Genomic DNA, 57,671 nt, shown 5'->3' with positions numbered 1-57,671 from the left:
TACAACGTCGTCCTCGGCCGCACCACGTTCGCCCTCGGCCTTGCCTTCGCGCTCGCGGCCCTGCTCGCCGTGGCCGGCCGCGCGCCCCGGCCCGCCCGGCTCGCCGCCGCCGCGTCCGGGGCGCTGCTGGCGACCATGGGCAGCCCGGTGGCCGGGCTCTTCCTGCTGGTGGCGGGCGCGGGGTATCTGGTCGCCCGGGAGTACGGCAAGTGCCTCGCCCTGACCCTCCCGCCGGTCGCCGTCGTCGGCCTGACCACGTTGCTGTTCCCCTTCCAGGGCGAACAGCCCATGGCCGCGGGCCGCATGATCCTGCCGGTGCTGCTGTCCGCCGCCGTGGTGTGGGCGGCCCCGCGGGAGTGGCGGGTGGTGCGGGCGGCCGGCGTCCTGTACGCCGTCGGCGTCGTCCTGACCTGGCTGGTCCCCTCGCCCGTCGGCAACAACGTGGAGCGGCTCGGTCTGCTCTTCGCCCCCGCGGTGCTGCTCGCGGCCGCGCTGCACCGCCGCTCCCGCGGCATCCGCCACGGCGTACGGCGCACCCGTATGCGGGCGATGGCCCTGGTGACCGCCCTCTCCGTCTCCTATCTCTGTGTGACGTCGCTGATGCATCTGCGCACCCCGGATCCCGTTCCGGGCTGGGTCACCCACACCGAAGGAGTGCTCGCCGCGCTCGACCGGCTGGGCGCGGACCGCGGCCGGGTCGAACTGCCGACCGATCGCGACCACCGCGGGGCCACTCTTCTCGGTCCGCACGTCGAACTGATGCGAGGCTGGAACCAGCAGCTGGACGTGGAACGAGGACGCCTGTTCTACGAGGGCGACCTCGACGGGCCGCGCTACCACGCCTGGCTGCGCCACTGGGCGGTGGGCTACGTCGTCCTGCACGACGGCACGCCCGATCGGTCCGCGGAGCGTGAGACCGCCCTGATCAAGGAGGGACAGGACTGGCTGGAGCCCGTCTGGCAGGACCGCTACTGGAAGATCTACCGGGTCCGCGACACCCTGCCGCTGGTCTCCGCCCCGGCCGAGCTCCAGCACGCGGGAGAGGCGGAGCTGACGCTCAGGATGCCTCGCGCCGGGACGAGCACCGTGCGGATCGAGTACTCGCCGTGGTTGCGGGTCAAGGGGGCGTGCCTCAGCGCGGACGGCCCGTGGACGCGGCTGACCGTGCCCCGGGCGGGCGTGTACCGGCTGACCTCCGACTACGCCGGGGGGCCCGTCGACGAGCGCGGCTGCTGGCTGGACGGGTGAGTTCCGCGTCTCACGTCGTACGCAAACCGTGGAGCGAACCGATTCCGCGCAAGCGCTTCGACGGGATGGTACGACCGGCGGATCGCGGGGTCAATGACATGCCGCGCCTCTGAGGCGACGCCGACGCGTGGACCGAGTCGCCGCCGCTCGGGTCGCAGCCTTCCGAACGGACGTGCGTCAGGGGGCGTTGGCGGCCGCATCCCAGCTCACCGGCATGAGGGGCCGTCATCCACCGCTGCCGGCCCGGCCGTCGGACACATCTGCGGGCGCCTGCCGCGCCCGGCCGGGCGGGAGGATCCACCGTCGTCCGCATGTCTGCGCCCCGGAGTTGTTCGAGGGGGCGAACCGGCCTCGAACCGCTGAAATCAGCCGTCGAACCGATTCCGCGACAACGTTCACAGCAGAAGCCTCCGCACCCTTGACAGCCCCGTGAAGCCGGGAGCACCGTCTCCCCCCGAAACCTCTCTGCAATCTCGCTGTGAATTCGGCACCTTCAAGCGCTTCCGGTCTGTCAGCGCCAGCAACACGACCCATCGTGTTGCGCCGGCACGGGAGGGAGATCAGATGGGCACCATGCGTACAGGACGCCGCCTGCTGTCGGTGAGCGGGGGCGTGCACCGGCTGACGGCGGCCGTGCGGCGCCGCGGCAGGCCGGACGACGGGCCGGGCCGGGCACACGTCTTCCGGCCGGCGCGCCCGCCCGGCTCCCGGCCGAAGGCGTTCGCCCGTGCGGGGGCGGCAGCCGTGCTCGTCGTCGGCGCGCTGGCCGGCGCCACGGTCACGGCGGCCACGGCCCGTGCCGACACGTCCGGGCCGTGCGACATCTACGCGGCAGGCGGCACACCCTGCGTGGCGGCGCACAGCACGACGCGAGCCCTGTACGCCTCGTACAACGGGCCGCTGTACCAGGTCCGGCGCGCCTCGGACAACACCACCCGCAACATCGGCGTCCTGAGCGCGGGCGGGTACGCCGACGCCGCCGCCCAGGACTCGTTCTGCTCGGGGACGACCTGCCTCATCACGATCGTCTACGACCAGTCCGGCCGCGGCAACCACCTCACCCAGGCGCCCGGAGGCGGTGCCGCCGGCGGACCCGACAACCTCGCCAACGCGACCGCCGCGCCCACCACGGTGGGCGGTCACAAGGCCTACGGCGTCTTCGTGGCGCCCGGCACGGGCTACCGCAACAACCACACCAACGGCATCGCGACGGGGGACAACCCCGAGGGCATGTACGCGATCTTCGACGGCACGCACTACAACGGCGGCTGCTGCTTCGACTACGGCAACGCCGAGACGGACAGCAACGACGACGGCAACGGCACGATGGAGGCCATCTACTTCGGCAACATCAAGGTGTGGGGGTACGGCGCGGGCAACGGCCCCTGGATCATGGCCGACTTGGAGAACGGCCTGTTCTCCGGGGTGAACCAGCACTACAACGCGAACGACCCGAGCATCAGCCACCGGTACACGACCGCCGTCGTGAAGGGCGGCCCGAACCACTGGGCGATCCGCGGGGGCAACGCGCAGTCCGGCGGCCTGTCCACCTTCTACGACGGACCGCGTCCCAACGTCTCGGGCTACAACCCGATGCGGAAGCAGGGCGCCATCATCCTGGGCATCGGCGGCGACAACAGCAAGGGCGCCCAAGGCACCTTCTACGAAGGGGTGATGACCTCCGGCTACCCGTCGGACGCCACCGAGAACGCGGTTCAGGCCAACATCACCGCGGCCGGGTACAGCAACTCCTCCAGCGGCACGGGCACCGGCGCCCTGCACGCGGTGGGCGCGGGCAAGTGCCTGGACGTGCCGAACTCGTCCACCACGGCCGGCACCCAGCTGCAGATCTGGGACTGCAGCGGCGCCGCCAACCAGACCTGGACCCACACGTCGTCCGACCAGCTGACCGTCTACGGCGGCAGCGGCCAGATGTGCCTGGACGCGTACGGCAACCAGACGTCCGCCGGAACCAAGGTGGTGATGTGGCCGTGCAGCGGCGGCGCGAACCAGCAGTGGCGGCTGAACTCCGACGGCACCGTCACCGGCGTCCAGTCCGGGCTCTGCCTCGACGTCACCGGCGCCTCCACCGCCAACGGCGCGCTGGCCGAACTCTGGTCCTGCAACGGCCAGTCCAACCAGCAATGGAACCTCAACTGACCTGAACGGCTCCCCGCACGTCGCACAGCATCGCGTACGTCGACCGGCACCATGCACGTCGAACGGTTTCCGGTACCTCGAACGACTCCAGCCCGTGGCCGGCTCGCCCCGGCCACGGGCCGCACGAGGCGAACAACCGCGATCGCCACGCCCGTCCCGACCGGCCGACATGGGCCACCACCGGAGGATGAGGATGTCCAGATCCAGAGTGCTCCGCGGCCTCTGGGCCGCCCCCTTGGCTCTGCTCGCGCTGCTGGCCCAGAGCATGGCCACGGCCGGAGCCGCGTCCGCCGTGCCCGCCGCGCGCCAGGCGTCGGCCGTCGACCTGTACGTGACCCCGGGCGCGGCTCCCGGCGGGAACGGCACCGCCGAGCAGCCGTTCGCGACGATCGACCAGGCACGGCAGCCCGCGCACCGGCTGTCGGGCGATGCGGACGTCGTGGTCCACCTGGCCGGTGGCACGCACCGGCTGTCCGAGCCGCTGGCCTTCGGCTCCGGCGACGGCGGCCAGAACGGCCACACCATCACGTACCAGGCCGTGTCCGGACAGCAGCCGCTCGTGAGCGGGGCCCAGCAGATATCAGGTTGGCAGGTTCATGATCAGAACAGCAACATCTGGTCGGCCCACGTCGGCGCCGGCCTGAACACACGTCAGTTGTACGTGAACGGCAAGGAATCGATGCGCGCGGCGATCCCGGTGCCCCGCTCGGCCTTCACCTTCACCCAGACCGGCCTGACCATCACCGACTCCTCCCTCGACTACCTGGCCGGCCTGTCGGACCAGGGCCACATGGAGGTCGAGAGCGTCAACTCCTTCACCGACCGCTACGCGCCGGTCCAGTCGATCAGCGGCAGAACCGTCACCATGCGGCAGCCCGCCTGGAACAACAACTCCTGGGGCTACGACACCGTCAACGCGCCCTTCGCCGGCGGGGCCGTGTACTTGGAGAACAACTACGCGTTCCTCAAGCAGGCCGGACAGTGGTATCTCGACTCGTCCGCCGGCGACCTGTACTACCGGGCCCAGCCGGGCCAGAACCCGAACGGCCTCGACGTCGAACTGCCCCGGCTGCAGGTCCTGCTCGGCGTCAGCGGCAGCTACAGCGCCCCGGCCACCGGCCTGGCGTTCACCGGCATCCGGTTCACCGGCACCACCTGGCTCGGCCCCAGCGGACCTGACGGCTACGCGGACCAGCAGAGCGGCGCGCACCTCACGGGCGCCTACGCGATGCCCGCCAACTGGCTGAGCACCTGCAAGTCGGGATGCACGCAGTTCGAGGCCACCCGTAACCGCTGGGCGCAGATGCCCGCGGCCGTGCAGGTGTCCGCCGCCACGGGCATCACCTTCTCCGGCGACACGTTCTCCGAACTCGGGCAGGCCGGACTGGGCGTCGGCAACGACGGCGTCGCCACGGCGTCCGGCACCGGCCTCGGCGCCCGCGACATCACCGTCACCGGCAACACGTTCACCGACATCGCCGGCAGCGGCATCCAGGTCGGCGGGATCCAGCCGGACGCGCACCACCCCGGCAACCCGCAGATGACCGACCAGAACATCGTCGTCAGCGACAACCGGGTCAGCGGGGTGGGCACCGACTACAAGGAGACCGCGGGCATCCTGTCCACCTACGTCACGAACGCGACGATCACCCACAACCAGTGCGACCACCTGCCCTACGACGGGATCGACATCGGCTGGGGCTGGGGCGTCAACGACCCGGGCGGCAGCCAGGACTACGTCAACAGGGGCACGTACACCTATCAACCCGTCTACAGCACCCCCACGACGCTGAAGAACAACACCGTCTCCCACAACCTGGTCTTCGACACCAAGAAGGCGATGTTCGACGGCGGCAGCATCTACAGCCTGTCCGCGAGCCCCGGCTCGGTGATCTCCGACAACTACATGTACGGCAACAACCACACCACCGCGCTGTACCTGGACGAGGGCTCCCGGTACCTGACGGTGTCGCGCAACGTGGTGCAGGACGCGGGCAACTGGGCGCTCACCAACGCCAACGGCAACAACCACACCGACGACAGCACCTTCTCCGGCAACTGGTACAACGGCGGCAACACCTATGTGGCCACCGGTCCTCCGCACAACAACGTCCTCACCGGCAACGTCCTGGTCGGCGGCGCCAACTGGCCGCAGGGCGCGCAGCAGGTCATCCAGCAGGCGGGCGTCCGGTCGTCGGACGGCGGCGACGGCTTCCCCACCGGCCGCCACCAGCTGGTGATCGGCAGCGACGGCCTGTGCCTGGACGTGTACGGCGGCTCCACCGGCGCGGGCGCCGTGATCGACCAGTGGACCTGCAACGGGCAGAGCAACCAGCAGTTCGAGTTCGTGCCGTCCTCGGGCGGCTACGGGCAACTGCGGGCGCAGCACTCCGGGCAGGTCGTGGCGGTGTCGGGCGGCTCCACGGCCGCCGGCACGCCCGACATCGTGCAGCAGGCCCCGGACGCGGCGGCCGCCGCCCAGTGGCTGCCGGTACGGCAGTCCGACGGCTCGTTCTCCTTCCGGAACAAGAACAGCGGCCTGTGCCTCGACGTCTACGGCGGCGTCAGCAGCCTCGGCCAGCAACTCGACCAATGGCCCTGCAAGAACACGGCCGGCGGCAACCAGGACTTCACCCCGCGCTGACCGGCCGCCCGGTCGTTCGGCCGCCCACTGTCCCCCACCGGTGAGGAACCCGATGAAGCTGACGAAGAAGTACCCGGCGCTCGTTGCCGCGGCGCTGACGACCGCGCTCGGCACGGGCGCCGCACTGCCCGCGGCGGCGGCGGACGCCGGTGCCGGGCCGCCGCGCTCCGCCGTGCGGGCCGCTGCCGTGCGGGCCGCGGTCGCGCCGGCCGCCCTGCGCGTGATGCCGTTGGGCGACTCGATCACCTGGGGCGTCGGCAGCCCGTCCGGGAACAGCTACCGGAGCTTCCTGGGAAACCAGCTGTCGGCCGACGGGCACGCCCTGGACTTCGTCGGCTCGGGCCGCAACGGGACCATGTCCGACCCGGACAACGAAGGCCACTCCGGCTGGCGGATCGATCAGATCGCCGGCATCGCCGACTCCGTGCTGGCCCGTCACCGCCCGAACGTGGTCACCCTGGAGATCGGCACCAACGACCTCAACGGCAACTACCAGGTCGCGACCGCCCCCGAGCGGCTCCGTTCGCTCATCGACCAGATCACCCGTGACGCCCCCGACGCGACCGTCCTCGTGGGCACGGTCATCGTCTCGACCAGCGGCACCGAGGAGGCCAACCGGCCCGCGTTCAACGCCAGGCTCCCCGGAATCGTCCAGGCCGAGCAGGCCGCCGGCAAGCACGTACGCCTGGTGGACATGAGCGCGCTGACCGGCGCGGACCTGTCCGACGCCCTGCACCCCAACGACAACGGCTTCCGCAAGATGGCGGACGCCTTCCACGAAGGGGTCCGGGCCGCGGACGCGGCAGGCTGGATCAAGCCGCCGGTCTCCGTGGGCGGACAGGTGCGCTCCGGGATCGCGGGCAAGTGCCTGGACGTCAACGGCGGCAACAGCGGCAACGGGACCGCCGCGGACATCTCGTCCTGCGACGGCTCCGCCGCACAGCAGTGGTCCGCGCACTCCGACGGCACCCTGCGGGCCCTCGGGAAGTGCCTCGACGCCAACGGCCAGGGCACCGCCAACGGCACCAGGATCCAGATCTGGGACTGCCACGGCGGCGCCAACCAGCAGTGGCAGTCGTACAACGGCGGCTACCGCAACCCGGTCTCCGGCCGCTGCCTCGACGACCCCGGCGCGTCCGCCACCGACGGTACGCAACTGGTCCTGTGGGACTGCAACGGCGCCCCCAACCAGCAGTGGACCGCTCTGCCGGTCACCTGAGCCCGTGTCCCGGCTCCACCGCAGCACCGCCCGGCGGTCGGCGTCCCCCCACATCCAAGGAGAAGGAACTTCTATGTCCTGGCTCAATGAGCGGCCACGTCTTCGCAAGAGCGTGGCCTCGGTCACCGGTCTGACAGCCGGCACGATACTGGCCCTGGCCGGGGCAGCGGCCCCCGCCGCCCATGCGGCCGCCTCCGGCACGCTGGGCGCGGCCGCCGCCGACAGCGGCCGCTATTTCGGCACGGCCGTGGCCGCCGGAAGGCTCGGCGACTCGACGTACGCCACGATTCTCGACCGGGAGTTCAACATGATCACCCCGGAGAACGAGATGAAGTGGGAGACCACCGAACCGTCCCGCGGCAACTTCACCTTCGGACCGGCCGACCAGATCGTCGGCCACGCCACCGCGCACGGTCAGCGCATGCGGGGCCACACCCTGGTGTGGCACTCGCAGCTGCCCGGCTGGGTCGGCGGGATCAGGGACGCGAACACCCTGCGCAGTGTGATGAACAACCACATCACCAGCGAGATGACCCACTTCAAGGGCAAGATCTACGCCTGGGACGTGGTCAACGAGGCCTTCGCCGACGGCGGCAGCGGCCAGCACCGCAGCTCGGTGTTCCAGGACGTGCTCGGCAACGGCTTCATCGAGGAGGCGTTTCGCACCGCCCGGTCCGTCGACCCCTCGGCCAAGCTCTGCTACAACGACTACAACATCGAGAACTGGACCGACGCGAAGACCCAGGGCGTCTACAACATGGTGCGCGACTTCAAGTCACGTGGCGTGCCCATCGACTGCGTCGGACTCCAGAGCCACTTCGGCGCGGGCGGCCCGCCGTCGAGCTTCCAGACCACCCTGTCCAGCTTCGCCGCCCTCGGCGTCGACGTGCAGATCACCGAACTCGACATCGCCCAGGCGCCGCCGACGGCCTATGCCAACACCGTCAAGGCCTGTATGAACGTCGCCCGCTGCACCGGCATCACCGTCTGGGGCATCCGGGACAGCGACTCGTGGCGGTCGGGCGACAACCCGCTGCTGTTCAACGGCAACGGGGCCAAGAAGCCGGCCTACGACGCGGCCCTGTCCGCACTGGGCGGCGGCGGCACGGGCGACCCGGGGGGCATCGTCCCGGGCCAGGTGTACGCGCTGAGCGCGGTCTCCGCGGGGCGGGCGCTGGACGTGCCGGCCGGGCAGACGGCGAACGGCACGCAGGTGCAGGTCTGGGATGCCAGCGGTGCTGCGAACCAGCAGTGGCGGGCGAGCCAGAACGGTGACGGTTCCTACACGCTGACGAACGTCGGCAGCGGCCGGGTCCTGGACGAGCCGGGCGGCCAGACGGGCAACGGCACGCGGATGGCGATCTGGGACGCCAACGGCGGTGCCAACCAGCACTGGCGGGCGAGCCGGAACGGCGACTCCTCGTACACCCTGACCAACGTCGCTTCCGGCAGGGCACTGGAGGTTCCGTCCGGGCAGAGCGCCAACGGGAGCCCCGTCCAGGTCTGGGACGCCAACGGCGGAGCCAACCAGCACTGGAACTTCAGGTGAGCTGACCGGCGCCCAGCGCCGCGCCCGTGCCCGCGGGTCGTTCCGGGGGCACGGGGACGAAGACCCGCGCCCGGCACGGCGGCCGTCGCCGGACGCGGTTTTCGGCATGCCGTCACGGCGACCTGACCTGCCAATACATGGGATGGATCGCCTTCCGACCGAGGGCGGCGCGGTGTATTGACAGGCTCCTGGGCCTGTGGAATCACTATGAACATGGGATGTCTGCGGGGAATGTTCGAGGGTTCCCTGCGGGCGCTCCCGGACACCCTGCCCCCTTCGGACAGGCACGCGCTCTCTCTGTCTCCATCCCCCACACAGCCGAGGAACAGAATGCAGCCTTCATCCGTTTCGCCCCGGAGCCCCGCGGCTCGCGGACCACGCTTGTCCACGGCTGCCGCCCTGTGCGTGATGGCACTGCTGGCCGTGCTGTCGACGACCGCGCCGGCATGGTCGTCATCGGCCTCGCCGGGGCCCCTGGCGAGCTCGGCCTCGGGCCGGTGCCTGGACGTCAAGGGCAACGTCGACACGCCGGAGACGACGCTGGACATCTGGGACTGCAACGGCCAGGTCAACCAGGCGTTCGCGTTCACGTCGGCGGGTGAGCTGAGGACGATGGGCGGCACCCGCTGCGTGGACGCCTACGACGACCGGACGGCTCCGGGGGCCCCGGTCGTCATCCGGTCGTGCGACGGGCGGGCCACGCAGGTGTGGCGCCAGAACGCCGACGGGTCGGTCGCCGGTGTCCGGTCCGGGTTCTGTCTGGACGTCAACGGGGCGGCCACGGCCAACGGCACGGCGGTCATCCTGTGGACGTGCACCGGCCGGAGCAACCAGAAGTGGAGCACGCCGGCGACCCCGCCGCCGCCCGGCGGATCGGGCCCGTGCGACATCTACTCCGCGGGCGGTACGCCGTGCGTGGCCGCGCACAGCACCGTGCGGGCGCTCTTCAGCTCCTACCAGGGCTCGCTGTACCAGGTCAGGCGTTCCTCGGACAACGCGACCAGGGACATCGGCGTTCTGGCGCCGGGCGGAACCGCCGACGCGGCGGCGCAGGACTCGTTCTGCGCGGGCGCCTCGTGCGTGATCACGGTCGTGCGCGACCAGTCCGGGCACGGCAACGACCTGTGGTACCAGGGATCCGCCCAGGTTCCGGGATCGGGTCAGAGCAGCCCCGCGAAGGCGACCTCCGAGTCGCTGACCGCCGGGGGCGCCAAGGCGTACTCGCTGTACATCAATCCCGGCAACAGCTACTGGCGCGACGGTCACCTGACGGGCGTGCCGACCGGCGCCGCGCCCGAAGGGGCGTACATGGTCACCAGCGGCACCCACGTCAACGGCGGCTGCTGCTTCGACTACGGCAACAGCGAGACGACCCGGAAGGCCGACGCCGCCGGCGCGATGGACGCGATCAACTTCGGCACCGAGTGCTGGTTCGGCGGCTGCGCCGGCAGCGGTCCCTGGGTGCAGGCCGATCTCGAGTGGGGCCTGTACTCCGGCGGCAGCCAGTCCTGGAACACCAGGCAGCGGGCCTTTCCCGGCAAGTTCGTCACCGCGATGCTGAAGAACAACGGCACGTCGAGATTCGCCCTCAAGGGCGGCAACGCGCAGTCCGGCGCCCTGACCACCCTGTGGGACGGCGGCCTTCCCGGCGGATACAGCCCCATGAAGAAACAGGGAGCCATCGTCCTCGGCAGCGGCGGTGACTGCTGCAAGCCCGGCGGCGGCGCCAACCTGAGCGCCGGCACCTTCTACGAGGGTGCGATCGTCGCCGGCTACCCCTCCGACGCGACCGACGACGCGGTGCAGGCGAACGTCACCGCGGCCGGCTACCGCTGAGCTTCCTTTCCCCCAACCCGGCTCAGGAGTCGATGACTTATGCCCAAGACCCGTGCGGGAGCCAGGCGCCCTCGGATCCTTGCGCCGCCGCTTCCGTCCTTGCGCAGGGCCCTGGCGGCCGCGATCTCGGCCGTGCTGCCCGCCGTGGCGGCCCCCCTGCTCGCCCTCGGCACCGCGCAGCCCGCCGCCGCTCAGTCCGCCTTCGCGCAGCCCGCCGCCCAGCCCGCCGCCGCGGCGCTGGGCAACGGACTCGCTCCGACCCCCCAGATGGGTTTCAACGACTGGAACGCGTACGGCTGCAACGTCTCCGAGTCGCTGATCAAGTCCACCGCGCAGGCGATGCACACCAACGGCATGCAGGCGGCGGGGTACTCGTACGTCAACATCGACGACTGCTGGATGACCCACAACCGTGACTCCGGCGGCCGTCTCGTCGCGGACCCGGCCAAGTTCCCCGACGGCATCAAGGGCACCGCGGACTATGTGCACTCGCTGGGCCTGAAGCTGGGGATCTACGAGGACGCGGGCACCGCGACCTGCGCCGGATACCCGGGCAGCCTGGGGCACGAGACCACGGACGCGCAGTCCTTCGCGTCGTGGGGCGTGGACTATCTGAAGTACGACAACTGCAACAACACGGGAGCGCCCGCGCGGAACCGGTACACCGCGATGCGCGACGCCCTCGCGGCCACCGGCCGGCCGATCCTGTACAGCCTGTGCAACTGGGGCCAGGACAACGTGTGGACCTGGGGCGCGGACGTCGGCAACAGCTGGCGCACCACCGGCGACATCGGGCCGTCCTTCTCCAGCATGCTGTCGATCTTCCACAGCAACGTGGGACTGGCCTCCTACGCCGGACCCGGCCACTGGAACGACCCGGACATGCTGGAGGTGGGCAACGGCTCGATGACGGCCACCGAGAGCCGCAGCGAGTTCAGTCTGTGGGCGGAGATGGCCGCGCCGCTGATCGCGGGCACCAACATCCCCTCGGCCCGCCCGGACACCCTGTCCACGCTGACCAACTCCCGGGTGATCGCCGTCGACCAGGACCCCCTGGGCAAGCAGGGCACCATGGTCTCCACCTCGGGTGGCCTGGACGTGCTGGCCAAGCCGCTGGCGGGCGGGGACGTCTCGGTGGCGCTGTTCAACGAGACGGGCTCGACGGCGACCATCACCACCAGCGCAGGCGCGATCGGGAAGACCGGCGCGTCCGCCTACACCCTCACCGACCTGTGGTCGGGCGCGTCCTCGACCACCTCCGGCACGATCAGCGCCTCGGTCCCCGCCCACGGCACGGTGATGTACCGGGTCGCCGGCGGCACCAGCGGCGGCGGGGGCGCCGACGTGACCGGCGCGCTGCACGCGGTGGGCGCGGGCAAGTGCCTGGACGTCCCGAACTCCAGCAGGGCCGCCGGCACCCAGCCGGTGATCTGGAGCTGCAACGGCGGGGCCAACCAGACCTGGACGCACTCCACGTCCGGCAGGCTCAGCGTCTACTCCGGTGGCGATCAGATGTGCCTGGACGCCTACGACAACCGGACCAGCCCCGGGACGAAGGTGGAGATCTGGCAGTGCAACGGCCAGGCCAACCAGCAGTGGACGCTGAACGCCGACGGCACGGTCACCGGCGTCCAGTCCGGTCTGTGCCTCAACGTCGCCGGCGCGGCCACCGCCGACGGCGCCCTCGCCGAGCTGTGGACCTGCGACGGCGCCCGCAGCCAGCAGTGGAAGCTGGGATGAGCCCCTGCCAGGCCCCGGCCGGGCCGCCCGCGCACACCGGTCCCGTCCGGCACGCGCGCCGCAGCGCGGGGTCCCCCCGGTGGCGGGAGGATGCGATGAGGACGAGAGGGAGGCCGGGCCGCCTGGCCCTGCTGGCCGTCGTCGCCCTGGCACTGGTGCTGCCGCTGCTGTCGACGGCCACGAGCCAGGCCGCCCCCGGCAAGAACCGGGCCGCGCCGGGCAGGTCGCTCAGCGTGAACCTGGCGTCGGCCCGCGGGCCGTCGACCGGCGTGGGGGAGGGGTTCCTCTACGGCATCAACGAAGACGGCAGTCTGCCGGCGGACCGGTTCATCCAGCCGCTGGGGATCAACGCCTTCCGCGGCGGCGGATGGTTCTCCGGCGGCTGGATCAAGGACGGCTACCAGTACGGCTCGGCCACCCGGGCCGACGTCGGATCGATCATCTCGCAGGCGAAGCGGCTCACCCGGCCGCCGTACCACGCGCAGTACCAGGTGCTCGTCAGCGACATCTACGGCGCGAACGGCGGCCAGCCGTCCAACACGAGGTACCCGTGCGACAACGGCGACTGCGCGAACTGGGTCGGCTTCATCGACTCCACGGTGGGAGCGCTGCAGGCGTCGGGGCTCACGTTCTCCTACGACATCTGGAACGAGCCGGACATCTCCGCGTTCTGGACCCGGGGTGTGAACAGCGCCCAGTACTTCCAGATGTGGGACACCGCCTACCGGGAGATCCGGCGCATCGCCCCCGGGGCGCAGATCGTCGGGCCGTCGCTCGCGTTCACCCCCCAGGGCAACCCCGGCGAATGGCGGACCTGGCTCGCGCACGTGAAGGCGGCCGGGACCGTGCCGGACATGATCGCCAACCACAACGAGGGCGACGTCGACGACCCGGTCACCGTCGCGCGGAGCCTGAACAGCGCCCTGACCGCGGCGGGCATCGGCGCGCTGCCCCTGTCCTCGAACGAGTACCAGCCGGCCGACCGGCAGTCCGCCGGGGTGACGGCCTGGTATCTGGCACGGTTCGCGCAGTCCGGCTACACCAACGCGATGCGCGGCAACTGGGTGTGCTGTGTCACCCCGAACCTGACCGGCGCCCTCACCCAGAGCGGCGGGAGCTGGCAGCCGACCGGCACCTGGTGGGCGCTTCGGGACTACGCCGACATGACCGGCACCCTCGTGGACACCTCCGGTCAGGTGGCGTCGACGGCGATCTCGGCGTCCGAGGACTCCGCGAACAAGCGCGCGGTGGCGATCGTCGGCGATGCGAACGGATACACCGGCGACGCGTCCGTGACCTTCGACGGGCTGTCGTCCGTCCCCTGGCTGGCGGGCGCCGGCGGTGTGCACGTCACCGTGCACCGCATCCCGGACCAGGCCCCGCTCGTCGCCCCGCAGACGGTGTACGACCAGAACGTGAGCGCCTCGGGCGGTTCGATCACCGTGCCGATCACGTTCCAGGGCGCGCACGACGCGTTCTCCGTCCAGCTGACGCCTGCCGCGTCCGGCGGCGGCTTCCCGGACGGCTACCACCAACTCGTGGTCGCCAACGACAGTCTGTGCGTGGACGTCGCCGGCGGCTCCGGCGGCGCGGGCGCCGTGATCGACCAGTGGACCTGCAACGGGCAGAGCCACCAGCAGTTCCGGTTCGTGCCCGCCGCGGGCGGCTACGGCGAACTGCGGGCCCAGAACTCCGGCCTGGACGTGGCGGTGGCGGGCGGTTCCACGACGGCGGGCGTCCCGGACATCGTCCAGCAGGCCCCGGGTGCTGCGGCCGACAGACTCTGGCTGCCGGTGCCGCAGTCCGACGGCTCCTACGAGTTCCGCAACCAGAACAGCGGCCTGTGCCTGGACGTCTACGGCGCCGGCGGCAACCCGGGGCAGCAACTGGACCAGTGGCAGTGCAAGAACACGCCCGGCACCAACCAGGACTTCGTCCTGCGCTGAGCGCGGTTCCACGGACACCGGGCCGCGAGCGGCCTCCGGTGGCCGTGGGGCCACGGCCACCACGAGCAGCACAGCCATCGCGTCCCACGGCCGGACCGCCTCGTCGGCCACGGGACGTCCACGACCTGCGGAAGGAACCCACCGTGTCAGCATTCAACCGGTCGTTGCAGCGCCTGCGGGCCTGGGCGGCCGTGCTCGCGGGTCTCCTCCTGATCGCCGGCGGCATCGTGGCCACGGCTGCGGCGCCGGCCCAGGCGGCCACCTCCGTCACGATCGACGGCGCGTCCGGCGGCCGGACCTTCGACGGCGTCGGCGCGATCAGCGGCGGGGGAGGCAACAGCAGACTCCTGATCGACTACCCCGAACCCCAGCGCGGCCAGGTCCTGGACTACCTGTTCAAGCCCGGCTACGGCGCGTCCCTGCAGATCCTCAAGGCGGAGATCGGCGGTGACACCAACTCCACCTCGGGGGCCGAACCGAGCCACCAGCACACCCGCTCCGACCTCAACTGCGACCGGGGCTACGAATGGTGGCTGATGGAACAGGCCAAGGCGCGCAACCCGGACATCAAGCTGTACGGGCTGGCCTGGGGCGCGCCCGGCTGGATCGGCGGCGGCAACTTCTGGTCCAACGACATGACCAACTACCTGCTGTCGTGGCTGGGCTGCGCCAAACAGCACGGGCTGAGCATCGACTACCTCGGCGGATGGAACGAGCGGGGCTACAACGTCTCCTGGTACGTGCAGCTGCGCAGCGCGCTCAACGCGGGCGGCTACGGCAACGTCAAGATCGTCGCGGCCGACTCCGACTGGACCGTGGCGAACGACGTCAACTCCAACCAGGCCTTCGCCGCCGCCGTGAGCGCCATCGGCACGCACTACCCCTGCGGCTACCGGTCCGCCCAGACCACCTGCTCGGTGCCGTCGGCCGCCACCTCGTCGGGCAAGCCGCTGTGGGCGAGCGAGAACGGCTCGGACGACTACAACGGGGGAGCGCAGGCCATGGCCCGCGGCATCAACCGCGGGTACATCGACGGACGGATGACCGCATACCTCAACTGGCCCGTGGTCGCCGCGATCACACCCAACCTGCCGTATCCCACCATGGGGCTCGCGCTGGCCGCGCAACCGTGGTCCGGCTCCTACTCGGTCGGCAAGAACACCTGGGTGATGGCGCACACCAGCCAGTTCACCGCCCCGGGGTGGCACTACCTCGACGCCTCCAGCGGCTACCTCGGCGGCAACCGGAACAACGGCAGCTACGTCTCGCTGAAGTCCACGAACAACTCCGACTACTCCACGGTCATCGAGACGATGGACGCCGGCGGCGCCCAGTCGCTGAACTTCAGCGTCACCGGCGGGCTGTCCACCAGGACCGTCCACGTCTGGTCGACCGACGTCACCTCCGGCAACCCCGCCGACCACTTCGTGCACACCACCGACATCACCCCGTCCGGCGGCGGTTTCAGCCTGACCGTACAGCCCGGACACCTGTACACCCTGACCACCACGACCGGCCAGGGCAAGGGCACCGCCACCGGTCCGGCGCGCGGCGCGCTGAAGCTGCCGTACAGCGACTCCTTCGACGGCTACGCCACCGGCGCCGAGGCCAGGTACCTCATGGACTGGCAGGGCGCCTTCGAGGAGGTGGGCTGCGGCGGCGGACGCAGCGGAAAGTGCGTGCGCCAGATGAGCGCGCAGAAACCGATCACCTGGGACACGCTGACCGATCCGCACGCCCTCCTCGGTGACGTGGGCTGGAGCAACTACACCGTCTCCTCCGACGTGATGCTCGAACAGCCCGGATACGCCGAGCTGATCGGCCGCGCGGGCGGTCACGACTACGACCGCACCGGCGGGCTGAACGCCTACCGCCTGCGGGTGAGCGACACGGGGGCCTGGTCGATCCTCAACACGAACACCAACGGCACCGTCTCCACCCTGGCCCGCGGCACGACCGCCGCGCTCGGCACCAACCGGTGGCACGCCCTGGCCCTGACCTTCTCCGGTTCCACGATCACCGCGCTCGTCGACGGCGCCACCGTCGGTTCCGTCGACGACCGCACCTGGGCCGGCGGACAGATCGGCTACGCGACCAGCCAGGGCGAGACGGCACAGTTCGACAACCTGTCCGTCACCCCCGGCAGCGGCGGCAACGACGGCGGCACGACCGGCGCGGTCGTCGGCGTCGCTTCCGGCCGGTGCGTGGACGTCCCGAACCAGTCGCAGACGGCCGGCACCCAGGTGGAGCTGTGGGACTGCAACGGCGGCGGCAACCAGCAGTGGACGGACGACTCGGCCGGCGAGCTGCGGATCTACGGCAGCGACTGCCTGGACGCCGCGGGCCAGGGCACCACCCCCGGGACCAAGGTGGACATCTGGGGCTGCAACGGCGGCGCCAACCAGAAGTGGACGCTCCACGCGGACGGCACGATCACCGGCGTCCAGTCCGGCCTGTGCCTGGACGCCCCCGGCACGGCCAACGGCGCCCTGCTGCGGCTGTCGACCTGCAACGGCGGCAGCAACCAGAAGTGGAGGCGCGACTGATCCCGTGACGGGCTGACGATCAGCGACCGCGGCACCCCCTCCGTCGACTCACCCCGAGAGGCACCCCCCATGTCCCCCTCCTCCCTGCCGGTCAGCCGGCGCCGACTGCTGGCGGCGGCCGGCGCGGCCACGGCCGCCGGCCTGCTGCGGTTCGCCCCCGAGGCCGCCGCGACCGACGGCCCCACGAGCTACACCGCGAGCTGGCCCTCGGTGGACCAGCACCCCCCGGCCCCGCCCTGGTTCCAGGACGCCAAGTTCGGCATCTACTACCACTGGGGCGTCTTCAGCGTTCCCGCGTTCGGCAACGAGTGGTATCCGCGCAACATGTACATCGGCGGCTCGGCCGAGAACCGGCACCACATCGCCACCTACGGCGACCCCTCGGCATGGCCGTACAACACCTTCGTCGACGGCGGCCGCGACAAGGCCGGCAACTACGTGCAGTTCGCCCCCAGGCTCGCCTCCCAGGGCGGCAACTGGGACCCCGACGCCTGGGCGCGGCTGTTCAAGGCGGCGGGCGCGCGGTTCGCCGGCCCGGTCGCCGAGCACCACGACGGCTTCTCCATGTGGAACAGCCGATCCAACCCGTGGAACTCGGTCCAGCACGGCCCCAGGCTCGACCTCGTGGGACTGCAGGCGCAGGCCATCCGCGGGCAGGGCCTGAAGTTCATGGCCTCGCTGCACCACGCCTACCACTTCAACGGCTTCTACGACCATGTGCCGAACCAGTCGGACCCGAACCTGCGCATCCTCTTCGGCCAGCAGGGCTCCGCCGCGGAGAACAAGCTCTGGTACGACAAGCTGATCGAGGTCATCGACGGCTACCGACCGGACCTGGTCTGGCAGGACTTCGACCTCAACCTGGTACAGGAGTCCTACCGGCTCCAGTTCCTCGCGCACTACTACAACCAGGCGGTCGCGTGGAACACGGACGTGGTCGCGACCTACAAGGACGGCCTCGACAACAAGGGTGAGGTCTTCGACTTCGAGCGCGGCGGCCCGGCAGGGCTGCTCACCCCCTACTGGCTGACCGACGACAGCATCTCCTCCTCCAGCTGGTGCTACACGGTGGGCATCGGCTACTACTCCACGCAGGCGCTGCTCCACTCGCTGATCGACCGGGTCAGCAAGGGCGGCAGCATGCTGCTGAACATCGCCCCGATGGCCGACGGCGCCATTCCCTCCGGGCAGCAGTCCATCCTGCTCGCCATGGGCGACTGGCTCGGCCGCTTCGGAGAGGCGGTCTACTCCACCCGCTCCTGGGCCAGTCACGGCGAGGGCCCCACCAAGATGGGGGGAGGCTCGTTCAGCGGGCCGGTGGCCGGCAAACCACAGGACGTCCGGTTCACCCGCAGCCAGGACAACAAGGTGCTCTACGCCACCGCGCTGGGCTGGCAGGGCGGCGCCATGACCATCACGACGCTGAACTCGAACCAGATCAACCTCAGCAGCCTGACGAGCGCCAAGCTGCTCGGCAACACCGCCGGCGCCTACATCGACCTGCCGGCGCCCACCCAGGACGCGTCCGGCCTGCATCTGGCCATGCCCTCGTCCAACCCGCCGTTCAGCGCCCTGGCGTACACGGTCAAGCTCACCTTCTCCGGTGAGATACCCGTCCTGGGCGCGCCGGGCGGCTCCACCACCTGGGTCAGGATCGCCAACGGGACCAGCGGGCTGGTGCTCGACAGCGGGGGCAACGTCGCCTCCGGCTCCAACCTCAAGCAGTGGAACTACGACGGAAGCACCAACCTGCAGTGGCAGCTCATCGCCCTCGGCAACGGCTACCACCGCATCGTGAACCGCACCAACGGCATGGTCGCCGACAGTTACGGCAACTCCGCCAACGGCGCTCCCGCCCGCCAGCAGGCGTGGAACGGCGGCGACAGTCAGCAGTGGTCGCTGAACAGCCTCGGCGGCAACAGCTACCAGATCGTCAACCGGGCCACCGGCACCGCCCTCGACGGCAGCGGAAGCACCACGGCCGGCTCCACCACGGTGATGTGGACGCCGAACTCCAGCACCAACAACGCATGGACCGTCGCCGCCGTCTGAGCCGGCTCGACCGACGCTCCCCCCTTTTCCCCGACCAACGGAAGAAGGAGTGTATGAAACGCAAACCGTTCTTACTGTCCATCGTGGCTGCCGTACTTCTCGTCCTGTCAGCCGCGGGCACCTCGTTCAGCAGTGGCCTCGGCGGGTCCGCGTCGACCGCGAAGACCGCCGCCGCGCCGAGTGGCGGGTGCGGCAAGGCCCCGGCGCTGACGAGCGGCAACCACACGATTCAGAGCGGCGGCCAGAACCGCAGTTACATCCTGCGGGTCCCGGTGGGCTACGACAGCAACCACCCCTACCGGCTGGTCTTCGGCTTCCACTGGCGGGGTGGCACCGCCAACGACGTCGACTCGGGCGGAACCGACGGCTACAACTGGTCCTACTACGGCCTGCGGCGCCTGGCGGACGGCGCGAACAACGGCACGATCTTCGTCGCCCCGCAGGGCAACGGCAACGGCTGGGCCAACCCCGGCGGCCAGGACGTGGCCTTCGTCGACGCCATGGTCGGCCAGCTCGAGGCAGGCCTGTGCGTCGACACCACCCAGTTGTTCTCCGCCGGCTTCAGCTACGGCGGCGCGATGTCGTACGCCCTCGCCTGCTCCCGCGCGACGGTGTTCCGCGCGGTCGCGGTCTACTCCGGCGCGAACCTCAGCGGGTGCAACGGCGGCAGCCAGCCCATCGCCTACATGGGTCTGCACGGACTCAGGGACAACGTGCTGCCCATCTCGTCGGGACGGGAACTGCGCGACACCTTCGTCCGGGCCAACGGCTGCACGCGGCAGAACCCGCCCGAGCCGGCCAACGGAAGCCTGACGCACATCATCACCACCTACTCCGGATGCAGGTCCGGATACCCCGTCGTCTGGGCCGCGTTCGACGGGGCGGGCCATGACCCCGGTCCCATCGACGGCTCCACCGGTGACGGCTGGCGCACCTGGACGTCGGCCGCGGTGTGGCAGTTCTTCACCCAGTTCGGCTCGAACACGCAGCCGCCCCCCACCCCCGGCAGCCAGGCGATCATCGGCCAGCAGTCGGGCCGCTGCCTCGACATCAACAACTCCACCACCGCCAACGGCACGCAGGCACAGCTGTGGGACTGCAACGGCGGCTCCAACCAACGCTGGACCTACACCGCCGCAAAGCAGCTCGTCGTCTACGGCAACAAGTGCCTGGGCGTCGGCCAGTCCGCGGGCAACGGCGCGCCGGCGGCGATCTGGGACTGCAGCGGGCAGGCGGACCAGCAGTGGAACGTCAATGCCGACGGCACGGTCACGGCGGTGCAGTCGGGTCTCTGCCTGGACGCGAGCGGCCAGGGGACCGCCAACGGGACGAAGATCCAGCTGTGGAGTTGCTCGGGCGGTGCGAACCAGCACTGGCGCCTGGAGAACTGACCCACGCCGGGGCCGGGCACCGCACCTGCAGGCCCGGCCCCACCCTCCCGAGAAAACATCGCACCCGAGTGACTCAATATCTGTTCCCGCGAAGTCAGAGTTTGACGGATCATGCGGTGAGAGTTTTTGGCACAATGGGCGGAGTGGAATTGTGTAACGTGCGCAGGCCGTTTCAGCGTGCTACTGTCGATCTCAGTTGCAGTTGTGGTTCCCGAAACTTCAAGTGCCCCCGCCGGAATTTTTACGGCGGGAGCGCTTTTGTATTTCCGGTCATTTTCCGGGCGGGGTGATCATCGCGGCGACACGGCATCCGTGCAGTGCGGATGCCGATGCACTGCCCCGAAGGAGATATGACATGGCTGCTGGCACCGTGAAGTGGTTCAACGCGGAAAAGGGCTTCGGCTTCATCGAGCAGGACGGTGGCGGCGCGGACGTGTTCGCCCACTACTCGAACATCGCCGCGCAGGGCTTCCGTGAGCTGCTCGAGGGGCAGAAGGTGACCTTCGACATCGCGCAGGGCCAGAAGGGCCCGACGGCCGAGAACATCGTTCCGGCCTGACGCCGCGCGCATACCGTAGCTGGGGCCCGCATCCTTCGGGGTGCGGGCCCCAGCTGCACCCTTTCTGCTTTCTTTTTCCGCCGTCGGTCCATTCTCGTCATTCCGCATGCCGCTCATCGCTGCGGGAATTCCTTGAGATGCGCCCCGTCGAGGAAGGTCGCGCATGAACCGCCGAACTCCCTCGCGAGCCGGGACGTCCTGGGCCGCGGCCGCACCGGTTCCGGCAGGATCCTCGCCCTCGGCCTCCTCGTCCCGACGCGCGGCACCGGTCGCCGAGCGCCCCCGGCGCGCCGCGTCCTGCTCGGCGACCACGGACCGTTCGCTCTTCCCTTCTCCCTTGTGAGGCCACATGCGCTGCGTCATCGCCCGCTTCCCCTTCGATCTCACCAAGGGCGGCGTGCTGGAATCGATGAAGGGCGTCAAGCCCGAACCGGTCACCGGCGAATCCGTGACCATCGGCCGCCGCCACTACCCCGTCAAGCAGGTCGGCCAGATCATCACCCGTCAGGACCGCCGTGACTTCAGCGCCGCCGAGGTCTCCCGGGCCATGGCCCAGCTCGGCTTCACCTGCCGCACCCTCCCCGAGGCCGCGCCCGCGCCCGCAGGCGTCCTCAGCTCGGTGCAGCGGGCGTCCGCGATGCTCGGCGCGCCCGCCACGGCCTGACCGCGTAGCCCTCCTCCGCCCCGTCCGCGACGGGGCGGAGGAGGGGACGGCTGCCGGCTGTCCTGCCCGACCTCGCGCCTCAGGCGTCGATGATGACGGGGATGATGAGCGGCCTGCGGCGGTGGGTGCGGAAGGCCCAGTTCGCCACGGCGCGGGCGACGAGCTGTTCGAGCTGGCGCGCGTCCCCGACGCCTTCCTCGGCGGCGGTGGCCAGGGTCTTCTCGATGACGGGGATGACCGGCTCGAAGGTGCTGTCGTCGTGGACGAAGCCCCGGGCCAGGAAGTCCGGGGCCTCGGCGAGGGCGCCGGTGTCCGCGTCGACGATGGCCACCACCGTGACCACGCCTTCCTCCGCGAGGGTGAGGCGGTCCTTGAGGGACGCCTCGGTGGCGCCGCCGACCTCCATGCCGTCCACGTAGACGTTGCCCGCGGGGACCTTGCCGGTGATGGACGCGCGCCCGTCGACGAGGTCGACGACGACGCCGTCCTCGGCGATGACGACCCGGTCGGGGTCCACACCGGTACGGATGGCGAGGTCACCGTTGGCCCGCAGGTGGCGCCACTCACCGTGCACGGGCATGACATTGCGCGGTTTGACGATGTTGTAGCAGTAGACGAGCTCGCCGGCGCTGGCGTGCCCGGAGACGTGCACCTTGGCGTTGCCCTTGTGGACCACGTGGGCGCCCCAACGGGTGAGTCCGTTGATCACCCGGTAGATGGCGTTCTCGTTGCCGGGGATGAGGGAGCTGGCGAGCAGGACGGTGTCGCCCTTGCCGATGCGGATCTGGTGGTCGCGGTTGGCCATCCGCGACAGCGCGGCCATCGGTTCGCCCTGGGAGCCGGTGCAGACCAGAGTGATCTTGTGGTCCGGGAGCTTCTCCAGCTCCTTCGTGCTCACGACCAGACCGGACGGCACCTTCAGATAGCCCAGGTCACGGGCGATGCCCATGTTGCGGACCATCGACCGGCCGACGAAGGCGACCTTGCGGCCGTGCTGGTGGGCGGCGTCCAGGACCTGCTGGATGCGATGCACATGGCTGGCGAAGCTGGAGACGATGACCCGGCGCGGCGCGGTGCGCATCACCTGCTCGATCGCCGGGTTGAGCTCACGCTCGGAGGTGGTGAAGCCGGGTACTTCGGCGTTGGTGGAGTCGGTGAGGAACAGGTCCACGCCCTCCTCGCCGAGGCGGGCGAAGGCGCGCAGGTCGGTGATGCGGTCGTCGAGGGGGAACTGGTCCATCTTGAAGTCGCCGGTGTGCAGCACCATGCCCGCCGCGGTGCGGATCGCGACGGCGAGGCTGTCCGGGATGGAGTGGTTGACCGCCACGAACTCGCAGTCGAAGGGGCCGAAGCGGCGCCGGTCGCCCTCCCGTACGCGTACGGTGCGCGGCCGGATGCCGTGTTCCTTGAGCTTGGCCTCCAGGAACGCCAGCGTCAGCTTGGAACCGACGACGGGGATGTCGCGCCGCTCGCGCAGCAGGTACGGCACGCCGCCGATGTGGTCCTCGTGGCCATGGGTGAGGACGATGGCCACGATGTCGTCCAGGCGGTCCCGGATCGAGGTGAAGTCCGGCAGGATCACGTCCACGCCGGGCTGGGTCTCCTCGGGGAACAGCACACCGCAGTCGACGATGAGCAGTTTGCCGGCGTGTTCGAAGACCGTCATGTTGCGGCCGATCTCACCCAGGCCGCCCAGGGCGATGACTCGCAGCCCTCCTTCGGGAAGGGGAGGGGCGGCTTTCAGTTCGGGGTGCGGATGACTCATACCCTGACGTTACCCGGAGTGCGGGACGGAGTGATCCATTGCCCCACCTTCCGTGGCCCCGCCCGTCGGCCTGCCGCCGAGGAGTCCGGAACGCGGGCGCGGCCGCCGAGGGCCAACAGGTCGAGGGCCGGGGCCGCTTCGGGCCGACCGGCCCGCTTGAGGGGCAGGGGGCGAGGCCCGGCAGGCTGCGCAGGAGGCCTGCGAAACGAGACCCGCGCACCGCCGGGCTGCCGGGCCCACCCTCGCTTACACTCCCCCGATGAACACCATGCGGTGCACCCAATGCGGTCGGATCGGGCTTGAGCAGGGCTTCGTCAGCGACAGCGGCAGCGGAGCCCGCGGGTATGCGCGATGGTTCGGCGGCCTCCTCGAACGGGGCGCCATGGGCATAGCCAGGACGCGGGGCCTGCCCCAATGGCAGGTCGACGCCTTCCGCTGCCCGAACTGCGCCCACCTGGAACTGTTCGCCGTCCAGCGACTGAACCTGCGTGCGTGAGACCTCGCGGGGCTCGCTGCCCGCCCGAACCGCAAGGTGTCCGATTCTCGCCCGTCCGCGGTAAATGCCTGGACCGAGGACCTCCCATCACGGGACACTTCCGACTTCCTAACCTCCGGGAGCGTGATGGGGACGACGGACACACGAGCGCCGACGCCGGGCAGGAGCGCGGTACTTCTGGCGCTGCGCCACTACGGCCGGGAAATGCTGCGACTGCGACGGCTGGCACTGCCCGCGCTGCTGCTGCCGGCCCTGGGCAACATCGGCACCCGCTACATCGCCCCGCTGCTGATCGCCAAACTGGCAGGACAGGCAGCCGACGCGGGCGGTCTCACCCTCGGCTCGGCGCTGCCCTACGTGGCGGGCTTCGGCGTGACACTGCTGCTCGCCGAGGCCGTGTGGCGGGTCGGGCAGCACTGCCTGAACCGCGTGGACGCCCTCGGCATGGAACACCTCTACGTCAACGGCATGGACGAACTCCTGGCCAAGGACGCGGCGTTCTTCCACGACAATTTCGCCGGCTCCCTGACCAAACGGGTCCTGAGCTTCGGCAAGCGCTTCGAGGACTTCGTCGACACGGTGACGTACCGGATCGTGGGCAGTCTCGTCCCGCTGGTGTTCGGCGCCGTGGTGCTGTGGAGCTACGCACCGATGCTCGTCGCCGGCCTTCTCGTGATGATCGCGCTCACCGTGGTGGCCGCGACACCTCTGATCCGTCGCCGGCAGAGGCTCGTCAACGAGCGCGAGGCGGCGTTCGCCCGGGTCTCCGGCCACGTCGCCGACAGCATCGTGAACATGGAGACCATCCGGGCGTTCGCCGCCGAGGGACGGGAGGCCGACGAGCACCGCGACCGCGTCGCGGACTCCCGGCGTCTGACGCTGACGTCGTGGGACTACGGCAATCTGCGCGTCGACACCCTGATCGCCCCCATGTCCGTCCTCACCAACGTGCTGGGACTGCTGGTCGCCATCGTCTTCGGTGGTCCGGGCCAGGGAGTGGAGGAGGTCGTCGTCGCGTTCACCTACTACTCCAACGCCACCCAGATCATGTTCGAGTTCAACCAGATCTACCGGCGTCTGGAAAGCTCCATGACCGAGGCCGCGCAGTTCACCGAGCTGCTTCTGGACCCGCCCACCGTGCTCGACCCGAGCGAGCCCGAACCGCTCGCACCGAGGGACACCGGCATCCGCTTCGATGCGGTGTCCTTCGCCCATGCCGGCGCGAAGCCGATCTTCCAGGGCCTCGACCTGGACGTTCCCGCAGGCGCACGGGTCGGTCTGGTCGGGCGGTCCGGCGGCGGCAAGACGACGCTCACCCGGCTCCTGCTGCGGATGTCGGACATCGACCACGGACGCATCCTGATCGGCGGGCAGGACATCAGCCGGCTGCGCCAGACCGACCTGCGCTCACTGATCGCCTACGTCCCGCAGGAACCCGCCATGTTCCACCGCAGCCTGCGGGACAACATCGCGTTCGCCCGGCCCGGCGCCACCGACGAGGAGATCCACGCCGCGGCCGCCGCCGCGCACGTCACGGAGTTCACCGATCAGCTCCCCGACGGCTTCGGCACCCTGGTGGGGGAGCGGGGAGTGAAGCTGTCGGGCGGCCAGCGTCAGCGCGTCGCCCTCGCCAGGGCCATCCTGCGCGACGCCCCGATCCTGCTGCTCGACGAGGCGACCAGCGCGCTGGACTCGGAGAGCGAACTCCTCGTCCAGGACGCCCTGTGGCGGTTGATGGAGGGACGCACGGCCCTCGTGGTCGCCCACCGTCTGAGCACCGTCGCCGGCATGGACCGTCTCGTCGTCCTCGACCGCGGACGCGTCGTCGAGCAGGGCACGCATGAGGAACTGCTCGTGGCGAACGGCGCCTACGCCAGACTGTGGCAGCACCAGTCGGGCGGCTTCCTCGGCGAGAGCAGCCCGTCGTCCCCCGGACGTTCCGTCCCGGAAGCCGGTTCCGGCGGGCTGCCCGGACCGGCCGACCCGGCGCCGGGAGGGGACCGAAGGACGTCCTCGCCCGCCCGTACGGGCGGCGGATCCACGTGACCGGGTCCCTCACGGTGGGCGCGGTCCGGCGCGCTGTCCACACGGGGCCTCGTGAGGGCGGCGCCATACGGATGGCCGAGCCCGTCCGGGTGACGGCGACGGCGCCCGGCGCGCCCGTCGGCGCCGCAGAACCGGGGGCCGTCCCCGCGCATCGCCGCTGATGACGCCCGGGATCCGACCGCCGGGTCGCCCCGGCCCGCGCCCGGCGCCCCGGGTGCGACGCCCGGAGGACGTCGAATAACCGTTCCGCCGGCGGGGAAGAGCGGACGCTGGGCGCCGTCCCGTCGTGGACGGCCCCGCACTCAGACCAGCCGGCGACCCGGCGAGAATCGAAGGACGAGCAGCATGGCCAGCGGCACAGTGAAGTGGTTCAACTCCGAGAAGGGCTTCGGGTTCATCGCCCAGGACGGCGGCGGACCGGACGTTTTCGCTCACTACTCCAGCATCTCCGGCAACGGCTACCGGGAGCTGACGGAGGGAGAGCCCGTCACGTTCGACGTGACCCAGGGGCAGAAGGGTCCTCAGGCCGAGAACATCGTGCGGAGCTGACACGGTCGCCCACCACCCCGCGCCGGCCCGGATGACGCCACCGTGTAGAGTGGCATCACCGACGCGGGGTGGAGCAGCTCGGTAGCTCGCTGGGCTCATAACCCAGAGGTCGCAGGTTCAAATCCTGTCCCCGCTACGAGAAGAAGGGGCCCGGCGTCGCCGGGCCCCTTCCGCTTTCCCCTGACTCATGTCTCGTCACGCCGTCGGATCGCCACCGCACGACGCGCGGATGCGGGCCGGTCCAGGTCATCCGGTCCGGTGTTCGCCCGCCTGCGGCTGCTCCAACTGGGAGGCGAGGACCGCGGCCTGGACCCTGCGCTGCACGCCCAGCTTGGCCAGCAGACGGGAGATGTGGTTCTTGACGGTCTTCTCGGACAGGTAGAGCTTCTTGCCGATCTCGCGGTTGGTGAGCCCTTCGCCGATGAGGGCCAGGATGTCCCTCTCGCGCGGTGACAGGCCCGCCAGCTCGGACGGCACGGCCGGGCTCTCCGCGGGGTCGGCGCGCAGCGAGCGCATCAGGCGGGCCGTGGTCGATGGGTCCAGCATCGACTGGCCGGCGGCGACGGTGCGGACCGCGGAGACGAGGTCGGATCCCTTGATCTGCTTGAGGACGTAGCCCGAGGCGCCGGCCATGATCGCGTCGAGCAGGGCCTCCTCGTCGTCGAACGAGGTCAGCATCAGGCAGGCGAGCTCCGGCATCTGGCTGCGCAGCTCCCGGCAGACCGAGATGCCGTCGCCGTCGGGCAGACGCACGTCGAGGACGGCGACGTCGGGGCGCAGCGCGGGGCCTCGCACCAGCGCCTGGTCGACGGTGCCCGCGTCGCCGATCACCGAGATGTCCGGCTCGGCGTCGAGGAGGTCGGCCAGGCCGCGACGGACGACCTCGTGGTCGTCCAGCAGAAACACCCGGATCGGGTGCTGCTCGGTGAAAGTGCGTGGCTCCGGCATCGCGTCCCCTTGCTTCCCCTGTTGCGGACAGGTTGCGGGCTGTCCTTGACGTCGATCATCACTCGCCCGGGCCGCAGGCACCAGGGGCCGACCGGCCCCTCCTCCGACGGAGGACGGGGCCGGACGCCCCACCATGATGAGACGGCGGCGCGCCGCGCACCACCGCGTGTCGTCGTCCGCGAGCGTGTCCCCCGACCCGGTCGGGTCTGCCTGGCGTGTGAGGTCGAAGCACACGTCCACCACGCCCTCGACGGCGCGGATCAACCGTGCCGCCACCGGTACCGGGGAGGTGTCCCGGACCTGTCCGGCGAGCTTCACGACGCCGTCCGCCCCCCGCACGCGCACATGGCCGCTCCTTCGTCGTTCTTCCCGAGCGGGTTCAGCCGTTCAGACGGTGCTGCCGGCGCCGTACGGGGCGTACAGGTCCAGCAGTCGCGTCCTGGTCGAGCGCAGCCGATGGGCGAGGACCCGGCCGACCCACTGGCTGACGTCGCGGCCCAGAGCAGGGTCTTCCCGGCACATGAGCCGGACGGCCGCGGCGTCGAACTCGTAGGCCCGCACCGGTGTGGTCGCCTCGGCGCCCATGTGCCACACCTGCGGGGGAAACAGCCAGGACCAGCCGACCAGTTCGTTGTGGCCGAGGCTCTCGACGACGGCCGGCCGGCGGCCGGGGACACGCGTGTCGAGTTCGATCCGGCCGGTGCGGATGATCCAGAACCGGTCTGCGCGCCCGCCCTCCTCGAAAAGGCGCGTTCCCTGCGGGACGGACACCTCGTGGGCGACGCGCATGAGCCGCTCGCGGTGATCGGCGGACAGCGAGCGCAGCATGCCGGCGGTGGGGCAAGTGTTCATGGCCTCTCCCTCGCGGGGGTCCGGACTTCCACTGCCACTGTGCGCCACGGCTTCGAGGGGAGGTATGGGCCACCCGGCCCGTCGATCGGCCCGAAAGGCACCTGCTTTCGTGGCCTCGGTGAGCCGGGAGCCGCACGGACCCCGGACCGGGACGAGGACGAGGACGTGATCGGAGCCGCAGCCGGAGGGGGAGCGGGACTCCCCGCGGTGATCACGACCGACGAGCTGGAGCGGGGGGTGCCGGCCTACTGACGGTCCAGCCACGCCCGGTACGAGGCCACGGCCGTCGGGAGCGTCGGGAAGACCATCTCCTCGCCGACCGAGTCGGTCAGGCCGTACGCCCTCAGGTCGTCCCACAGGTCCTGCTTCACCCGGGCGAGGGCGAACACGACCCCGCGGCGGGCGAGTTCGCGGCGCAACGCGTCGACGGCGTCGAGGGCGGTGATGTCCACCTCCACATTGGCCTCGGCGTTGAGCAGGAACCAGTGCACCGGGTCGCTCTGTTCGTCGACGGCGGCCAGCGCACGGCGCCGGAAGTTCTCCGCGTTGGCGAAGAACAGCGGCGAGTCGTAGCGGTAGATCAGCAGACCGGGGATCGTGCGAGCCGTGGGATAGTCCTCGACGTCGTGCATTCCGGCCAGGCCGGGGACGAGTCCCTCGACGGCGTCGTGCGGGCGGGCCACCCGGGTGAGCAGCTCGGCCACCGACAGACCGACGGCGACGATCACTCCGTACAGGATGTCCAGGGCGAGCACTCCGGCGAGGCACCCGAGCGCCAGGAGCAGTTCCCGGCGCCGGAAGGACGCCAGCCGGCGGAAGCCCGCGAGGTCGATCATCCGGACCGCGGCGTAGACGACGAGTGCGCCGAGCACGGCGGAGGGCGTGCGGGCCAGCAGGGGGCTGAGGAAGAGCAGCACGCCGAGCACGACGGCGCCCGCGACCAGTGAGTACGCCTGGCTGCGCGCGCCCGCCGAGGAGGCCAGCGCGGTGCGGCTGGCACTGCTGCTCACCGGGAAGCCGTGCAGCGCCCCCGCGCCGAGATTGGCGGCGCCCAGGGCGAAGAACTCCTGGTCGGCGTCGAGCCCTGGGCCTTCGTCGTCCTGGTCGGCGAAGGCCCGCGCGGTGAGGATGAAGTCGGTGTAGGCCACCAGGAGCACACCCAGTGCGGGCAGTACGAGACGCGGCAGCTCGCCCAGGTCCGGCAGGGCGAGACCCGGCAGACCGGCCGGGATCTCGCCGATCACCTTGAGTCCGTACCGGTCGTCGAGGTCGAAGGCCACCACGGCGGCCGTGCCGAGGACGACCGCCACCAGCGGACCGGGCACGACCCGGACGTATCGGGCCAGGACGAACAGGAACACGAGGGCCGCCGCGGAGAACATGACGGTGGCGAGGTGTGCGTCCCCCGTGTGGGTGACGAAGGACCACAACTGCGGGAAGAACTCCGAGCCGGTCGTCCGCACCCCGGTGAGTTTCGGCAGCTGGTCCACCATCATGATGAGCGCCACGCCCGCCAGGTATCCGATGAGCACCGGGCGGGAGAGCAGGTCCGCCAGAAAGCCCAGGCGCACCGCCCGGGCGACCAGGCACAGCAGTCCGACCGTGACCGCCAGGGCCGCCGCCAGCGCGGCATAACGCCCGGGGTCGCCGGCGGCGAGCGGCGCGACCACCGTGGCCGTCATGAGGGCGGTGGTGGACTCGGGGCCGACCGACAGCAGGCGGGAGGAACCGAACAGGGCGTACAGCCCGAGCGCCGGGAGGATCGCCCACAGACCGGCCGCCGGGGGCAGCCCCGCCACCCCCGCGTAGGCCATGACCTGCGGCACCAGGTACGCGGCCACGGTCACCCCGGCGAGCAGATCCCCCGTGAGCCACCCACGGCGGTAACCGAGCAGGGCGACGAGCCCCGGCACCAGCCGGCGCCACTTCGCGACGCGCCTGGCCGAACCCTTGGACATCTGCCGCCTTCCGTCGTCTGCCCTCATGATCCTCCGCTGTGCGGCCAGGTGCGAGACCTCCCGCCGCGACCGGCGCGTCCGCGGTGGGCCCGAGCCCAACGGCCCGCGTGCACAGGGCCGTTCGGCCCACGGGCGCAGACCTTCGGCATCCGGCGCAGACCCTCCTGAAGGACGAGAGTCCTTCACGTCAGGCGATGACGCGACCGTCCTCGAAGGGAAGCTGACCTTGGCCGCTCACGAGCACCCGCACCGGAGCCCCGGCTTCCACCTGCCGTCGTCGCGCAGGAACACCCGCCAGGCACCTCTCGGACGGTTCGGCGAGCATGTCGACGAACCCGTTCGCCGACTACCACCTGACCTACGCCGTCGCCCTGATCGTCCTGGCCGCCGCCGCCGGCGACACCCTGGGAGCGGGCCGGACCTGGGCCGGGCTGCCCTTCGTCCGCGACCACAGCTGGCTGCGCTGAGCACCGGCGACGCGCCGGGCCGTGCGCCGGGCCCGCCGCGCCGGGCCGTGCAGGGGTCCGTCGGCCCCGATCCGGGACCAGTGGCCCCTGCACGCAGCACCGCCCGAAGACGACTCTGGACATCGGATCCCTCGCCCCAGGAGGTGGAGATCATGCTCCGCACCATCACCGTAGGTCTCGACGGCTCGCGGGAGAGCCGGGCCGCCGCGGAATGGGCGGCCCGCGAAGCGAAGCTGCGCGACCTGCCGTTGAAGATCGTCCACGTCTGGGAGCCGGTGCCGGAGCCCATGGCGCAGGCGCCGCTTCTGGGCGCGGAGACCCACCAGCACTGGACCGAACGGGTCCCCCGGGAAGCCGCGGAGGGCCTCCGGCTGCGTCACCCCGGCGTCGAGGTGTGCACCGAGCAGGTGTCCGGTCATCCGGCCGACGCGCTGGCCGAGGCGGCGAAGAGCGCCGAACTGCTGGTCCTCGGCTCGCGCGGGCTGGGCGGTCTCGGCGGGTTCATGGTCGGCTCGGTCGGTCTGTCCGCCATCGCGCAAGCGGATCGTCCCGTCGTGCTGGTGCGGGCACTGGAAGTGGCCGCCGACGAGCACGAGCCGGACCCGGTCGGCGTCCCCTCCGCCGCGACGCCCTTCCTGCCCGTGGTCCTCGGGCTCGACGTCGAGCATCCCGACGAGACCTTGATCGAGTTCGCCTTCGACGCCGCCAGGCGCCGGGCGACGTCCCTGCGGATCGTCCACGGCTGGAACCCGCCGCCCTACTACGCCTACGGCACGCCCGCCGACCCCGCGCTGCACGAGGCACTGGCCCTGGCCGACGCCGAGGCCCTGGCCGACGCGGTGCGGCCCTGGCGGCGGAAGTTCCCGGACGTGGCGGTCGTCGAGGAGTCCCGCTACGGCAGCGCGGCCGTCCACGTCGTGGACGCCGCACGCGAGGCCTCCCTCGTGGTCGTGGGCCGGCGGATCCGCCGCAGCCCGTCGGGCGCCCACATCGGTCACGTCACGCACGCCGTCCTGCACCACTGCGCGGCCCCCGTGGCCGTCGTCCCCCACGGCTGACCAGCCCCGGGTCGCTCCCATCACGTGCGAGGAGAAGAGAACCATGAAAGCAGCGGTCGTACGAGCGTTCGGTGAGCCTCTGGTGATCGAGGAACGCCCCGACCCGCGGCCCGGCCCCGGCCAGGTCCGCGTCCGGGTGGAGGCGTCGGGGCTGTGCCACACCGACATCCACGCGGCGCACGGAGACTGGCCCGTCAAGCCGAAGCCGCCGTTCGTCCCGGGGCACGAGGGCGTCGGCCTGGTGGAGGCGCTCGGCGAGGGCGTGACCCACCTGTCCGTCGGACAGCGGGTCGCCGTGCCCTGGCTCGGCCGGGCGTGCGGGCGGTGCGAGCACTGCCTGTCCGGCTGGGAGACCCTGTGCGAGCAGCAGATCAACACCGGCTACGGCTGCGACGGCGCACACGCCGAGAAGATGCTTGCCTGGGCGGACTTCGCGCAGCCGGTGCCCGACGGCGTCACCGCCCTGGAAGCCGCCCCGCTGACCTGCGCGGGCGTCACGACGTACAAAGCGCTCAAAGTGGCCGGCGTCAGGCCCGCCCAGCTCGTCGCGATCTCCGGCATCGGCGGGCTCGGTCATCTGGCCGTGCAGTACGCGAAGATCGCCGGCGCGACCGTCGCCGCGATCGACGTCACCGACGACAAGCTCCGGCTGGCCGCGGAGCTCGGCGCGGACATCGTCGTCGACGCCCGCAAGGAGGACGTCGCAGCGGTGCTCAAGCGGCACGGCGGCGCGCACGCCGCCATCGCGCTGGCGGTGAACGACGCGGCCTTCGAGGCCGTCAACGCCGGGCTGCGGCGCGGCGGCAAGCTCGTCATGGTGGCTCTGCCCGCGCACGGAACGGTCCACCTGCCCGTCTTCGACACCGTGCTGAACGGCACCTCGGTGATCGGTTCGATCGTCGGCACCCGGCAGGACCTCGCCGAGGTCTTCCAGCTGCACGCGGCGGGCCGCACAGAGGTCGTCTACGAAGCCCGCCCGCTCGCCTCCGTCAACGACTCCATGGACGAGGTGCTGCGCGGCGAGGTCAAGGCCCGCATCGTGTTCGACCTCGGCTCGGGACGGTGAGGACCATGGACCTGCCGATCGTCGTGGGCGTGGACGGCTCGGAGCCGAGCCTGCGGGCCGCCGACTGGGCGGCCGACGAGGCCGCCCTGCGCGGGGTCCCGCTGCGGCTGGTGTACGCCTCCCTCTGGGAGCGCTACGAGGGCGAGTCCCTCGCGGAGGACGTCGACAAGCCGTCCGAGCAGGTGCTGGCCGAGGACATTGTGCGGGCGGCCGCGGAGCGCGCCCGGCGGCGGCAGCCCGGCGTCGGGATCTCCACCGACGTGCTGCCGGAGGAGCCCGAGTACGCGCTCGTCCGTGAGGGGCGCGGCGCCTGCGCGCTGGTGCTCGGCACCCGCGGTCGCAGCGGCATCGTGGAGACGCTGCTCGGCTCGGTGAGTCTGGCCGTCGCCGCGCACGCCGACTGCCCGGTGATCGTGGTGCGCCCCGGCAACGACAACCACGTCCGAGCGGGCGCGCACCGCCGCGTGGTCGTGGGCGTCGGGGAGCAGGGCGCGGACTCCGCGGCGCTGCGCTTCGCCGTCGAGGAGGCGAGGCTGCGCCGTGCGAGCCTGGACGCCGTGCGGGCCTGGCGGCGCCCCGCGCACGAGACCACCGACCATCCCCTGCTCGCCGGCGAACCCGCGCGGCTGCACGAACAGCACGCCGCCGAGGTCCTGGACAGGGCGCTGAAGGAGACCCCCGCGGACGTGGACCTGCACCGGCGCACGGTCGAGGGCCCGGCCCGGAGGGTTCTGCTGAACGCCTCGCGCGAGGCCGACCTGCTGGTGGTCGGCGCCCGCCGCAACCAGGCACACCTGGGGCTCCAGCTGGGGCGCGTGGCCCACGCGCTCCTGCACCACTGCGCCTGCGCCGTCGCCGTCGTGCCCGAGCGGGCGTGAACGAGACGGCCGGCCGCTCGGCCCGTCCCGCCGCGTCCCGTTCCGCGAAGGCCGCCGCCGACCGGGAGCAGGACGCTCGATTCCGCCCCTTGCTCCACCGACTCGGCCCGCGCGAGCGGCGGTTCGCCCCCGTGCCCCTCCCGCCGGGTCCGCGCCGCCCGATCGACCCCGTTCCGCCCGAGACCGCCCCATGACCCGACGCCGACGACGACTCCCGGAGCCCACCATGCCCAAGACCGAACACCAGGACGCCACCGTACTGACCGACCAGGAACTGCGCACCCTGGACGCACACTGGCGGGCCGCCAACTACCTGGCCGCCGGACAGATCTACCTGATGTCCAACCCCCTGCTGACCGAGCCCCTGCGGCCCGAGCACATCAAGCCCCGGCTGCTCGGCCACTGGGGCACCTCGCCCGGCCTCAACCTCGTGTACACCCACCTCAACCGGGTGATCAAGGCACGCGGAATCGACGCCCTGTGCGTCTGGGGTCCGGGCCACGGAGGTCCGTCCGTCCTGGCCAACTCCTGGCTGGAGGGCTCCTACAGCGAGACGTACCCGGACGTGCCGCGGGACGGCGCGGGCATGGCCCGGCTCTTCCGGCAGTTCTCCTTCCCCGGCGGTGTGCCCAGTCATGTAGCCCCGGAGACGCCCGGTTCCATCCACGAGGGCGGCGAGCTCGGCTACTCCCTCTCGCACGCCTACGGCGCAGCCTTCGACAATCCGGACCTGCTGGTCGCCTGTGTGATCGGCGACGGCGAGGCCGAGACCGGGCCGCTGGCCGCCGCCTGGCACTCGGACAAGTTCCTCGACCCCGCGCACGACGGAGCGGTCCTGCCGATCCTGCACCTCAACGGCTACAAGATCGCCAACCCGACGGTGCTCTCCCGGCTCCCGGAATCCGAACTCGACGAGCTGCTGCGGGGATACGGCCACGAGCCCCTGCACGTGACCGGCGACGACCCGGTCCAGGTGCACCGGGCCATGGCGGCGGCGATGGACGACGCCCTGGACCGGATCGCCGTGATGCAGCGGAGCGCACGCGAGGACGGCGTCACCGAACGCGTGCACTGGCCCGTGATCGTGCTGCGCACGCCGAAGGGCTGGACGGGCCCCGCCGAGGTGGACGGCGTCCCCGTCGAGGGCACCTGGCGCGCGCATCAGGTCCCCCTGGCCGGGGTCAGGGAGAACCCCGAGAACCTCCGCCAGCTGGAGACGTGGCTGCGCTCGTACCGGCCCCAGGAGCTCTTCGGCGAGGACGGACGGCCTGTCGCCGACGTCCTCGCCTGCGTCCCCGACGGCGCCCAGCGGCTCGGCGCCACTCCGCACGCCAACGGCGGCCTGCTCGTCCGCGACCTTCCCCTGCCCGCGCTCGACGAGTTCGCCGTGCCCGTCGACAAGCCGGGCGCCACCCTGCACGAGCCCACCCGGGTTCTCGGCGACCTCCTCGCCCGGGTGATGAAGGACACCGGCGGGCGCCGCGACTTCCGGCTGGTCGGACCCGACGAGACCGCCTCCAACCGGCTCCAGGCCGTCTTCGACGTCAGCGGAAAGGCCTGGCAGGCCGAACATCTTCCGGTCGACGAGCATCTCGAACACCACGGCCGGGTCATGGAGATCCTCTCCGAACACACCTGCCAGGGCTGGCTGGAGGGCTATCTGCTGACGGGCCGGCACGGACTGTTCTCCTGCTACGAGGCGTTCGTCCACATCGTCGACTCGATGGTCAACCAGCACATCAAGTGGCTCAAGACCTCCAGGGCGTTGGCCTGGCGCGCTCCCATCGCCTCCCTCAACTACCTGCTCACCTCGCACGTCTGGCGCCAGGACCACAACGGCTTCTCCCACCAGGATCCCGGCTTCGTCGACCACGTCCTCAACAAGAGCCCGGACGTCGTGCGCGTCTACCTGCCGCCGGACGCCAACACCCTGCTGTCGGTGGCCGACCACGTCCTGCGCAGCCGCGACTACGTCAACGTCGTCGTGGCCGGGAAGCAGCCGTGCTTCGACTGGCTGTCCATGGACGAAGCCCGCGCCCACTGCGCCCGCGGCGCCGGGATCTGGGAGTGGGCGGGCACGGAGAACGGCGGTGAGCCGGACGTCGTGCTGGCCTGCGCCGGCGACGTGCCGACCCAGGAGGTGCTCGCCGCCGCCCAGCTGCTCCGGCGGCACCTGCCGGACCTCGGCGTCCGCGTGGTCAACGTCGTCGACATGACCCGGCTGCTGCCGCGTGAGGAACACCCGCACGGGATGAGCGACTTCGAGTACGACGGCCTGTTCACCACCGACAAGCCCGTGATCTTCGCCTACCACGGCTACCCCTGGCTCATCCACCGCCTCGCCTACCGCCGCACCGGCCACGGGAACCTGCACGTCCGCGGCTACAAGGAGTCCGGCACCACGACCACGCCGTTCGACATGGTCGTCCGCAACGACCTCGACCGCTACCGCCTCGTCATGGACGTCGTCGACCGCGTCCCCGGCCTCGCCGTGCGGGCCGCCGCCGTACGCCAGCACATGGCCGACGCACGCACCCGGCACCAGGCCTGGATCCGTGAGCACGGCACCGACCTGCCCGAGGTCGCCGACTGGACCTGGAACGGCTGACCCGCCCCTCACCCGCCACTCACCGTCCGGAAGGAACCCGCCGCCATGACCGTAAGCGTCGGCGTCAACGGCTTCGGCCGCACCGGCCGCCCGTGCCGTGAGCCCGGTGACGCCCGGGGCCGGCGGGGGCCGGTCGGCGGAGGCCGGGGGCCGACCGGCCCCCGGCGGCCCCCGTGCAGCCCATGGGCTCCTCCTCCGCCGCGCCGGACGATCGAGGTGGCGAAAGCCCTGCGCGGTCGGCTGTCTCGCTCACCGGCCGGACGACGCTCGCCCGCACGCCGAGGAACGGGCGGGCGCGACGCACGGCGCGGCCGACGGCCGGCCGCGCCGACTGTGAAGGGAGGCGGACCACCATGACCGACACCGTGCTGGTCACCTACGGAACGACGAACGGATCCACGGCGGAGATCGCCGAAGCCGTCGCCGACGTCCTGCGCAAGGCCGGGCTGACCGTCGAGTCGACGCCGGCCCGGTCCGTGGCGGGCGTGGAACGCTACGACGCCGTCGTGGTCGGCGGCGCGCTCTACGCGGGGCGCTGGCACAAGGACGCGCGGCGGTTCGTCCGCCGCAACCGCGTCCCCCTCGCGGAGCGTCCGGTGTGGTTCTTCAGCAGCGGTCCGCTCGACGCCTCGGCATCCGAGCGGGACATCCCGCCGGTGCGGGGCGTGCGGCGGGCCATGGACCGCATGGGCGTCCGGGACCACGTCACCTTCGGAGGACGCCTGGAGGAAGGCGCCAGGGGCCGGATGGCCGGGATGATCCTGCGCTCCGGCAAGGGCGGAGACTTCCGGGACTTCGGCGCGATCGAGACGTGGGCCCAAGCCGTCGCCGGCGCGCTGACCCGAGCCTGAGAGGAGCGCACCCTTTCCGCGTCGTCGTGCGTTCAGCCGGTCCTGTGGCCCCGCCGTGGTCCCACCTGATCGGAGGACCGTCCGGGCGGGCGATGGGGGCCGGACGGCCCAAGCGGATCGAGGGGAAAGGCGACAATCTGGATGTGTTGGGCAGTCTCTGCAACCGGAGAAGGGACGGTGAAGAGCATCATGAAAGGCTTCGTCTTCCACGGCCCCGGGCAGTCCGCCTGGGAGGACGTTCCCGACCCCGACGTCAAGGAGCCCACCGACGCCATCGTGCGGGTGGGCACCGTCACCATCTGCGGCACGGACCTGCACATCCTCAAGGGCGACGTGCCCGAGGTGCGTCCGGGCACGGTCCTGGGCCACGAGGCGGTCGGCGAGATCGTGGAGGTCGGCGGCGACGTCCGGACCGTCCGTCCGGGCGACCGCGTGCTGGTCTCCTGCATCAGCGCGTGCGGCCGCTGCCGCTACTGCCGAGACGGCAGCTACGGCCAGTGCAGGGGCGGCGGGGGCTGGATCCTGGGCCACCTGATCGACGGCGCCCAGGCCGAGTACGTGCGCGTCCCCTACGCCGACCTGTCCGTGCACGCCCTGCCCAGCGCGGTGGAGAGCAAGGACGCCGTCCTGCTGGCGGACATCTTCCCGACCTCCTACGAGGTGGGCGTGCTCAACGGCCGGGTACGACCGGGCGACACGGTCGCCGTCGTCGGGGCCGGGCCCATCGGCCTCGCGGCGATCGCCACGGCGCGCCTGTTCGCTCCCGAGCGGATCGTCGTCGTCGACCTCGCCGCGTCCCGGCTGGAGGCGGCGAGACGACTCGGCGCCGACGCGGTGGCAGACGCCCACGAGGACCCCGAGCAGCTGATCGCCGATCTCACCGACGGGCTCGGCGCGGACGTGGTCATCGAGGCGGTCGGGGCGCCGGAGAGCTTCGAGATGTGCACGCGCATGGTGCGGCCCGGCGGGCACGTGGCCAACATCGGCGTGCACGGCAAGCCGGCCACGCTGCACCTGGAAGACCTGTGGATCAAGAACGTGACCATCACCACCGGCCTGGTCGACACCCACTCCACGCCCACCCTGCTGCGCATGGCCGCCGCGGGCCGGCTGCCCACCGCGCAGCTGGTCACCCACACCTTCCCCCTGGACCGCATGCAGGAGGCGTACGACGTCTTCGCCCGGGCCGCCGACACCGGCGCGCTCAAGGTGGTCCTCGGCGAGCAGTCGCACGAGGAGGTCGCTGTCCGGGCGGCCTGACGAGAGGACGTGACAGGTCATGACCGAACAACACACGGCGAAGGCGCCGGAGGGAACGCCGTCGGGCGATCTGGGCCGCCGGCTCGCCACCCGCCGCACCCAGCTCGGACTGACGCGCGAGGAGACGGCCGACCGGGCGGGCATGGCGCCCGGCTACCTGAGGTACCTGGAGGAGCACTCCGACGCCTCGCCGAGCCACGGCGTGCTGCTCAGGCTGGCGGGGGCCCTGGAGACCACGCTCCCGTCGCTCACCGGTGGGAACGCCGACCGGCCGCCGGGTCCCGGACTGGCCGGGCACTCGCCCGAGTTCACCGAGCTGAGCAGGACCGAGTGCGGCGATCTGCTCTCCACGCACGGTGTCGGAAGGCTCGCGGTGCCCACCGACAAGGGCCCCGTGATCGTCCCCGTCAACTACAGCGTCGTCGACGGCACGATCGTCTTCAGGACCGCGCAGGGCGCCACGCCGTCCCTTGCGGCCGGCTGCCCCGTCGCCTTCGAGATCGACCGCATCGACGAAGCGTTCAGCCAGGGCTGGAGCGTACTCGTGCGCGGCCACGCGCGCCTGGTGACGGACCTCGGCGAGGCGCAACTGCTCGCGCGGCGTGCGTACAGCACGCCATGGGCCGGCGGCCGGCGTGACGTCTGGGTGCGCATCGAGCCGTACGCCGTCACAGGACGCCGCATCACGGTCTGAGCCGGCTGCGCGCGGGCGGACAGGCGGCCGCCGGGTCTCCGGCCGACCCCCTCACGGCTCGCACGGCTCGACGACGAAACCGGCGCATCCCATTCATCAGGTGAGAGACGAGAAGGCAGATGGACGCCAACGACGGATTCCGCGAACTCGACCGGCAGGAGTGTCTGCGCCTGCTGGTCACCGTGCCTGTGGGGCGCATCGTGTACACACGGCGCGCGCTGCCCGCCGTTCTGCCCGTCAACTTCTGCCTGGACCACGACGGCGCGGTGCTGGTGCGCACGTCGGCCTTCTCGGAACTGGTGCGCGCGGTCGACGGAGCGCTGGTCGCCTTCGAGGCCGACGACGTCGACGCCGCCACGCACTCGGGGTGGAGCGTCGTGGTCATGGGAGCGGCCGCCGTCGTGACCGACCCCGCCGAGCACACGCGGATGCTGCGGACCGGACCGCGTTCCTGGGCGCCGGCGCCGCAGGAGGTGTTCCTGCGTATCGACCCGGAGCTGCTCACCGGACGCGAACTCATCGGCGGACGTTCCCTGGACGGCGTACACCGCCCCTACTGAACGGGCCTTGCCGACCAGGGCCGTTCGGCGTCGGCACGGGCCCGATCGGCGGATGCCCAGGCCGTCATGGGTACGGGCTGGGGACAGCTCCAGCGTCGGACCGTCGCCACCGGAGGTGCAGCGGCTGTCGGTCCTCGCCCCGGGGCTGGTGGACCGGTCCGGGGGAACCTTGGACTCGGCCCGATCCGCTACCGCGTGCTCCGGGCGGAGACTAACGTGGCACATGATCGGACCGGTGGGCGTCCGAGCGTTGAGCGGACCTGGAGGGCGCGGGTGGGAAGCTCCGAGGAGGCCCGCGTACGGCTGCCTCAGCTGCGACTGGACGAGCTGCTGGAGGAGCTGCAGGCACGGCTGGACGCGGCCCGCGGCACCCGGGACCGGGTGCACAGCCTGCTGGAGGCGGTGCTGTCGGTCGGCAGGGAGCTGGATCTGGAGCAGGCCCTGCACAGCATCGTGGAGGCCGCCGCGTCGCTGGTCGACGCGGAGTACGCGGCTCTCGGCGTGATCGGTCCGGACGGCAGGCGGCTGTCGGCCTTCCACACGGTCGGCGTCAGCGACGAGCAGATAGCGCGGATCGGGCCCTATCCGGAGGGCCACGGCATCCTGGGCGAGCTGATCAGGCATCCGGAACCGCTGCGCCTGGCGAAGATCTCCGACCACTCCGCCTCGTACGGCTTCCCGGCCCACCACCCGCCGATGAACACCTTCCTCGGCGTTCCCATCCGGGTACGCGACCACGTCTTCGGCAACCTGTACCTGACCGAGAAGCGGGGCGGCGCCCAGTTCGACGAGGAGGACGTCTCGGTCACGCAGACGCTCGCCGTGGCGGCCGGGGTCGCGATCGACAACGCCCGGCTCTACGAGGAGTCCCGGCTGCGGGAGCGGTGGCTGCGGGCGAACGCGGAGATCACGCACAGCCTGATGTCCGGCAGTGACCGCACGGAGGTTCTCGGGCTGATCGCCGAGCGGGCCGGAGAGATCACCCAGTCCGCCCTGGCGGCGGTCGCACTGCCCATGGAGGACACCGGGGCGCTCGCCGTGGAGATCGCCGTCGGCATGGACGCGGAGGCCCACCGGGGACTTGTCCTGCCCATGGACAGCAGTCTGATGGGGCTGGCCTTCTCCCGCGCCTCGTCGGTTTCCACCGCCGATGTCGGCCAGGACGACCGGATCTCCATGGAGCCGCCGCGGTTCGACGGGCTGGGTCCCGCCGTGGCCGTCCCCATCGGCACGGGCTCCGCGGGTCCACGAGGGGTGGTCCTGCTGGCGCGCAAGTCCGGCCGGCCGGCGTTCTCGACGACGGAGACCGAGCCGCTGAAGGCCTTCGCCGGACAGGCCGCCCTGGCGATGGAGCTGGCGGAACGCCGTGCGGACGCCGAGGAGGTCGCGGTGCTCAAGGACCGCGACCGCATCGCCCGCGACCTGCACGACCTGGCCATCCAGCGGCTGTTCGCCACCGGCATGACCCTCCAGAGCGCCGGCCGTTTCATCGAGCACGAGGAGGCCGCCGAGCGCGTGGTGCGCGCGGTCGACGACCTCGACGAAACCATCAAGATCATCAGGTCGACGATCTTCGGCCTGCGCACCCGTGAGGGTGCGGGAGAGGCCGGGCTCCGGGCGCGTGCCGTACGGGTGGTCGGGGAAGCCGCGCCGGTCCTCAACTTCGCCCCCAGCGTCCGGATGGAGGGCCTGCTGGACACCGACGTTCCGAAGGAGATCGCCGATCACATGGTGGCGGTGCTCTCCGAGGCCCTGACCAACATCGCCCGGCATGCCCACGCGGACCGCGCCGACGTGCTGCTGGCCACCGACGGGCGGCAGGTGCGGCTGTCGGTCACGGACAACGGGACGGGCATCCCCGCCGACGGCCGCCGCAGCGGTCTGCGCAACATGGCCGAGCGCGCCGAGCAGTTGGGCGGGCGGCTGGAACTGGGCAGTCCGCAGGGCGGCGGCACCACGCTGACCTGGTGCGTGCCGGCGCGGAAGCCGTAACCGCCGAGGCGCCCGGCGCCCGCGCCCGAGAGGTCACGCGGGCCTGCCCGCACGAAGGGCGAACCCTCGCCCGACCGACCGGGCGGGAAGGACGCCACCCGCCCCTCGCGGATCCTGATCGCGCGGTGCGCGGCCTGCGCCGGCCGCCTTCCGCGCCGCCCGGGTCGTCTGCCGGCCGGGACCGCATGACGCGGTCGTCCCCGACTCCCCTCGGGCTCGCGGGCGGCGGCAGGCGTGCCCGGCCCACCGAGCCGGACGGCGGCGCCTTCACCGGGGCCGATCGGCTCCCGGCGGGGACCTCCGGCCCCTCCTGCGGCCCGCGCGACGCCCGGAGACTGAGGGCGCACCCCAGGGCGGCGGGCCGACCATCACGGTCCCGGTCCCGCGGGAGGGGGCGGATACCGGGACCCTCCGGGTGCGGCGCGGCCGAGACAGGGCGCGCCGTGTCGCACCAGGTGTGCGCGGCCGACGGATCGCCGGCCGCGCACACCGCGGCTATGCCGAGCAGCCCGGCCGGAGGCGGTTGGCTCCGGTGCATGGGGCCGAAGCTCCCCGGGGCCCGGTATCCGGCCCGGTTCCACATGCGGTGGGGAGGGGATGGAGTGATTCTCGAAGGAGAGAAGCTGCGTGTTCGGCACGTCGGCGGCTTCCGGTCGGGTTCGCCGCCGGGCTCGTACACCCTCGTCCACCGTCGTATGCCGTTTCTGCCGCTTCGCAACGAGACGGAGGCCGCCGCCATGCAACCGGTCGTCACTGTGGGCCTGGACGGCTCACCCGAAAGTCTCGCAGCCGCCCGGTGGGCCGCCGACGAGGCCGACAAGCGCAGGCTCACGCTGCGTCTGCTGCATGCGTGGCCCCTGCTGTCGCCGGAGCCCGCGCACGCTTCATCCGAGGTCGACCAGAACTACTGGGCGAAGCGCCTCGTGCACACGGCGCGCGCCGAGGCGCAGGCCCGCCACCCGGGCCTGACCGTCGTCGGGAGCCTCGTGGCCAAGGATCCGCACGAGGCCCTGCTCCAGGCGGCGTCGGAGTCGGAGATGACCGTGCTCGGCTCCCACGGGATGGGGTCCGTCGAGAGTTACTTCATGGGCGAGGTCAGCATGCCGGTGGTGGCACACGCGGACTGCCCGGTGGTGCTCGTGCGCGCCGCGGCACGGGACCGGGGAGCGGATCCCGCGCCCGCCGGCCGTGTGGTCGTGGCCGTCAAGCTGAACGGCTCCTGTGACGGTCTGCTCGATTTCGCGTTCCACTCCGCGGCGGCCAGGGACGTTCCCCTGCTCGTCGCACACGGCCGAAGCGTGCCGCTCCACGCGCGGGTGCCCTGGGGCGTGGACCACCAGGTGACCGAGGAGATGACGCGGGACGCGCAGCACGAGCTGAGCATGCTGCTCCGTCCCTGGCGTGAGAAGTACCCGCAGGTGGACGTGGTCGAGAGCATCCGTCTCGTGAGCCCCGCCAAGGCCGGCGTCCAGGCCTCCGCGGGCGCCGCACTGCTGGTCGTGGGCCGGCGTGCGCCCCGGCACGGTGGGGCGGCCCACCTCGGACCGGTCGCCCACGCCGCCATCCACCACGGGCGCTGCCCCGTCGCCGTCGTCCCTCATGACTGAGGCCGGGGACGAGGAGCGACGGCCGCCGTCCACGACGACGCTTCTCTGACCGGTCGCGAGAGACGCCGCTCCGCCTCCGGGCCCGGGGCGGGACGCGTCGTACCGTCGTCGGGGCGGTCTGCGGCAGGCCGACCGCTCCGTGGCGGTGATCCCCGAACAGCGGGAACCCCGGTGACCCGAGGTGGCCCGGCCTCATCCGGGGGCTCAGACGATCTCCAGTACCTCGTCCACGGGGCGGCGCGGTGTGCCGGGGCCCGCGAGGCCGTATCCGAGCCGGAGCACCATCTGGACGAAGCCCATCGCCGACCGTGGGTCGCGCACGGTCCATCGGAGTTCCGGCCATTCGAGCGCCTGGGAGGTGAGGGACGTGGCCAGCCCGTCGAGGGTGGCCTGGAGCAGGACGCGTTCCATGGCCTGGCCTGCCAGGAGCCAGTCCCTGGGCGTGTCCCTCACGGTGCCGAGCAGGGCGAGCTGAGGAGCGTTCTCGAACGCGGCGGCCGCACGGCCCGGGATGACGCTCCTGCCTGCGAAGTCACGCACGGGCGCCGCGCCGTAGAGCTTGCGAGGCCCGAAAGCGTACTCCGGCACACCGTCGTTCGCCGCGTCCGGGGTCTGCGGCCCCGTCCGGGTCCAGCGCCTCAGCTCGTCGGCCGCCGCGGGATCCGTGGCATCGCGTCCCTCGGCGTCGCGCACCAGGCTCAGCAGCATGTGCACATGCCATACGTCGGGGAAGAGCAGCCGGGCCCCCTCCAGAAGCGCGGCGGCGCTCAGGGCGTCCCTGATGGCCTGAGGCATCGCCTCGTCGGTGAACGGCTGGCGGCTGGTGTGGCGGCGGCGGATCGCCGGATACAGCGGGCCGAGATCCTCCTCGACGCCGTTTCCCGTGAGCGCCGGGCCGGTCGGTCGCACCACCGCGAGCAGGCATGGCTCCGCCGGGTCGGGCAGCAACGCGGTGGCCGCCGCCCAGCCTGCGTGGGCGAGGGCGACACGCAGGTTGAACAGGGCCGCGGCGCAGCCCAGGTGAAGACCGCGGGTGGTGGGGTCGGCCTGCGGCATGGCGCGTTCGAGATCCGCGTACACCTGGATCACGCCGTCTTCGCGCAGGAACCGGAATCTCCACGGCTGCGCGTTGTGCATCGACGGAGCCGTGGCGGCGTCCTCGACGAACGCTGTCACGGTCGTCGTCCCGAGTGCGCTCACGGACACCGGAACTGCCTCCCTTCAAGGCCACCGGCCATCACGGAAGGGCGATTCCCGTCTCCTCCACTATTCCACGGCGGCCCCGGCCGCGTGCGGCGGCTGCGGCCGTACCGGAGGCACGGCCGGGAACCGACACCGGGGCCGGTCGGCCGACGCGTGAACGGCTCCGTCGGCGGGTGCGTCGGGGCGTGAGTCGGGCGTGGGTCATGACGGCGGCCGAGGGGCGTCGGGCTCGGCGCCTCCCATGTCGAGCCGGAACGGCGGATAGACGTCCGTCATCAGGGTGGCGTAGGCGGCGACGCGGAGCACCCAGCGGTTCAAGCCTGTGACCAGGTCGAACAGGTCCCGGGGATACTTTCCCGTGAAGGCCAGGACGACGGCGGCGATCAAGGCCAGCACATCGACCAGTCCGCCCGTCCACCAGCCGAGGTGCCGGCCACCGACGAAGAAGCCGATGACGATGTAGTGCGGGACGGCCAGCAGCCACCACTTCACCAGGACCAGGCCCCGCGAGAGACGCTCGGGGTACGCGATGTCCAGGCGTGCGGGGTAGTCCGGTTCCGGGCCCAGCCGGAAGGGTGGGTAGCGGTCGGTGGCCAGGGCGCCGTACGAGTAGTACGCGACGCGCCAACTCCAGCGCAGGACGCCCAGGTTGAAGTCGAAGAGGGGGCGTGGGTAGCGCTCGGTGAACAGGATGGCGAAGAAGGCGATCACGGTGACCACGGCGAAGGCGATCCAGAGGAAGAACAGCACCACGCAGTGCGGAATGATCAGGATCCACTTCACCAGCCACAGCCAGCGGGAGAGCGGTGCGTCGAGCCGGGCGGTGACCCGGACCGGACTGTCGGGCATGGCGACCGCATGGCTCATGGCGATCAACTCCGCTTCATGCTCAGGGGGCCAGTGCTTCCGTCTCCCATGTCGCGTGCGTTCCCCCTTCCGGTCAGCCGAAGAACACCTCGAACTCGTCGTACAGCGAAGGATCGACGCGTTTGGCCTGCGCCGTGGCGTCGGCGAGCGGGACGCGGACGATTCGGGTGCCCTGCAAGGCGACCATGACGCCGAAGTCACCGTCCTTGACCGCGTCGATGGCGTGCAGCCCGAAGCGCGTGGCCAGCCAGCGGTCGAAGGCGCTGGGCGTGCCGCCCCGCTGAACGTGCCCCAGCACCGTGGTGCGGGCGTCCTTGCCCGTGCGCTCCGAGATCTCCCGGGCCAGCCACTCGCCCACGCCGGACAGCCGCACGTGGTCGAACTCGTCCCGCGACTGGTCCTTGAGGACCATCTGCCCCTCTTTCGGGACGGCCCCCTCGGCGACCACGACGATCGGCGCATAGTTGATCTTGAACCTGCTCTTCACCTGCTCACACACCTGATCGATGTCGAAGGGCCGCTCCGGGATGAGGATCACGTTGCCTCCGCCCGCGACGCCGGCGTGCAGGGCGATCCACCCGGAGTGCCGCCCCATGACCTCCACCACCAGGGCGCGCATGTGCGACTCGGCGGTGGTGTGGAGCCGGTCGATGGCCTCGGTCGCGATGCCGACCGCGGTGTCGAAGCCGAAGGTGAAGTCGGTGCCGGAGACGTCGTTGTCGATGGTCTTGGGCACGCCGACCAGGGGGACTCCGTGGCGGCTCAGCTCGGTGGCCACGCCGAGGGTGTCCTCGCCGCCGATCACGACGAGCGCATCGACGTCGTGCGCGGCAAGGGTGTCCCGCATGCGCCGCAGTCCGTCCTCGTGGGCGAACGGGTTGGTGCGGGAGGAGCCGAGAATGGTTCCGCCACGGGGGAGGATCCCTCGCACCCTGGCGATGTCCAACGGCCGGACGACATCGTGGAGCAGGCCGAACCAGCCGTCCCGCAACCCGACGAAGTCGAAGCCGTATGCGTCGACGCCTTTGCGGACGACACTGCGGATCACGGCGTTCAGGCCGGGGCAGTCGCCGCCGCCGGTCAGCACTCCGACCCTCATGGGCTCTCTCCCATCCGCTGGACGGCCGGCGCGGTCGCGGCCTTCGCGGCGACCAGGACCGACCGCCTGCCCGGAACCTCGATCGCCTGCCTCCAGCCTCCCCCCGTTCGGCCCGCAGTGGCCACTCGGCGCTCGCCGCGCGGTGAAGGCGTTGCGTGGCGGTACTCGTCGGCCGGGGCGACGCTGGAGAGGGAGTGCAGCGGCGCGGAGATCTCCTGGAGGTGTCATGGCTGGTGCGGACGGGCGCGGGCCGGTCGTGGTGGGCGTCGACCCCGATCCCTCGAAGCGGCTCGCGCTCGCCTGGGCGGCCGACGAAGCCGGGCGGCGGGGCGCACCGCTGCGACTGGTGCACGCCCAGGGCGTGCCGACCCGCGGCTACCGGTCGCGTGAGGTGCGGCCGTCCTGGGAGGAGTGGAACCAGGCGCTGCACGGGCTGGGTGACCAGATCCTGACGGAGGCGGTCGCCTTCGTCGAGTCCCGGCGACCGGAGGTGGAGCTGTCGACGCTGCTGGCGGAAGGGGAGCCGGCGTGGGTCCTGCGCGAGGAGGCGCGCGAGGCCTCCCTGGTCGTGGTGGGCTCCTGGCACCTCAGCCGACGGCGGGAGATGCTCACGTCCGCCGCCGTGGCCCTGCCCCTCGTGGCCCACTCTCCCTGCCCGGTGGCGGTCGTTCCGGAGCCCGAGCACGTCACCCAGGAGCCCGCGTACTTCGTGGTCGGCGTCGACGGCAGCCCGCACTCGGCGGCCGCGGTGGATCTGGCGTTCCAGGAGGCGGCCCTGCGGGGCGTGGTTCTGCGCGCCCTGTACGTGTGGCAGCCGCCGCGCCTCGGTGTCGTGGACGAGGACGCGGCGGTGCAGGAGGCACGCCGTGTGCTGTCCGAGACGGTCGCGGGCCGTACCGCGACGTACCCGGACGTGGAGCTGCACCACGAGGTTCTCCTCGGACACCCGGTGCACGTCCTCACGGAAGCCTCGGAACACGCGCTCGGACTGGTCGTGGGAACCCGGGGGCACGGAGGGTTCACGGGCATGCTCCTGGGCTCGGTGAGCCAGGGAGCACTCCACCACGCACGCTGCCCCGTCATCACGGTTCCCGTGTGAGCGGGCGAACGGACCGCCGGCGCTGCCCCGGACGGCCCCGGTTCCGGCGGCGGAGACCGTGGACCGGGCGGTCCGCCGGGACCGCTTCGGACGGGCGACCGCAGCGAGCCTGAAGCTCCGCACGCGCTGTGCGGGGGGCGCCGGGCCGGGCGGGACGGGGTGCGAGCCAGGCCGTGAGCGGGAGCGTGCCGGAGGGGCCCCGGCCGCGTGCCGTGCGGAGGGGCTGCTGGGGTTCAGAGGAAGCTGAGAGCTTCCTGTGCCAGGCTGACGCGCCGTACCGGCCGCCACGGGGAGACCGTGCGCGCGCCGACTCCGCACGGTCGCCTTCTGGAGGAAACACCCGATGAGCCTCACGGTCGTCAACGGTCTGCCCGCACATGTCCTGATCGTGCACTTCGTCATCGTGCTCGTGCCCTTGAGCGCACTGGCCGTCGTGGTCTGCGCGATATGGCCGAGCGCGGCGCGGCGCATGGGCGTGGTGCTGCCACTGCTGGCACTGGTGACGCTCGCCGGCGTGCCCCTGGCCACACAGGCCGGCGAGTGGCTGGAGGAGCACGTGGACAGCAACGCCCTGGTACGCAGGCATGCCGAACTCGGCGACGGGCTGCTCCCCTGGGCCGCGGGCCTGCTGGTGCTGGCGACGGTGATCTGGTGGACGGCCCGCAGGTCGGCCGCGGCGGACGTCGAGTCGGGGGAACCGAGCCGCCCGGCCGCGACGCGGTCCGCGACGGCCGTCCGTGTCGTGACAGCGGTGCTCTGTATCGGGGTGGCCGCGGGCGCGGTGGTGGATGTGTACCGGATCGGGGACTCCGGGGCCAAGGCCGCCTGGCAGGACGGCTTCTCCAAGACCGCCCGGGGCGACAACGGCTGACGCGGTGACGCGGGCTGATGACATGCGGCACCGCGACGTGCTCCTGCGGCCGTGGTCCTCAGCCCGTGGTGGTGTCGGCGGCGGGGATGGGGACGCGGCCGCCGGGGATGGCCGCGAGGAGCTGTCGGGTGTACTCGTGGCGGGGGCGGGTGAACAGTTCCTCCGGCGGGCCCGTCTCGACGACGCGGCCGGCCCTCATGACGGCGACCTGGTGCGCGATCTGACGTACGACGGCCAGGTCGTGCGAGATGAACAGGTACGCCACGCCCGTGTCGGCCTGCAACTCGGCCAGCAGGTCCAGGACTTGGGACTGCACGGACACGTCGAGCGCGGAGACCGGCTCGTCGCAGACCACCAGGTCGGGGGAGAGGGCGAGGGCACGGGCGATCGCCACGCGCTGCCGCTGCCCGCCGGACAGTTCCGCCGGGCGGCGCTCCAGCGTCGCGGCCGGAAGGGCCACCCGGTCGAGCAGATCACGGGCCCGGGCGAGCCGGGAGGCGCGGTCGCCGACCTTGAAGGCGCGCAGCGGCTCGGTGATCACCTCGCCGATGGGGAATCGGGGGTCGAGCGAGGCGTAGGGGTTCTGGTAGACGAGCTGGGCGCGGCGGCGCAGCTGCCTGGCACGGGCGCCCTTGGCGGTGGTGACGTCGGCGCCGTCGAAGAGGATCTGTCCGGCGGTCGCGTCGGCGAGCCGGAGCACCAGGCGGGCGGTGGTCGACTTGCCCGAGCCCGACTCTCCGACCAGGGCGAGGGTCTCGCCTCGGTGAAGGGTGAAGCTGACGTCGTCGACGGCGCGCAGGGTGCGGGCCCCGTTCCCGGCGCGGGGCAGCCTGAACTCCTTGACCAGGTTGCGCACTTCGGCCAGGGGCGCCGTGTCCGCCTTCGGTGCGGGGACGGCCGTGCGGGAAGGGGCGGTGGTCAGGCTCGGGGCGCCGGCCAGCAGGCGCCGGGTGTACTCGTGCTGGGGGTTCGCGAGGATGTCATGGGTGGGGCCCGCCTCGACGACCTTGCCCTGGAACATCACGACCAGCCGCTGGGCCCGGTCGGCGGCGACCCCGAGATCGTGGGTGACGAGCAGGACCGCGGTGCCCGACTCCTCGGTGAGACGCTGGAGATGGTCGAGGATGACCCGCTGCACGGTCACGTCGAGCGCGCTGGTGGGCTCGTCGGCGATGATCAGCTCCGGCTGGGCGGCGATGGCGATGGCGATCAGGGCGCGCTGCCGCATGCCGCCGGACAGTTCGTGCGGGTACTGCCAGGCCCGGACGCCCGCGTCGGGCAGCCCGGCCCGGTCCAGGACGGCGATCGCCTCTGCGGGGGCCGAGCGACGGGTTGCGAGACCGTGGATGCGCAGCACTTCGGCGACCTGGTCGCCGATGCGCTTGACCGGGTTGAGGGAGACCGCCGGATCCTGGGGGACCAGGCCGATGCGTGCCCCGCGTACGGTGCGCAGTTCCGCCTCCGACAGGGTTGCCAGGTCATGCCGGCCGAAGCGGACGGTGCCCGCGTCGATGCTGCCGTTCGCCGACAGGAGCCGGGTGATCGCGTGCGCGGTCGTGCTCTTGCCGGAGCCGGACTCGCCGACCACCGCCGTCACCTGTCCCGGCCACACGTCGAGGTCCACGCCCCGGACGGCCTCGACCGTGCCGCCCCGGGTGCGGTACGACACCGACAGGCCGCGTATCTCCAGCAGGGGTGTGCTCACGTCCTCACCGTTCTCCCGTTCGTCGGTCATCGCTGTCGGGACCATTCGCCGTCCATTGCGCGGGCGATGCGGTTGGCGGCCAGTACGGTCGCCGCGATCGCCAGACCGGGCAGTGCGGTCAGCCACCAGGCGTTGGCGAGGTAGTTGCGACCGTCGGAGATCAACGTCCCCCACTCGGGGGCCGGCGGGGGCGCCCCGTAGCCGAGGAAGCTCAGCGCCGACACGGCCAGGATGGAGGAGCCGAAGTCGAGGGTGGCCAGCACGATCACCGGGCCCGCCGCATGGGGCAGCACATGCCGGCCCAGCACCGAGTACCAGCGCGCTCCGCCGGCGCGTGAGGCCTCGACGAAGACGGCCTGCCGGACCCGCAGCACCTCCGCGCGCGCCACCCGCGCGAACCCGGCCACACCGGCGATGCCGACCGCGACCGCCACCTTCACCGTGCCGTAGCCCAGCGCGGTGACCAGGGCCAGGGACATGAACAGCGCGGGGATGGACAACAGCACGTCGACGAAGCGCATCAGCACGTCGTCCGCCCAGCGGCCCACGAACCCGGCGACCACCCCCAGCAGCCCGCCGACCACGAAGGCGACCAGCACGGCGATCAGGGTTGCCTTCAGGGACAGTTGGGCGCCGTGGGCGACCCGGGAGAACACATCGCGGCCCAGCTCGTCGGTGCCGAACCAGTGACTGCCGCTCGGGCCGCGGAAGTTCTGCGACGGCACGCCCTTCAGCGGATCCTGCGAGGTGAACAGGCCGGGCACGAACGAGGCCAGCACCACCAGCACGAGGACGACCACCGACAGCAGCAGCCCCGGGCGGCGCACCACGAACCGCAGCAGCCGCCCTACCTCCACGCGGTGCCCCGGGTCAGGCTCCGGCCCCGCCGCGACCGGGCGGGCCGGTCCCGGTGCCGCTTCGGCGGGGTCGTCGACAAGGCTCTGGCTCATGCGAGGGCCGCCTTCCTGTCCGAGGTCACCACGATCCGGGGATCGAGGAGTGGATAGACCAGGTCGATGACCAGGTTCGTCGTCACGAAGATCAGCGCCCCGAACACCACCACCCCCTGGACCAGCGGGATGTCCTGGGCCGTGACCGCCGCCGCGGTGACGCGGCCGAGGCCGTCGCGGGAGAACACCGTCTCGACGACGACCGAACCGGCGATCAGCTGCCCCACCAGCAGGCCGACGACCGTCAGCGCCGGCAGGGACGCGTTGCGCAGCGCGTGCCGCAGATGGACCCGCCACCGGCCGGCGCCCTTGGCCCGGGCGGTCTCCACATACGCCTGGCCCAGTGCGGTGAGCAGGCTCTTGGCCAGCACCTGCGCGATCTGTGCGCCGGTCGGCACCGCCAGAGTCAGCGCCGGCAGTACCAGCCCGGTGAATCCGTCGTTGCCGAACGCGGGCAGCCAATGCAGCCGGAAGGAGAACGTCTCGACGAGCAGCAGCCCCACCCAGAACGTCGGGACGGACACCCCCAGCGGCGGCAGCGACAGCAGCAGCTGCCGCAGCCAGCGCCGAGAGGTATAGGTGGCCGGCACCGCCAGACCGCCGCCGAGGACCACGGCGAGCAGCAGTGCCGCGCCGGTCAGCTGCAGTGTCTGCGGCAGCGCGCCGGCCAGCGTCGAGGTGACAGGACGCCCGGTGGACACCGAGTCGCCGAAGTCCCCGCGCACCGCCCGGCCGAGGTGCTCGGCGTACTGCACCGGCGCCGGCTTGTCGAAGCCGTACTCCTGCCGCAGCGCGGCCAGCCGGGCCGGGTCGACGTCCCCCGAGTCCATCCCGGCACTGGCCATCGCGGTGACCGGGTCACCGGGCAGCCAGTTCAGTACCAGGAACGACACCGTGTACGCCGCCCACAGCACCCCGACCGCCTGCGCCAGTCGCTTGATCACATAGCGGCGCATGCGCTAGCCGATCCAGGTGTCGTGCAACTGGATGCGGCTGCCCGAGTCGAAGTCGAGGCTGTGCACCTTCTTCGACACGGCCAGCTGGGTCTGGAGTTCCACCACCGGCACGTTGTACGCGTTCTGCACGATCAGCTTCTGCGCCTCCTCCACCAGCTGCTCGCGCTTGGCGGTGTCCGTGGTCGCGGCCTGGCCGGACAGCGCCGTGTCCAGGGAAGTGGCGGGCAGGCGATAGAAGTTGGCCAGCCGGGTGGAGAAGGAGGTACGCAGGATGTCCGGGTCGGAGCGGGTCACGTTGCCCCACACCAGGTCGAAGTCACCGCCCTGGAGCGTGGTGGCGAACTGACTGACCTGACCCTGCTTGAGCACCACGTCGATCCCGACGGCCTTCAGCTGCTGCTGGACCAGCTCCAGTGCAGGCTGGTTGGTGGCGGCGTTGGGGAACCAGCTGATGGTCAGGCTCAGCTTCTTGCCGTCCTTGGCGCGTATGCCGTCACTGCCGGCTTTCCAACCGGCCGCTTCCAGCAGGGACTTCGCCTTGGCTGCGTCGAAAGCGAGGTCCGAGGAGAGGTCGGTGTAGTCGGGCGTGGTGTGCGCCAGGACGCTGGTGGCCGGCTGGGTGCCGGTCGGAAACACGGTGTCGGCGATCTGCTTGCGGTCGACGGCCGCCAGGATCGCCTGACGCACCTTCACGTCCTTCAGCAGCGGACGCGAGTTGTTGACGCCGAGCCCGAAGACCACACCGGGGTTGGCCCGGCACAGCAGGGTGACCTGACCGCCCTCGAGCGCCGCCTCGTTGGCCCTGCCCACGCTGCTGATCGCGTCGACCTGGCCGGACTGGAGACTTCCGGCCCGTACGCCCGCCTCCGGGACGACCCGGAACACCAGCCTGTCCAGGTACGCCTCGCCCTTCTTGCTCCACCGCGAGGAACCCCACGCGTATCCCGTGCGCTTGGCCAGGGTGATCGACTGGTTCTGCACGTACTGCTTCGACACGAAGGGCCCGGATCCGATCACCCCGTCGCTGCACCTCTGCTGCGGGGTCCTCTTCACGCTCGCCGACGCCTCGATCCCCAGTGAGTGGGTCGAAGTGGCCTGAAGGAACTGGGCGTTGGGCTGGCCGAAGGTCACCTTGACGGTGAGCGGGTCCACCACCGTGGTGCTCTTGACGCCGCTCAGATAGCCCTCGGCGAGCGTCCCCAGGGCGCCGAGCTTGGGCACCGCGTCGAAGTTGTCCTTGACCACCTGCGCGGTCAGCTTCGAGCCGTCGCTGAAGGTGACGCCCGGTCTCAGATGGAACGTGAACGTCGTGGCGTCGGAACTCACGTCCCAGCTCTTCGCCAGCCAGGGCACGATCCTGCCGGTCCTGGGGTCCTGGTCCGTCAGTGAGTCCACGATCTGGCGCACCGCGTAGACGGTCTCGTTGCTGGCGACCTGCTGCGGATCCACGCAGCCGGCGTCCGAACCCACCGCGAAGGTCAGGGTGCTGCCGGACCTGGGCTGCCCGGCGCCGCTGCCGGAATCGCCGCCGCCGGAGCCGCATGCGGTCAGCAGAACACTGGTGGTCACCAGGGCGGTCAGTGCCGCCCGCCGGGAGGTTCTGACATCGGAAAGTGCGGTCACCGAGGGCTTCTCCTACTCGTGTCACCAGGCACGGGTGTGGTGCAAGGCACGGCCGCGCGTGGGCGTGCGTCCCCGGCCGGCGCGACGCCGGTGCCGGGGGCGCTGTGCAGACGGGGATCAGAGGGAAAAAGGGGGGATCGAAGTCAGACGGAGATCAGGCGCAGGCGGGCGCGGCGACGACCGGCGCCCTACTGCGACCAGCGGCGGGAAGGCCCGTCAGGCCTGACAGAGACAGCTGGTCGAGCGCTTGAGGTCGATGTGGCGCCGACGCGAGAGCCGGGAGAACACGGTGGCGCCGGCGAAGCCTGCGCCGAGGTCACCACCGTGCCGCATATCGGTCCTCCGTCTGTCCGGCCCCGGTCACGAGGCCCACGCGCTTGCGGAGATCGTCGGTGATCCCGCCGGGCTTTCACCTGGAGCACCCCACCGCGCGGGAGGGTTGCCGGTCAGCGAGCCAGGGCTTGACGCTGACACTCAATGCCGTTGGTGATCGTACGGAGCGGTCTCGTCGTACGTCAACGGCGCCAAAGGGACGCCTTGTCGGGGGAGTCGGGGTGAGCGTGCGGCCGGCTCAGGAGCCGCCGCGCTCGAGGGGGATCCTCTGGCCGGCCTCGATCGCCACCGGCAGCCGGTTCTCGGCCGGGGGCAGCGGGCAGGTGGCCAGGTCCGTGTAGGCGCACGGCAGGTTCGTGGCGCGGTTGAAGTCCAGGACGACCGTGCCGTCGGCGGCGGGCGGATCGAGGGCCAGGGACCGGTTGGCGGCGTAGGTGGTGACCCCGGAGGTCGCGTCGGTGAACAGCACCATCAGCGCGCCCGCGCCGTGGCCGGGGAAGGTGGTCAGCGACAGCCGACGCCCGTCCAGTTCGAACTCGACCCTGCCCGGAGCGTCGTACACATGCTCAAGGCCCTCGACCGCGGCGCCCACGGTGGTCGGTCGCGGTGTGCCGAAGGGGATGTAGCGGCCCGTCACAGCCCACCGCGGGTCGGGGGCGTAGGCGGGCGTCCCGGTGAAGGCCGTGCGCAGCGGCGCGTCCGGGTGCCGCGGGCGCACGATGTCGTGCCCGCCGCGCCTGGCGACCTCGATGACGGCGTCTCCCCAGAGGGCGTCGACGCCCCCGCGCTCGGGAAGCACGCCGAAGCGGTGCTCGCCGTGCACCGGCGTCCCGTCGACCACCAGTTCCTCGCCCTCGTCGAGGTCTACGACGACGCCTTCGGGGCCGGTGCGCCACGCGCCGGGCGCGTCCGGGAAGCGCTGGGGCCGGTCGTCGAGCCAGTGCAGGCCGGTGATCGCCAGGAACCCGTGCGGGGCGGCGAGCCGGGCCTCCTGGGCGCGGTACCACTCCAGCCAGGTCTCGGCGAAGGCGTGGACGTCCGTGGTGGTGGCCTCGGTGGTCATGGGGAGTCTCCTTGGTGCCGGGGGTGCCTTCGGGGCGGGTCGCAGGGGGTTGTCGAGCCGACGGGTGGAATCAGCCGGCCAGTTCGCCGAGGAGTCGCCAGGTGCGTCGGCGGTCGGCTTCTCCCGCGATCTCGGTGCCCGAGAACACGATCTCGGTGGCGCCGGCGTCGCGGTAGCGGCGTACCTCGGCCTCGACGGTCTTCTCGTCGCCGATCACCGCCAGGTCGGCGGCCCGCCGGCCGCCGGACAGTTCGATGACCCGCGCGTAGGACGGGATCTGTTCGTAGAACGCGAGGTTCTCGGTGGCCTTGGCCCGCACCGTGTCGACGTCGTCGGTGACCACGCCGGGCACCAGGGCCACGATCCTGGGCGCGGGGCGGTCGGCGGCCTCGGCCGCGGCGGTCAGGGCCGGAACGATGTGGTCCGCCAGAGCGCGCGGTCCCGCCAGATAGGGCAGGATTCCGTCGGCGAGCTCGCCGCTGGCCCGCAGAGCCTGCGGCCCCATGGCGGCGACGAGCAGGGGGACGCCGTTCTCGGCGCCCGGTACCCGCGCCGGGACGGGTGTGGTGGCGGTGAGCAGCTCACCGTGGAAGTCGGCGGTGCCGGTCTCGGTCAGCTGCCGCAGGGCGGTGAGGAATTCGCGCAGCCGGGCGACGGGTCGTTCGAAAGGCAGGCCGAAGCCCGTCTCCGTCAGCAGTTTCGTGCCCAGAGCCAGACCGAGGTGAAAGCGGCCGTGGGTCGCGGCCTGGGCGGTCTGGGCCTGGCTGGAGACGAGCAGCGGGTGCCGGCCGAAGACGGGGATCGCGGAGGTGCCGACCTGCAGTCCCGGCACTTCTCGCCCGACGATCGCCGCGAGCTGGGGTGAGTCCGCGCCGAAGGTCTGCCCGAACCAGGCCGACGTGACACCGGACTCCGCGGCCTCCTGGGCCAGTTGGACGGTGGCGTCGACCTGGTTCGGCGCGCCGGACGCGTTGAGCGCTACTCCAACAGTCATGTCACTCAGAACGGGGGTCGGCCGAAACCGCATTCCGGTCTGCGTGTGACAGCTTCTTGTCAGTCATGTGTACAAGGGCGGGCGAGTACGGTCGCCCGCAGCGCCCACGCCGGTCCCGTGTCCGCAATTCAAGACCTGTCCGGAAGCATATTGACCACCGTGGTGGACCTCTGCTGAACTCCCGAGCCATGAACCCGCGCGTGGAGTTCACTCGGCGGCGCCACATCGATCTGGCGCACGTCTCCAGCGCGTTTTGTTGTCGCTGACCCTCAACGCGCTGATCACCCAGAAGGTCGACGTCAAGTCGGTCACCGACAACCTTCTCCCGGCCGGCTACGACAGCTCCAAGCTCAAGGTGACGTCGTGAGCGCGAGACGGCGGCCCCATCTCAACGCCTTCCTCAGGGAAGCGGGGCACCACGAGGCGGCGTGGCGGCTCCCGCACAGCAACCCCCGGGCTGACTTCGACCTGCGGCACTGGATCGAGCTGGCGCAGCTGGCCGAGAGCGCCACGTTCGACTCGCTGTTCCTCGCGGACGGCCCGGCCCACGCCGCCGCCGGACGTTCCGCCTGGTGGACGGGCGTTGACAATGTTCGGGCCGTTGTTTTAACTACTGCTCAGAACGGTCATGAGCGTCAGCGACAAGCCCTGGCTTGCTGACCGGCAACCCTCCCACCGCGGTGGGGTGCCCCAGGTGACGACCCGACCGATGAAGTCTCGGTAAGCGCGAGGCCCCCAGGGCCGGAAACAGTGACGGTGACGCCATGTACGCAGCTCCCAGGACGGCCGCACGCCGCTCCCAGGGCCGCGTACCGTCGTACGCGAACCTGTTCGTCGCCGATCGTGCCGTCGATCTGCTCCGCGTGAACAGCGCACTGTGTACCGCACCGGGCCGCGCCCGCTGCCGCGGCTGACACCTCCCCGCAGCCCCCGCACTTCCTGACGAGCACCGCCCCCGCGGTGTGCCGTCGCCCTCCTCCGCCCCCCGGTACCCCGCCGCCGTGTGCGCCGCCGCATGCCGCCGTGCCTCCGGGGTGTTCCCACCCAGCCGGAGCCCACCATGAGTGAACCCCCTGGCGCCACCGTCGTCCTCGCCGAAGCGCCGCCCACCGACGAACCGTCAAGACCGCGTACGGCCCAGCGAGTTCTGCCGCTGCGGCGGCCAGGCCGCTGGATCGTCACCGCGGTCGTGCTGGTCCTGGTCGCCCAGTTCGCGCACGGACTGGTCACCAACCCCTTCTACCAGTGGGACCGCTGGAGCTACTGGTTCCTGCGCCCCACCATCCTCGACGGCCTGCTGATCACCGTCGAAGTCACCGCCTACAGCGCGGTGCTGGGCCTTGTCGGCGGCATCGTGCTCGCACTGGGCCGGCTCTCGAAGAGCCCGGTGCTGCGCGCGGCCAGCTGGACCTACGTCTGGGCGCTGCGCTCCATCCCGCTCATCGTCGTGCTGATCTTCCTCTACAACTTCAGCGCCCTGTACAAGACGTTGAGCGTCGGCATCCCCTTCGGCCCGGCTTTCTTCTCCTTCGACGAGTCGAGACTCGCCGGCGACATGGTCGTCGCGGTCATCGGCCTCAGCCTCAACGAGGCCGCCTACGCGGCCGAGGTCGTACGCGGCGGCATCCTCTCCGTCGACCAGGGGCAGCACGAGGCGGCTGCGGCGCTCGGCCTGCCGAAGGGCTACCAGTTCCGCAGG

At 71.5% G+C, this 57,671-nt stretch carries 43 protein-coding genes, 1 tRNA gene, 3 pseudogenes and 2 riboswitches (2 of these 49 cut by a window edge); of the genes and pseudogenes, 32 read left to right on the top strand and 15 right to left on the bottom strand.

Features of this window, described 5'->3' with window-relative positions:
* The 13 genes and pseudogenes from Sri02f_RS09795 to Sri02f_RS09730 all read left to right on the top strand — a co-directional run.
* Positions 1 to 1,248, top strand: the 3' portion of a protein-coding gene (locus tag Sri02f_RS09795; protein WP_245970576.1) for a DUF8823 domain-containing protein. 438 nt of this gene lie to the left of the window's left edge; 1,248 of the gene's 1,686 nt are visible here — the last part of the coding sequence; its start codon lies beyond the left edge, outside the window; the stop codon is at positions 1,246 to 1,248.
* Between the two features lie 564 nt (positions 1,249 to 1,812).
* On the top strand, positions 1,813 to 3,408 hold the full coding sequence (locus Sri02f_RS09785; protein ID WP_245970575.1) for an arabinofuranosidase catalytic domain-containing protein: 1,596 nt from the start codon (positions 1,813 to 1,815) through the stop codon (positions 3,406 to 3,408).
* A gap of 193 nt (positions 3,409 to 3,601) precedes the next feature.
* Positions 3,602 to 6,052: an RICIN domain-containing protein gene (locus Sri02f_RS09780; protein ID WP_245970574.1), complete on the top strand. Its 2,451-nt coding sequence runs from the start codon at positions 3,602 to 3,604 to the stop codon at positions 6,050 to 6,052.
* Positions 6,053 to 6,104: 52 nt separating this feature from the next.
* Positions 6,105 to 7,271 carry an SGNH/GDSL hydrolase family protein gene (locus tag Sri02f_RS09775; RefSeq protein ID WP_109000694.1) on the top strand — a complete coding sequence of 389 codons (1,167 nt, stop codon included), beginning with the start codon at positions 6,105 to 6,107 and terminating at the stop codon, positions 7,269 to 7,271.
* 73 nt (positions 7,272 to 7,344) lie between these two features.
* Positions 7,345 to 8,817, top strand: a pseudogene (locus Sri02f_RS09770) (glycoside hydrolase family 10 protein); the annotation flags it as partial.
* A gap of 411 nt (positions 8,818 to 9,228) precedes the next feature.
* The gene (locus Sri02f_RS09765) at positions 9,229 to 10,656 is read left to right on the top strand and encodes an arabinofuranosidase catalytic domain-containing protein (RefSeq protein WP_109000692.1); all 1,428 of its coding nucleotides are present in this window, start codon (positions 9,229 to 9,231) and stop codon (positions 10,654 to 10,656) included.
* Between the two features lie 39 nt (positions 10,657 to 10,695).
* Positions 10,696 to 12,396, top strand: a complete 1,701-nt coding sequence (locus Sri02f_RS09760; RefSeq protein ID WP_245970573.1) for a glycoside hydrolase family 27 protein — start codon at positions 10,696 to 10,698, stop codon at positions 12,394 to 12,396.
* A 95-nt stretch (positions 12,397 to 12,491) separates the two neighbouring features.
* On the top strand, positions 12,492 to 14,342 hold the full coding sequence (locus Sri02f_RS09755; protein ID WP_109000691.1) for an RICIN domain-containing protein: 1,851 nt from the start codon (positions 12,492 to 12,494) through the stop codon (positions 14,340 to 14,342).
* 143 nt (positions 14,343 to 14,485) lie between these two features.
* Entirely contained in the window at positions 14,486 to 16,888 is a 2,403-nt protein-coding gene (locus tag Sri02f_RS09750) for a ricin-type beta-trefoil lectin domain protein (protein ID WP_109000690.1), read from the top strand.
* Positions 16,889 to 16,957: 69 nt separating this feature from the next.
* On the top strand, positions 16,958 to 18,940 hold the full coding sequence (locus Sri02f_RS09745) for an alpha-L-fucosidase (RefSeq protein WP_109000689.1): 1,983 nt from the start codon (positions 16,958 to 16,960) through the stop codon (positions 18,938 to 18,940).
* 74 nt (positions 18,941 to 19,014) lie between these two features.
* A complete protein-coding gene (locus Sri02f_RS09740) occupies positions 19,015 to 20,331 on the top strand; it encodes a ricin-type beta-trefoil lectin domain protein (RefSeq protein WP_109001006.1) in 1,317 nt (438 codons plus the stop codon).
* A 355-nt stretch (positions 20,332 to 20,686) separates the two neighbouring features.
* Complete coding sequence (locus Sri02f_RS09735) at positions 20,687 to 20,890, top strand: cold-shock protein (RefSeq protein ID WP_023586116.1); 204 nt, start codon at positions 20,687 to 20,689, stop codon at positions 20,888 to 20,890.
* 349 nt (positions 20,891 to 21,239) lie between these two features.
* The gene (locus Sri02f_RS09730; protein ID WP_109000688.1) at positions 21,240 to 21,554 is read left to right on the top strand and encodes an SCO5918 family protein; all 315 of its coding nucleotides are present in this window, start codon (positions 21,240 to 21,242) and stop codon (positions 21,552 to 21,554) included.
* 79 nt (positions 21,555 to 21,633) lie between these two features.
* On the opposite strand, the gene Sri02f_RS09725 is transcribed toward Sri02f_RS09730, so the two are convergent.
* Positions 21,634 to 23,319 (bottom strand): ribonuclease J, encoded by a 1,686-nt coding sequence (locus Sri02f_RS09725; protein ID WP_109000687.1) that lies wholly within the window; start codon positions 23,317 to 23,319, stop codon positions 21,634 to 21,636.
* A gap of 259 nt (positions 23,320 to 23,578) precedes the next feature.
* On the opposite strand from Sri02f_RS09725, the gene Sri02f_RS09720 reads away from it, so the two are divergent.
* The 4 genes from Sri02f_RS09720 (at position 23,579) to Sri02f_RS09705 (ending at position 26,546) form a co-directional block, all read left to right on the top strand.
* Complete coding sequence (locus Sri02f_RS09720; protein ID WP_174855616.1) at positions 23,579 to 23,815, top strand: hypothetical protein; 237 nt, start codon at positions 23,579 to 23,581, stop codon at positions 23,813 to 23,815.
* A 126-nt stretch (positions 23,816 to 23,941) separates the two neighbouring features.
* Positions 23,942 to 25,861, top strand: a complete 1,920-nt coding sequence (locus Sri02f_RS09715) for an ABC transporter ATP-binding protein (RefSeq protein ID WP_109000686.1) — start codon at positions 23,942 to 23,944, stop codon at positions 25,859 to 25,861.
* 345 nt (positions 25,862 to 26,206) lie between these two features.
* Positions 26,207 to 26,410 (top strand): cold-shock protein, encoded by a 204-nt coding sequence (locus Sri02f_RS09710; protein WP_109000685.1) that lies wholly within the window; start codon positions 26,207 to 26,209, stop codon positions 26,408 to 26,410.
* Positions 26,411 to 26,472: 62 nt separating this feature from the next.
* Positions 26,473 to 26,546 (top strand) — tRNA-Met (locus Sri02f_RS09705).
* Positions 26,547 to 26,656: 110 nt separating this feature from the next.
* Here Sri02f_RS09705 and Sri02f_RS09700 read toward each other — a convergent pair.
* From Sri02f_RS09700 to Sri02f_RS09690, 4 genes and pseudogenes are all read right to left on the bottom strand, one after another.
* On the bottom strand, positions 26,657 to 27,358 hold the full coding sequence (locus tag Sri02f_RS09700; protein WP_109001004.1) for a response regulator: 702 nt from the start codon (positions 27,356 to 27,358) through the stop codon (positions 26,657 to 26,659).
* Between the two features lie 243 nt (positions 27,359 to 27,601).
* Positions 27,602 to 27,709 (bottom strand): annotated as a pseudogene (locus Sri02f_RS44415) (CBS domain-containing protein); the annotation flags it as partial.
* 36 nt (positions 27,710 to 27,745) lie between these two features.
* The gene (locus tag Sri02f_RS09695; protein ID WP_109000684.1) at positions 27,746 to 28,210 is read right to left on the bottom strand and encodes a cyclic nucleotide-binding domain-containing protein; all 465 of its coding nucleotides are present in this window, start codon (positions 28,208 to 28,210) and stop codon (positions 27,746 to 27,748) included.
* A gap of 245 nt (positions 28,211 to 28,455) precedes the next feature.
* Positions 28,456 to 30,168 (bottom strand): SulP family inorganic anion transporter, encoded by a 1,713-nt coding sequence (locus Sri02f_RS09690; RefSeq protein ID WP_109000683.1) that lies wholly within the window; start codon positions 30,166 to 30,168, stop codon positions 28,456 to 28,458.
* A 323-nt stretch (positions 30,169 to 30,491) separates the two neighbouring features.
* Here Sri02f_RS09690 and Sri02f_RS41120 point away from each other — a divergent pair, with 323 nt between their 5' ends.
* The 11 genes from Sri02f_RS41120 (at position 30,492) to Sri02f_RS09635 (ending at position 43,209) form a co-directional block, all read left to right on the top strand.
* Entirely contained in the window at positions 30,492 to 30,635 is a 144-nt protein-coding gene (locus Sri02f_RS41120) for a hypothetical protein (protein WP_159106686.1), read from the top strand.
* Between the two features lie 152 nt (positions 30,636 to 30,787).
* Entirely contained in the window at positions 30,788 to 31,693 is a 906-nt protein-coding gene (locus Sri02f_RS09685) for a universal stress protein (RefSeq protein ID WP_109001003.1), read from the top strand.
* Between the two features lie 43 nt (positions 31,694 to 31,736).
* Positions 31,737 to 32,759: a zinc-dependent alcohol dehydrogenase gene (locus Sri02f_RS09680; RefSeq protein ID WP_109000682.1), complete on the top strand. Its 1,023-nt coding sequence runs from the start codon at positions 31,737 to 31,739 to the stop codon at positions 32,757 to 32,759.
* Positions 32,760 to 32,764: 5 nt separating this feature from the next.
* Positions 32,765 to 33,637 (top strand): universal stress protein, encoded by an 873-nt coding sequence (locus Sri02f_RS09675; RefSeq protein WP_109000681.1) that lies wholly within the window; start codon positions 32,765 to 32,767, stop codon positions 33,635 to 33,637.
* A 226-nt stretch (positions 33,638 to 33,863) separates the two neighbouring features.
* Positions 33,864 to 36,245 carry a phosphoketolase family protein gene (locus Sri02f_RS09665; RefSeq protein ID WP_109000679.1) on the top strand — a complete coding sequence of 794 codons (2,382 nt, stop codon included), beginning with the start codon at positions 33,864 to 33,866 and terminating at the stop codon, positions 36,243 to 36,245.
* A 353-nt stretch (positions 36,246 to 36,598) separates the two neighbouring features.
* Positions 36,599 to 37,096, top strand: a complete 498-nt coding sequence (locus tag Sri02f_RS09660; protein ID WP_109000678.1) for a flavodoxin domain-containing protein — start codon at positions 36,599 to 36,601, stop codon at positions 37,094 to 37,096.
* A 189-nt stretch (positions 37,097 to 37,285) separates the two neighbouring features.
* On the top strand, positions 37,286 to 38,356 hold the full coding sequence (locus Sri02f_RS09655) for a zinc-dependent alcohol dehydrogenase family protein (protein WP_109001002.1): 1,071 nt from the start codon (positions 37,286 to 37,288) through the stop codon (positions 38,354 to 38,356).
* Positions 38,357 to 38,375: 19 nt separating this feature from the next.
* On the top strand, positions 38,376 to 39,050 hold the full coding sequence (locus Sri02f_RS09650) for a helix-turn-helix domain-containing protein (RefSeq protein WP_109000677.1): 675 nt from the start codon (positions 38,376 to 38,378) through the stop codon (positions 39,048 to 39,050).
* Positions 39,051 to 39,169: 119 nt separating this feature from the next.
* Positions 39,170 to 39,610 carry a pyridoxamine 5'-phosphate oxidase family protein gene (locus Sri02f_RS09645; protein ID WP_109000676.1) on the top strand — a complete coding sequence of 147 codons (441 nt, stop codon included), beginning with the start codon at positions 39,170 to 39,172 and terminating at the stop codon, positions 39,608 to 39,610.
* A 273-nt stretch (positions 39,611 to 39,883) separates the two neighbouring features.
* Positions 39,884 to 41,602 (top strand): sensor histidine kinase, encoded by a 1,719-nt coding sequence (locus Sri02f_RS09640; RefSeq protein ID WP_109000675.1) that lies wholly within the window; start codon positions 39,884 to 39,886, stop codon positions 41,600 to 41,602.
* Between the two features lie 737 nt (positions 41,603 to 42,339).
* Positions 42,340 to 43,209 carry a universal stress protein gene (locus Sri02f_RS09635; RefSeq protein WP_109001001.1) on the top strand — a complete coding sequence of 290 codons (870 nt, stop codon included), beginning with the start codon at positions 42,340 to 42,342 and terminating at the stop codon, positions 43,207 to 43,209.
* Positions 43,210 to 43,413: 204 nt separating this feature from the next.
* Here the strand turns inward: Sri02f_RS09635 and Sri02f_RS09630 are convergent, their stop codons facing one another.
* From Sri02f_RS09630 to Sri02f_RS09620, 3 genes are all read right to left on the bottom strand, one after another.
* Positions 43,414 to 44,415, bottom strand: coding sequence for an Acg family FMN-binding oxidoreductase (locus Sri02f_RS09630; RefSeq protein ID WP_373865081.1), 1,002 nt, complete (start codon positions 44,413 to 44,415; stop codon positions 43,414 to 43,416).
* Positions 44,416 to 44,613: 198 nt separating this feature from the next.
* Positions 44,614 to 45,279, bottom strand: a complete 666-nt coding sequence (locus Sri02f_RS09625; RefSeq protein WP_109000999.1) for a DUF4389 domain-containing protein — start codon at positions 45,277 to 45,279, stop codon at positions 44,614 to 44,616.
* Between the two features lie 73 nt (positions 45,280 to 45,352).
* Entirely contained in the window at positions 45,353 to 46,378 is a 1,026-nt protein-coding gene (locus Sri02f_RS09620; RefSeq protein WP_109000674.1) for a 6-phosphofructokinase, read from the bottom strand.
* Between the two features lie 226 nt (positions 46,379 to 46,604).
* Between Sri02f_RS09620 and Sri02f_RS09615 the strand changes: the two genes are divergently transcribed.
* Both Sri02f_RS09615 and Sri02f_RS09610 read left to right on the top strand, forming a co-directional pair.
* Positions 46,605 to 47,477 carry a universal stress protein gene (locus Sri02f_RS09615; protein ID WP_109000673.1) on the top strand — a complete coding sequence of 291 codons (873 nt, stop codon included), beginning with the start codon at positions 46,605 to 46,607 and terminating at the stop codon, positions 47,475 to 47,477.
* A gap of 343 nt (positions 47,478 to 47,820) precedes the next feature.
* Complete coding sequence (locus Sri02f_RS09610) at positions 47,821 to 48,348, top strand: DUF2231 domain-containing protein (RefSeq protein WP_109000672.1); 528 nt, start codon at positions 47,821 to 47,823, stop codon at positions 48,346 to 48,348.
* A 58-nt stretch (positions 48,349 to 48,406) separates the two neighbouring features.
* Here the strand turns inward: Sri02f_RS09610 and Sri02f_RS09605 are convergent, their stop codons facing one another.
* The 7 genes from Sri02f_RS09605 to Sri02f_RS09580 all read right to left on the bottom strand — a co-directional run bounded on the left by Sri02f_RS09605 (position 48,407) and on the right by Sri02f_RS09580 (position 55,972).
* The gene (locus Sri02f_RS09605; RefSeq protein WP_109000998.1) at positions 48,407 to 50,083 is read right to left on the bottom strand and encodes a dipeptide ABC transporter ATP-binding protein; all 1,677 of its coding nucleotides are present in this window, start codon (positions 50,081 to 50,083) and stop codon (positions 48,407 to 48,409) included.
* On the bottom strand, positions 50,080 to 51,003 hold the full coding sequence (locus tag Sri02f_RS09600) for an ABC transporter permease (protein WP_109000671.1): 924 nt from the start codon (positions 51,001 to 51,003) through the stop codon (positions 50,080 to 50,082). Before Sri02f_RS09600 ends, Sri02f_RS09605 begins: the two co-directional genes overlap by 4 nt.
* Complete coding sequence (locus Sri02f_RS09595) at positions 51,000 to 51,959, bottom strand: ABC transporter permease (RefSeq protein ID WP_109000670.1); 960 nt, start codon at positions 51,957 to 51,959, stop codon at positions 51,000 to 51,002. The genes Sri02f_RS09600 and Sri02f_RS09595 overlap by 4 nt, the downstream gene beginning before the upstream one ends.
* Before the next feature lie 3 nt (positions 51,960 to 51,962).
* Positions 51,963 to 53,582, bottom strand: a complete 1,620-nt coding sequence (locus Sri02f_RS09590; protein ID WP_109000669.1) for an ABC transporter substrate-binding protein — start codon at positions 53,580 to 53,582, stop codon at positions 51,963 to 51,965.
* Between the two features lie 216 nt (positions 53,583 to 53,798).
* Positions 53,799 to 53,915: a putative leader peptide gene (locus tag Sri02f_RS44035; RefSeq protein WP_359440400.1), complete on the bottom strand. Its 117-nt coding sequence runs from the start codon at positions 53,913 to 53,915 to the stop codon at positions 53,799 to 53,801.
* Positions 53,916 to 53,950: 35 nt separating this feature from the next.
* Positions 53,951 to 54,064, bottom strand: a riboswitch (SAM riboswitch).
* An 89-nt stretch (positions 54,065 to 54,153) separates the two neighbouring features.
* Positions 54,154 to 54,978, bottom strand: coding sequence for a DUF1684 domain-containing protein (locus Sri02f_RS09585; RefSeq protein ID WP_109000668.1), 825 nt, complete (start codon positions 54,976 to 54,978; stop codon positions 54,154 to 54,156).
* Between the two features lie 70 nt (positions 54,979 to 55,048).
* Complete coding sequence (locus Sri02f_RS09580) at positions 55,049 to 55,972, bottom strand: LLM class F420-dependent oxidoreductase (protein WP_109000667.1); 924 nt, start codon at positions 55,970 to 55,972, stop codon at positions 55,049 to 55,051.
* A 363-nt stretch (positions 55,973 to 56,335) separates the two neighbouring features.
* Between Sri02f_RS09580 and Sri02f_RS09575 the strand changes: the two are divergent.
* Positions 56,336 to 56,515: pseudogene (locus Sri02f_RS09575) on the top strand (LLM class flavin-dependent oxidoreductase); the annotation flags it as partial.
* Between the two features lie 81 nt (positions 56,516 to 56,596).
* Positions 56,597 to 56,705: riboswitch (SAM riboswitch) on the top strand.
* A 327-nt stretch (positions 56,706 to 57,032) separates the two neighbouring features.
* On the top strand, positions 57,033 to 57,671 hold the 5' portion of the coding sequence (locus tag Sri02f_RS09570) for an amino acid ABC transporter permease (protein WP_109000666.1). Its footprint extends 342 nt past the window's final position; 639 of the gene's 981 nt are visible here — the first part of the coding sequence; it begins with the start codon at positions 57,033 to 57,035; its stop codon lies beyond the right edge, outside the window.

Origin of the sequence: Streptomyces rishiriensis, from assembly GCF_003112535.1 — a bacterium.
GTDB lineage: Bacteria > Actinomycetota > Actinomycetes > Streptomycetales > Streptomycetaceae > Streptomyces > Streptomyces rishiriensis.
The sequence above is the reverse complement of the archived record's forward strand: the minus strand, read 5'-3'. Positions and strand labels throughout refer to the sequence as shown.

Bases quoted from the DNA above. Each gene is read 5' to 3' on its own strand.
- Sri02f_RS09785 (WP_245970575.1), top strand. From the start codon at position 1,813: ATGGGCACCATGCGTACAGGACGCCGCCTGCTGTCGGTGAGCGGGGGC.
- Sri02f_RS09780 (WP_245970574.1), top strand. From the start codon at position 3,602: ATGTCCAGATCCAGAGTGCTCCGCGGCCTCTGGGCCGCCCCCTTGGCT.
- Sri02f_RS09775 (WP_109000694.1), top strand. From the start codon at position 6,105: ATGAAGCTGACGAAGAAGTACCCGGCGCTCGTTGCCGCGGCGCTGACG.
- Sri02f_RS09765 (WP_109000692.1), top strand. From the start codon at position 9,229: ATGGCACTGCTGGCCGTGCTGTCGACGACCGCGCCGGCATGGTCGTCA.
- Sri02f_RS09760 (WP_245970573.1), top strand. From the start codon at position 10,696: ATGCCCAAGACCCGTGCGGGAGCCAGGCGCCCTCGGATCCTTGCGCCG.
- Sri02f_RS09755 (WP_109000691.1), top strand. From the start codon at position 12,492: ATGAGGACGAGAGGGAGGCCGGGCCGCCTGGCCCTGCTGGCCGTCGTC.
- Sri02f_RS09745 (WP_109000689.1), top strand. From the start codon at position 16,958: ATGTCCCCCTCCTCCCTGCCGGTCAGCCGGCGCCGACTGCTGGCGGCG.
- Sri02f_RS09735 (WP_023586116.1), top strand. From the start codon at position 20,687: ATGGCTGCTGGCACCGTGAAGTGGTTCAACGCGGAAAAGGGCTTCGGC.
- Sri02f_RS09730 (WP_109000688.1), top strand. From the start codon at position 21,240: ATGCGCTGCGTCATCGCCCGCTTCCCCTTCGATCTCACCAAGGGCGGC.
- Sri02f_RS09725 (WP_109000687.1), bottom strand. From the start codon at position 23,319: ATGAGTCATCCGCACCCCGAACTGAAAGCCGCCCCTCCCCTTCCCGAA.
- Sri02f_RS09720 (WP_174855616.1), top strand. From the start codon at position 23,579: ATGAACACCATGCGGTGCACCCAATGCGGTCGGATCGGGCTTGAGCAG.
- Sri02f_RS09715 (WP_109000686.1), top strand. From the start codon at position 23,942: ATGGGGACGACGGACACACGAGCGCCGACGCCGGGCAGGAGCGCGGTA.
- Sri02f_RS09710 (WP_109000685.1), top strand. From the start codon at position 26,207: ATGGCCAGCGGCACAGTGAAGTGGTTCAACTCCGAGAAGGGCTTCGGG.
- Sri02f_RS09700 (WP_109001004.1), bottom strand. From the start codon at position 27,358: ATGCCGGAGCCACGCACTTTCACCGAGCAGCACCCGATCCGGGTGTTT.
- Sri02f_RS09695 (WP_109000684.1), bottom strand. From the start codon at position 28,210: ATGAACACTTGCCCCACCGCCGGCATGCTGCGCTCGCTGTCCGCCGAT.
- Sri02f_RS09690 (WP_109000683.1), bottom strand. From the start codon at position 30,168: ATGTCCAAGGGTTCGGCCAGGCGCGTCGCGAAGTGGCGCCGGCTGGTG.
- Sri02f_RS41120 (WP_159106686.1), top strand. From the start codon at position 30,492: ATGTCGACGAACCCGTTCGCCGACTACCACCTGACCTACGCCGTCGCC.
- Sri02f_RS09685 (WP_109001003.1), top strand. From the start codon at position 30,788: ATGCTCCGCACCATCACCGTAGGTCTCGACGGCTCGCGGGAGAGCCGG.
- Sri02f_RS09680 (WP_109000682.1), top strand. From the start codon at position 31,737: ATGAAAGCAGCGGTCGTACGAGCGTTCGGTGAGCCTCTGGTGATCGAG.
- Sri02f_RS09675 (WP_109000681.1), top strand. From the start codon at position 32,765: ATGGACCTGCCGATCGTCGTGGGCGTGGACGGCTCGGAGCCGAGCCTG.
- Sri02f_RS09665 (WP_109000679.1), top strand. From the start codon at position 33,864: ATGCCCAAGACCGAACACCAGGACGCCACCGTACTGACCGACCAGGAA.
- Sri02f_RS09660 (WP_109000678.1), top strand. From the start codon at position 36,599: ATGACCGACACCGTGCTGGTCACCTACGGAACGACGAACGGATCCACG.
- Sri02f_RS09655 (WP_109001002.1), top strand. From the start codon at position 37,286: ATGAAAGGCTTCGTCTTCCACGGCCCCGGGCAGTCCGCCTGGGAGGAC.
- Sri02f_RS09650 (WP_109000677.1), top strand. From the start codon at position 38,376: ATGACCGAACAACACACGGCGAAGGCGCCGGAGGGAACGCCGTCGGGC.
- Sri02f_RS09645 (WP_109000676.1), top strand. From the start codon at position 39,170: ATGGACGCCAACGACGGATTCCGCGAACTCGACCGGCAGGAGTGTCTG.
- Sri02f_RS09635 (WP_109001001.1), top strand. From the start codon at position 42,340: ATGCAACCGGTCGTCACTGTGGGCCTGGACGGCTCACCCGAAAGTCTC.
- Sri02f_RS09625 (WP_109000999.1), bottom strand. From the start codon at position 45,279: ATGAGCCATGCGGTCGCCATGCCCGACAGTCCGGTCCGGGTCACCGCC.
- Sri02f_RS09620 (WP_109000674.1), bottom strand. From the start codon at position 46,378: ATGAGGGTCGGAGTGCTGACCGGCGGCGGCGACTGCCCCGGCCTGAAC.
- Sri02f_RS09615 (WP_109000673.1), top strand. From the start codon at position 46,605: ATGGCTGGTGCGGACGGGCGCGGGCCGGTCGTGGTGGGCGTCGACCCC.
- Sri02f_RS09610 (WP_109000672.1), top strand. From the start codon at position 47,821: ATGAGCCTCACGGTCGTCAACGGTCTGCCCGCACATGTCCTGATCGTG.
- Sri02f_RS09605 (WP_109000998.1), bottom strand. From the start codon at position 50,083: ATGACCGACGAACGGGAGAACGGTGAGGACGTGAGCACACCCCTGCTG.
- Sri02f_RS09600 (WP_109000671.1), bottom strand. From the start codon at position 51,003: ATGAGCCAGAGCCTTGTCGACGACCCCGCCGAAGCGGCACCGGGACCG.
- Sri02f_RS09595 (WP_109000670.1), bottom strand. From the start codon at position 51,959: ATGCGCCGCTATGTGATCAAGCGACTGGCGCAGGCGGTCGGGGTGCTG.
- Sri02f_RS44035 (WP_359440400.1), bottom strand. From the start codon at position 53,915: ATGCGGCACGGTGGTGACCTCGGCGCAGGCTTCGCCGGCGCCACCGTG.
- Sri02f_RS09585 (WP_109000668.1), bottom strand. From the start codon at position 54,978: ATGACCACCGAGGCCACCACCACGGACGTCCACGCCTTCGCCGAGACC.
- Sri02f_RS09580 (WP_109000667.1), bottom strand. From the start codon at position 55,972: ATGACTGTTGGAGTAGCGCTCAACGCGTCCGGCGCGCCGAACCAGGTC.